This window comes from Lentibacillus halophilus, from assembly GCF_039522485.1.
GTDB classification, from domain to species: Bacteria; Bacillota; Bacilli; order Bacillales; family Amphibacillaceae; genus Lentibacillus; species Lentibacillus halophilus.
Window position 1 is genome coordinate 416,386 of sequence record NZ_BAAADM010000054.1, and the last position, 57,671, is coordinate 474,056.

Sequence of the window (57,671 nt, forward strand, 5' to 3'; positions counted from 1 at the left end):
AAAGCCTTGTACGCCGCCGTGATCTGTAATGGCAGCAGCTTTATGTCCCCAGGAAGCCGCCTGCTTTATCAATGCTGTCGGTGACATGACCGCATCCATTTGACTCATGGTTGTATGTGCATGGAATTCAGTACGCTTCTCGTCTTCCGAAGCGGTGTCCTGGCGTTCTTGTATTTTGACTTCATGAATGTCATTGGCCATCATGGCAAGTTCATTGGTATACATATCTGTCTGAATGCTTCCTCGGGCTTTAATCCACATGCCTTCTGTCAATGATTTAAAAACTTCTGCGTCTTCATCACCTTTGGAAAACATTTTTATTTGTAAAGAATCCGAATAATCCGTTGCTTTGACAATCAGCAAGCTTCTTCCGGAACGCAACTCTCGAATTTCAGCTGAAAAAACATAACCCTGAACCGTAACCCGTCGTTCTTCATCCTGAATGGCTTCCATTTGCATTGGTTCATCTTCAATTTTATAACCGAGCATAAATGGTTTGTTTTCTGTCTCATATTGTTTTTCTTGATCACGTCTTTCCTTCTCCTGTACTGTCTTCATAACCAATTCCTGATCTTCTTGTGCTTTCTGTTCCCTGAATTTGGCTAAATCTTCGGGTGATGTTTCTTTCACTTCAACATCAATGGTAAGAGGCGGTGCTCCAACTTTTTTACAATAATCCTGAAATGGTTTCTCCAACCGTTTTTTAAGTTGCTTTCCTTCCGCCTCGTTTCTTGCGGTCAGCATCATTTTTTGATTGGATACTTGTGGAATCTGGTCAAAAACAAGATCTTTATAAGCTGGTGACAAATCGGGGACGGATTGCAAAAATATTTGCCAGTAACCTAAAATAGTCGCCTCTTCCACATAAGTGTCTTCCGTATATAATGTTATATCAACATACGCTAATGAACTGAATGTTTTCTGCAGATTATTATAAAAGAGTGAATACACATGAGCTGGGAGCAATTGATTCACTTGAATATGAAAATGCCATAGTTTTTTCTCTTTAAGGACTTCCAATTTCAGTAATTGACTCTCGTGGAAATAGGAATGATTCTCAGTTTGGCTCATCCCAATCTGATCGAGAAGCAAGTTCATTTTTTTACTTTTCGAAATACCCATTATGATGTCCCCCTGGTTTCATTCAAAAAAATCAACCATAAAGTTGTGAACCCTTGCCGTGTTTGCCGGACAAGGGTTCACATCGAAAGCTGGTTCCTGTTTTTAGAAAAGTCGCTGAATATCGTTCCATGTGACAACAATCATTAAAAGCATCAGCAGTGCAAGACCGACGAAATGAACAATACCTTCTTTTTGCGGATCGATCGGCTTGCCCCGGACAGCTTCAATGCCGACAAAAAGTAAACGTCCGCCATCGAGAGCCGGGATGGGCACCAAATTAACAATTCCCAGATTAATGCTTAAAATGGACATCCATTGCAAAAATGTCTCAAAGCCTGATTGCACCACTTGGTCTGTTGTGTCGTAAATACCAACAGGGCCTGACAACATCTCGATGGAATACTGTCCGGTTATAAGTTTACCTAAATTGGTCAAAATCAATGTCGTGGTATTATATGTCTGTTCAAACCCGTATTGAATTGTTCCGACAAACGATTTCTCGGAGGCCCGCCGTACACCCAATTGTCCTTGCGTAGCATCTGTCCCCCGGGTTTTGACTTCAGCAGGTGTGACAGATAAAGATTGGGTATTGTCATTACGCTTCACCGTCATATCCAGTTCTTCGCCAGGGCTTTGCCTAACGATTTGCGTGAACTCGTTCCATCCAGAAATGGCGTTGCCTTCAATCCTGACAATTTCATCCCCTTTTTGAAAACCGGCATCAGCAGCAGGAGTATCCGATACCACACTTTCAATTAACGCTTTGTCGGAAGGGACTCCAAAAGCAATACCGACAATGAAGAAAATAACAATCGCTAGGAGAAAATTCATCATCGGTCCGGCAAACAGTTGCATAGCTCTTTTTCCAACACTTTTGGAAGCGAATTGACGATCAAACGGCGCAATCTGTGTTTCTTCTTCATCCATAACCAAAAAAGCTTTGCGGTCAACGGAAAAATGTAATGTCTCACCTTCTTCATCCGGTTCGTAGCCCTCAATCATTAATTGATGATCCAAATCTGCACGTTCCACCTCAATGATTCTTGCATCCGGATGTTTTGATTTATGGTTGACTATGATTTTTTGCACGTTTCCATCTGCATTGAATTCAAGTCCAATATGCTGACCTGGCTTTAATTCGATAATTTCCGGGTCATCACCGGCCACCCGGACATAGCCTCCAATCGGAAGCAGTCGAATGGTATACACCGTTTCATTTTTAGTGAATGAAAACATTTTTGGTCCAAATCCGATAGCAAATTCGCGAGCAAGCATTCCCGCCCGTTTTGCGAAGATAAGATGGCCAAACTCGTGAATGAACACAAGCAGACCGAACATGAATATAAACGCAATGACTGTGGTCAATGAAACCACCTTCCTTTAAGTAATGAGAAGTCCGTATGTGTCATAGGTATGGACGCATCGTTTTCAGATTTCAATCAAAAAATTGAATGAAATGCAGGAACGGTAACACAAAGATTAAACTGTCCAGCCTGTCCAGAATGCCGCCATGCCCGGGCAATACATTTCCGGAATCTTTGACACCGTAAAAGCGTTTGAACGCCGATTCGACTAAATCTCCTATTTGTCCAAAAACCGATGCTGAAATCGTAACAATAACTATAACTATCATATCATATTCAAAAGGATAAACAATATGAAAGAAAATACCAATGACACAGGCCAGCATAATACCGCCAAGCGCACCCTCAACTGTTTTGTTCGGGCTGATTTCTGGCCATAGCTTATGTTTACCGAAAGCGCGTCCGAAAAAATAAGCCCCTGTATCGGTTGCCCAAATGACAAGCAATACATACAACAAATTGGCAAGCCCTTGTATATTACTTCCTGCATCTCGTGTTTCAATCGAATAGAAAAAACCCATTCCAACATAAATTAAACTCAATATAATAAAGCCGGCATCATCAAAAGCAAATTTATTTTTAGCCAGTACCGTATAAGCTAGCAGAAAAAGGACAAATATCATAATCAATTCCATTTTTCCGATGACTGGCCATACAGCTGCGAGATCAGGAATCAGAACAAGCCATAATAAAATAATAGCCAATACAACGGGGGTATAATACGTACCGATTTTGCGCATACGGATCAGCTCAATCAAAGCCGTTGTTGCAAGCACATACACAAGTAATCGAAACAGGGTTCCGCCGACTGCCATGAACGGAACAAAAATAATAAATGCCAGTATGGCTGTCAGAATTCGTTGTCTCATCGATCGTTCAACACCTTATACGCCTCCATAACGTCTTTTTCGACGCTGATAATCAAGGAGCGCTTTTTCAAACATTTCTATCGAGAAATCCGGCCATAATACATCCGTGAACCAGAATTCAGAATAGGCAACCTGCCATAATAGAAAATTGCTCAGCCGTTTCTCACCGCTTGTACGGATGAGTAAATCGGGATCAGACAATCCGTTCGTATAAAGGTATGCTCCAAATGTTTCTTCATTAAGTGAGTTCAGGTTCAGCTTATCATCATCAACGTCTGTGACGATTTGTCTAATAGCTTGCATAATTTCAAATCTACTTCCATAGTTTAAAGCAAAATTTAATAATAATCCATTATTATTTTTGGTTTTTTCTTTAGCATAGTGAACAGCCTTTTTGGTATGATCAGGTAACAACTCGATATCACCGATGGTTTCAATCCGGACATTGTTTTCTATAAGTTCAGGCAAATAAATATGTAGAAATTCTTTCGGTAGCCGCAGCAAATAATCAACTTCCGAATCCGGTCGCCTCCAATTCTCGGTTGAAAAAGCATAAAATGTCAGGATTTCAATACGATTGGATACGGCAGCGTTTACCACTTTTTGCACCACATCCATACCTTCTTTATGGCCGGCAATCCGCGGAAGCCCCCTCTTCTTTGCCCAACGGCCGTTTCCATCCATAATAATAGCAATATGTTTCGGCACCGTATCAAGCCCGAACTGTTCTTTTATGTTTGATTTCTTTTTTTTAAAAAAAGGAAGTCTCATTGATTGGTCCTCCGATATCGTTAATGCTCTTTATAAATAAAGCAGGGTCGGGGAGTATTATGATCAGAAACAGCACAGCCACACATGCCGTATAAATCGTATATGCTGTTCCTTATAAGGATGAATAACCACTGTATGAAAGGAATGAATTGCTGTGTGGTGATGCCGATATGGAAACAAAAGCCCTCTTCAGCAAGAGGGCTGTCGTTGCTCATAAATGGTATACCATTACGTTATATCTCCAATATTTCTTTTTCTTTCTCTTTTACAAGGGCGTCAATTTTGCCAATTTGTTGATCCGTTTCTTTTTGAACATTATCTTGTTCGTTTTTTAGATCGTCTTCGGTCAAATCGCCATTTTTTTCGGCTTTTTTAAGTTGATCATTAGCTTCACGGCGGACGTTGCGAACCTGTACACGTGAGTCTTCAGCATATTTCCCAACAATTTTACCCAGTTCTTTGCGGCGTTCTTCTGTCAATGTTGGAATGTTGATGCGGATAACACTGCCATCACTTGAAGGAGACAATCCAAGGTCAGCTTTTTGAATGGCTTTTTCAATATTAGAAATCGATGACTTGTCAAATGGGGTGATAACCAACAGTCTTGCTTCTGGCGCAGAAATATTGGCCAGCTGGTTAAGTGGCGTCATGGCACCGTAGTAATCAACTTTTACACCGTCCAAAATAGCAGGATTGGCACGTCCGGCTCTGACCGTTGCCAAACTTTTAGAGAAAGATTGTACAGCTTGTTCCATTTTGCTCTTCGCTTCTTTTACTATATCATCAGCCATCATTTATTCCCCCTTATCATTGTACCAATTGGTTCGCCTTGTAGAACACGTTTAATGTTACCTTTTTCCATAATTGAAAAGACAATAAGTTTGATATCATTGTCCATGCACAACGATGATGCTGTCGAATCCATAACCCCGAGTCCTTCGTTAAGCATTTGCATATAAGAAATCTCTGTATACTTTTCAGCGTCCTTGTTCACTTTCGGGTCATCCGAATATACACCATCAACACTGTTTTTGGCCATCAGAATGACTTCAGCTTCAATTTCAGCAGCCCGCAGTGCAGCTGTTGTATCTGTTGAAAAATAAGGATTGCCTGTACCAGCGGCGAAAATGACAACACGTTTCTTTTCAAGATGACGGATTGCTTTTCTCCTTATGTATGGTTCGGCAACTTGCCTCATTTCTATGGATGTTTGCACTCGAGTTGGAATGCCGCCTTTTTCCAAACTGTCCTGAAGCGCCAGTGAATTCATGATGGTAGCAAGCATTCCCATGTAATCAGCAGTAGCACGATCCATCCCCATTTCACTGCCTACCTTGCCGCGCCAAATGTTACCGCCGCCGACAACGACAGCAACTTCTACACCAAGTTCAGCGACTTCCCTCACTTGTGCTGCAATCGACTGAATGACTTGCGGTTCAATTCCATATCCATGGGTGCCACGTAATGCTTCTCCACTTAACTTTAACACAATTCTACGGTAATGAGCTGTTGTCATACGTACCTCCATCAAACGTCATATTATCAGCAAGCATTCATAAGCGTTTGCAAACCGCTTTTAACGACATAGGGAACGCCTATACCGGGTTCCCTGTGTCGTTTAGTCGTTTTAATTTTTCATTTGGTTCTTAACTTCTTCAGCAAAGTTTTCTTGACGTTTTTCCATTCCTTCGCCAACTTCGTACCGGACAAAGGTTTTAAGTGACGCATTTTTACCGTCAATATATTGTTTCACTTTTTGATCCTGATCTTTCACAAAATCCTGTTCAAGCAGGCAGATTTCCTCAAAATATTTGCCGAGACGTCCTTCAACCATTTTATCGACGATATGCTCGGGCTTGCCTTCATTCATCGCTTGTGTCTTCAATACATCTCGTTCTTTATTAACTTCTTCTTCTGGTACATCGTCGCGTGATACGTAGCTCGGGCTGACAGCTGCTGCATGCATAGCAATATCTTTGGCAGTATCTGCATCTGTTGTCCCTTCAAGCAATGTCAAAACGCCGATGCTTCCGTCCATATGAGTGTATGCACCAAACGTATCATTATCCGTTTTATTCAACAATGTAAAACGACGCAGCGAGATTTTTTCACCAATTTTCGCAACGGTAGCGTTAATATATTTCTCGACGGTTTCGCCGTCACCTTGAAGTTCTTGCTGCAGTGCCTCCTCAACGGTTTCGGGTTTTTGTTTGAGAATATGCTTCCCAAGCTCACTGAGCAATGCTTTAAACTGATCGTTTTTAACAACAAAATCCGTTTCGCAATTGACTTCCAAAAGAACAGCCGTATTATTGCTCACTTCAATATGTGCGGCTCCTTCAGCAGCAATGCGATCAGCTTTTTTAGCTGCTTTGGCCATTCCTTTCTCCCGCAAAAACTCCATTGCTTTATCCATATCACCATCTGTTTCTTGAAGTGCTTTCTTGCAGTCCATCATGCCGGCACCTGTTTTTTCACGCAAATCTTTAACAAGTTTTGCTGTTATTGCCATCGTATTTCCTCCTTTTGTATTATAATCATCGTCAATTACTCTTAAAAAAAGGTGATAAAAGGCTCGCATCCCCTTATCACCTATCCTCTCACCTTTTACTCATTATCTGTTTCTGATTCAGCTTCAGTGTCTCCAGCAGGAACGGCTTGGGCTTGTTCCTCTGTTTCCACATCTTCTGTTTCCTCTCCTTGTTTCACTTCAAGGACAGCATCCGCCATTTTGGACGTCATCAGCTTAACAGCACGGATGGCATCGTCATTTGCGGGAATGACATAGTCAATTTCATCCGGATCGCAGTTGGTATCAACCATAGCAATAATCGGGATGTTCAATTTATGCGCCTCCGCAATGGCAATTCGTTCTTTACGCGGATCAATAACAAACATGGCATCCGGAAGTTTGTCCATTTCTTTGATTCCACCCAAGAATTTAACAAGTCGGTCTTCCTCTTTTCTAAGACCCATCACTTCTTTTTTCGGAAGTAACTCAAATGTTCCATCTTCTTCCATACGTTCAATATCCTTCAAACGGTTAATACGCGTGCGTATAGTCTGGAAGTTCGTAAGCGTTCCGCCCAACCAGCGTTGATTCATATAAAACATACCTGAACGCGTTGCTTCATCTCGGACAGAATCCTGTGCTTGTTTTTTCGTTCCGACAAATAAGATGGAGCCACCATTGGCTGCAATATCTCGCACATAATTGTAAGCTTCTTCAACCTTTTTGACCGTTTTTTGCAGGTCAATAATGTAAATGCCGTTACGCTCCGTGAAGATATATTTTTTCATCTTCGGATTCCATCGGCGTGTCTGGTGACCGAAGTGCACACCGGCTTCTAGCAGTTGCTTCATTGAAATGACTGACATAATCCATTCCTCCTAATGGTTTTTCCTCCGCTCAAGATCATCTTTGTATTATGACCATATTGATAAACTGAACATTGCTCTCAACAAATGGCACCAATGATACAAATCACTTGGCGTGTGTATTTGATTTGTGTTTATTCCTGAGTTAAACACAGTCTTACACCAAAAATAAATATATCATAACAAGAATAACCAATCAAGGGTTATGTTAGGCATTGTTTTGAAATTTTATCACCGTTTTATTAACGTGCCATTTTTCGCTGGTGATTATCCCGGAATTGAACATTACCGGATTTCATTTTACATGATAGTTCACCAGATATATAATATTCTCTCAGTTCGTTATTGTTCCGGCATTTTTAGATAATCTTTGACACGTCGGTTCAATGCTTTTGATACAACTGCCACAAAAAACAGCTACCTTTTTGATAGCTGTTTTTGTGTGTCATTGTTGATGTTTACCTTGAACGAAGCTTATCAAGTTCAACCAGAAATTTGTCATTCAATACCTTGATATACGTTCCCTTCATGCCAAGGGACCGTGATTCAATGACGCCAGCACTTTCAAGTTTTCTGAGAGCATTAACAATTACCGATCTCGTGATACCGACCCGGTCTGCTATTTTACTTGCAACAAGGAGTCCTTCCTTACCATTAAGTTCCTCAAAAATATGATCAATGGCTTCCAGCTCACTATACGATAGTGAACTTATGGCCATTTGCACGACAGCTTTGCTTCTGGCTTCCATTTCAATTTCTTCCGTTTTTTCATGCAATATTTCCATTCCAACCACTGTGGCACCATATTCAGCAAGAAGCAGATCATCATTATTAAATTGATCGGTCAGTCTGCTTAATACGAGTGTTCCGAGTCGTTCACCGCCGCCGATGATGGGAACAATAGTGGTTAGTCCGCTTTGAAACAGTTCGCGGTTTTCTTCAGGAAATGCCGTGTACGGACTGTCAATACCAAGATTGGACGTCGTTTCATTAAAATTGAATAAGCCATTTGTATATTCTTCAGGGAATTGCCTTTCTTCAAGCACGGTTTTCATGCGCTCGTTTTCAATCTCTTGGTTAATCGCCACCCCGAGTAGCTTTCCGCGTCGGCTGACAATAAACACATTGCCTATAATCGCATCTCTTAATGTTGCGGACATATCATTAAAATCAACTGATTTTCCTGTCGTTTTCTGCAGCATGGCATTAATTTTTCTTGCACGGTGTAATAGTTCCATAATTTTTCCTCCATTTCGTTGTCATTCCATTTTAGAGAATGAACTGACTCAAATCTTTATCATTTACAATATTTTTTAATTTCTCATCAACGTAGGAATCGGTAATTTCAACAGTTTCCATCGTAATCTCAGGAGCCTCAAATGATAAATCTTCCAACAATTTTTCCATAATCGTGTGAAGCCGTCTTGCACCAATATTATCGGTTTCTTGATTCACTTGAAAAGCAATTTCCGCCAATCTATCCACAGCTTGGTCGGTGAACACAACATTTATACCTTCCGTTTTTAATAATGCTGAATATTGTTTCAACAATGCATTCGATGGCTCTTTCAATATACGCTTAAAATCTTCGACAGCCAGTTTGTCAAGTTCCACACGTATTGGAAATCTTCCCTGCAATTCCGGTATTAAGTCAGATGGCTTTGCTGTATGGAAGGCGCCTGCAGCAATGAAAAGCATATGATCGGTTTTTACCGGACCATGTTTGGTGACAATCGTCGACCCCTCGACAATGGGAAGAATATCACGTTGCACCCCTTCACGGGAAACGTTCCCAGAATTGTCCTCTTTACCGGAAACTTTATCAATTTCATCAATAAAGAGAACGCCTGTCTGTTCGGCACGGTCAATGGCTTCTTCAGCCGCCTCTTCCATATCAATAAGCTTCTGAGCTTCCTGCTGTGTCAAAACGTCTCTGGCTTCTGAGACAGGAAGTGTCCGTTTCTTTTTCTTTTTCGGCATAAATTGACTGAGTGCATCTTGCATATTCATACCCATTTGTTCCATTCCAGAACCCTGTAACATATCAAACATGGAAGGTTGCTGTTCGTCTATTTCAATGGTTACTTGATGATCTTCCAATTCACCCATTGATAACTGATGTTCCACTTGTTTCCGTTTATTTCGAGTGTCTTCATCGTTGTCTGATGACTCATCATCCTGTTGGTCATCATCTTGTGAAGAAAATAACATTTCAAACGGATTCTTCATATTGGATTGCTTCTTTGCCTGTGGAACAAGTAGTTGAACGAGACTTTTGTTCGCTTCTTCACGTGCTTTATCCTTCACGTTTTCCATTTTTTCTTCTTTAACCATGCGAAGAGCCATTTCCACAAGATCACGTACCATGGATTCCACATCACGTCCGACATACCCAACTTCGGTAAATTTTGTCGCTTCGACTTTAACAAAAGGGGCATGAACCATTTTCGCCATACGGCGGGCAATTTCTGTTTTACCGACACCGGTCGGACCAATCATCAAAATGTTTTTAGGAACAATTTCATCTTTTATTTGCTCATCAAGCTTCGTACGCCGGTATCTATTCCTCAAAGCTATGGCTACAGACTTCTTGGCATCCGCCTGGCCGACGATATAGCTATCAAGCTGATCAACGATTTGTTTCGGTGTATAATGAATACCCATAAACAAAAGCCTCCTTACTAATCAAGAACCTCCAGGGTAATCTGATTATTGGTGTATACACAAACCTCACCAGCAATCTCCAAAGCAGCCCGGGCAACCTCCTTGGCTGTCAGATTGCTTGAATACCGAACCAAAGCTCTTCCGGCACTGAGTGCAAAGTTCCCGCCTGAACCGATGGCGAGAATGTCATCATCCGGTTCAATAACTTCTCCAGTCCCGGAAACCAGAAACATCTTATCTTTATTCATGACAATAAGCATGGCCTCCAGTTTTCGGAGGACTTTATCACTGCGCCATTCTTTAGCCAATTCAACAGCTGATTTGGCAAGATTGCCGTCAAATTCCTTCAGTTTTCCTTCAAATTTCTCAAACAATGTAAATGCATCCGCCACTGAACCGGCAAACCCCGCCAGAACCTGATTATTATATAGTGTTCGGACTTTTTGGGCTGTGTGTTTCATGATGGTTGCATCTCCCAAGGTAACTTGCCCATCACCACTCATAGCACATTGTCCATTATGCCTAAGGGCAAATATGGTCGTTGCATGCATCTCAGATGTCACGATCATCACCTCTTTATAATTATTGATCCTTTGCTCGCGGATGACTGTTCATATATACACTGCGCAGTCGATCTTTGGTTACATGTGTATAAATTTGTGTTGAGGCTAGATTCTCATGTCCCAGTAATTCCTGGACCGTTCGGAGATCAGCACCTTCGTTCAGCATATGGGTAGCAAATGTGTGCCGCAGTTTATGCGGATGCACATGAACAGTAAGAGCAGCTTTTTCAACCATTTTGTCCAAAATGACACGGATGCCTCTTGCAGTTAGTGCACCGCCTCTGTTATTTAAAAAAACAGCGTCTCCGGGTGTAGATGCAGAAGCCTTTTTCAGCAGTTGTTTTCGTCCATCATCTATGTATGTTTCAAGTGCTATTTCCGCAAAACGTCCAAATGGAATATACCGTTCTTTGCTTCCTTTTCCCTTGATGAACATAGTCCCGATGGTAAAATCAATATCTGAAAGCCGCATGCGCTGGCATTCACTGACACGAATCCCGGTTGCATAAAGTGTTTCAATAAGAGCTTGATTACGCTGTCCAATTGGATCGCTTAAGTCATTTACTTCAAAAAGTTTCTCGAGTTCCTCCATATACAGAAATCCAGGAATCGCTTTTTCAGCTACGGGGAGGTTGATATGGAGGAAGGGATTGCCATATATATTCTCTTCCCGTTCCAAAAACCTGAAAAAACTCTTCAAACTCGAAATTTTCCTCGAAACAGACCGCCTGCCCAACTTTTGGTTATACAAAGACGTTAAAAAGGTTCGGATAACCCGGTAATCCACATCCTGCAGGTTTGTAATCCCTTCCCGATGTAAAAAAAGATAAAATGTTTCAAGATCATCCGTATAATACGTAATGGTATATGGTGACGCGTTCTTCTCAATTTGTAAATACGCTACAAATGCTTTTGTCAACTCTGAAAATTGTTTCACTATGTCACCCCAAAAAACAACGAATAGAGCATATCATACGTAAGCATGTAAGGCAATAAACTTAACGAAATTGTAACAAAATTCAGAAACATGTGCAAACCCTTTAAAGGGAGGTCTTTGAACCAAACACTATTAAAACGCAACCTGAATAAAACTGTCAAGCAAATCACCTTACCAATGCGCAATTATATCTGTTTCCCATATGATAGTCAATAAAGTGAAACATTAATCAGTGAGGTTACTATCCATTGATAGACAGATGTTTCCTCTTACTTTCACATGTAGCACGTTGAAGGAGAAAGTATAAGAGTTTATGGATGAAAAACAATAAATGTATTTCTAATATGATTGTTCAATGGTTAATCATTCACAATACTTTCTGGCTCGTTTAACTACCACAGTAGAGAACTGACCGCCGTGGGTCCACAGCGGTCAGTTCTCTTCGGTTTCCCTATAATCACAGTTTGTGCATTGCACACGTGTTTCTTTCTTTGTCTTTTTCTCAACCATGAATGAACTGCATTTTGGACATGGTCTGGAGATAGGTTTATCCCATGATATGAATTCACACTCCGGATAACGGTCACATCCAAAAAACTTTCTGTTCTTTTTGGACGTGCGTTCGACAACATCCCCTTGTTGACAGCGCGGACACGTTACACCAATTTTTTTAAGAATCGGTTTCGTGTTACGGCAATCCGGAAAGTTCGAACAGGCCATAAATTTACCATATCGGCCCATTTTATAAACCATTTCATGGCCGCAATGTTCACAATTAACTCCGGCAGGTTCATCACGAATTTCCACTTTTTCCATTTCCTCTTCTGCTTTTTCCAGCCGCTTTCGGAAATCAACATAAAATTCATCCAAAACCTGAACCCATTCAGCTTTTCCTTCTTCAACGGCGTCCAAATCCTCTTCCAGTTTAACAGTGAAATCAAGATCGATAACCTTTGGGAAAAACTCTTTCAATATATCAGTAACAATTTCTCCCAATTCAGTTGGAACAAACCGTTTATTATCCAGTTGCACATAACCTCTGCGCTGAATCGTATCCAGTGTGGGGGCATAGGTTGAAGGTCGTCCGATTCCCTGTTCTTCCATGGTCCGGACAAGCCTTGCCTCTGTATACCTTGGCGGAGGCTGAGTGAAATGTTGATTTGGTGTGATGTTATTTGCCTCAACAGTCATACCTTCAGTCAATTCGGGCAAAAATTTATTTTCGTCTTTTTTCTTATCATCGGTTCCTTCAACGTATACCTTCGTAAAACCTTTAAACTTTATTTTTGAGCCTGTTGCCCGGAATTCAACCCCATTATTGAGCAAATGAACCGTCATGGTATCCATGATAGCTGGTGCCATTTGACTTGCAAGGAATCGTTCCCAGATCAGTTTATAAAGACGGTATTGATCCCTTGATAAAATTGGCTTAAGCGACTGCGGATCACGTCCGACGGAAGTAGGTCTGACTGCTTCATGAGCATCTTGTGCGCCTTGCTGTTGTTTCGACTGCCCGGAAGCGCCGAGAAACTTCTTACCATAATTTTCTTCAATATAAGTTGCGGCTTCCTGTTTGGCTGTATTGGATATGCGCGTTGAATCTGTGCGCATATACGTGACGAGTCCGGTAATTCCACCTGCCTTTTTGCCTAGATCAATCCCTTCGTATAATTGCTGGGAAACCATCATGGTCTTTTTGGCCCGGAAATTCAGTTTTCGAGCCGCTTCCTGTTGCAAGGAAGATGTAGTGAATGGTTTGGCAGGATTACGTCTGCGTTCGCGTCGATTCACTTTATCGACTGAAAATGTCTTTCCGTCCAAACTGTCAGTGATTGTTCGCACATCCGATTCTGATTTCAGTTCTTGTTTCTTGCCTTCCACTCCATAAAAAGATCCTTCAAAATGTTCGGATTCCTTCTGAAAGTCAGCTTCTATGGACCAATATTCTTCCGGCTTAAAATTTTGGATTTCTTTTTCCCGTTCAATAATCATTTTCACAGCGACTGATTGTACCCGCCCGGCACTCAATCCTTTTTTAACTTTTTTCCAAAGTAAGGGGCTGATGTTGTAGCCAACAAGCCTGTCAAGAATCCGTCGAGCCTGTTGAGAATTGACCAGGTCATAGTCAATAGATCGTGGATTTTTAAATGATTCTTTAATCGCATCTTTCGTAATTTCATTAAAAACAACTCGGCATTTCGAGTCTTGGTCAACGTTGAGTGCATATGCCAAATGCCAAGCAATAGCTTCGCCTTCTCGATCGGGGTCTGCTGCTAAAAAAACTTTTTTGGACTTTTTCGCGGCGGATTTTAAATCTTTTAAAACATCCCCTTTTCCGCGGATTGTTATATATTTCGGTTGAAATTGATTATCCGGATCTACAGCCATTCGACTTTTCGGTAAATCCCGAACATGTCCCATGGATGCTTTCACCTTGTATTTTTTTCCCAAATAACGTTCGATCGTTTTCGCCTTTGCCGGCGATTCCACGATCACAAGATAATCTGACATATGTTCTCCTCCCACATCAGGACGCATTTATAGAGGTGTGTATTGCAAATCCTATTCAACATTGGAAATCTTCACTAATAGTAAATAGTCAGTTTTCGTTTGTCAACTATGATATGTCGCTTCGAACGTCTATATGTTCCAGTAAAATTCCATTTGCTTCCAGTCGTCGACAATATCTGATGAATCCAGTACTAATTTTGCACCGTCCTGAATCATTCGATTACAGCCTTTTGCGTGTTCGGCAAGCGGGGAACCGGGGAGTGCATATACATCTCTTCCTTGGTCCAGAGCTTGGTCAACTGTAATCAATGTTCCACTGCGTTCCATTGCTTCAATAACAAACGTACCGAATGACAGTCCACTGATGATTCGATTGCGTTCAGGGAAATGATAGCGTTCAGGTGAAGTGTTCGGAGGGTATTCGGATAAAACCAATCCTTTTGCTGCAATTTGCCTGAACAACTGTATATGCTGCTTTGGGTAGACATAATCGAATCCACTTCCCAGTACGGCAATGGTTTTTCCTTGGTGATTCAAAGCAAGATGATGTGCATAGCTGTCAATGCCCATGGCCATGCCACTGACGATAAGCCATCCTTCCTGAATAAGTGGGACCAAATATCGTTTCATTTTAGGCATTGCTTCTGTTGATGGCTTTCTCGTACCAATCACACTGAGCATGGGCTGGTGGGTTAATAAATTGGTGTCTCCCATAGCGTAAAGCACAAGTGGCGCATCTTTAATAGTTTTTAACACAGATGGATAGATATCGTCAACGATGGTTATTAATTTGCAATAGGTCTGTTCATGTTTTATTTGCGATTTCAGATCGGGATTACGAAGATCGGAATGAAATTTAGCGGCTTTTTTGGATGGCAACGAGAAGAACTGACTGATGTTGGAAGACGAACGTTGATAAAATGTTTTGAGTGTGGGGTCGCAGCGTATAAACGCACGTACAGTCCTGCGGCTGATACCACGGCATCGGGTTATATGAATGAGCCGTTCACGAAATGTTTCCAATGAATCACTACCTTTTTTATATTATTGTATGTGGATAACTAAATAGCATTCAGCATAATATAGGTGGAACCCGGAAAGCAAATATAGCATTCCTGGGTTCCTTCAAAACCACTAATGTGTTTTGCATTTTTCCTGCAAACCATTTTCTTTTAGTACGCCAATCATGGTGTCACCAATGTCAGCCGGTGTGGAAGCGGTCTTAATGCCTGCTTCATTCATCGTACGGATCTTTTCTTCTGCCGTTCCTTTACCGCCCGAAATGATGGCTCCAGCATGACCCATTCGTTTTCCTGGAGGTGCTGTCGCTCCACCAATAAAGCCAACAACGGGTTTATTCATATTTGCCTTTACCCATTCGGCTGCCTCTTCTTCAGCTGTACCGCCAATCTCACCAATCATGACGACTGCTTCTGTTTCTGGATCGTCATTAAAATCCTGCAGAGCATCAATGAAACTGGTGCCGTTTACAGGGTCTCCACCGATACCGACGGCCGTTGTCTGACCATAACCGGCTTCTGATAGCTGGTGTACAGCTTCGTAAGTCAATGTGCCGGAACGCGATATAACGCCGATATGACCTTTCTTATGGATGTATCCCGGCATAATGCCAATTTTGCATTCATCAGCCGTAATAACACCTGGGCAGTTTGGACCGACAAGACGCGTTTTTTTGCCTTTCATAGCCCGTTTTACTTTAACCATGTCCATAACCGGAATATGTTCAGTGATGCATATAACCAAATCCAGTTCGGCATCCACCGCTTCCAAAATAGCATCCGCCGCAGCCGGAGCCGGGACGTAAACGACAGACGCATTAGCACCAGTTGAGTCAACAGCATCCTTCACTGTATTGTATACCGGAACACCTTCTACTTCAGTTCCGCCTTTTTTGGGCGTAACACCGCCGACAACCTTTGTTCCGTATTCGAGCATTTGTTTCGTATGAAATTTAGCCGTGCCGCCAGTGATTCCCTGGACAATAACTTTTGTATCTTCATTTACATATACACTCATCTTCGTCCGTCCTTTCTGATGTAATCAATAAATGATTCACTACTTTCAGTTTTTAACCGCAGAAACAATCTTTTCGGCGCCATCAGCCATGGAACCGGCAGATGTGATGTTCAAGCCTGACTCGTCCAGAATTTGTTTGCCCCATTCGACGTTCGTTCCTTCCAGACGCACCACAAGCGGAATGTCAAGACCTACTTGTTTTGTAGCTTCAACGACACCTTCTGCAATGACATCACATTTCATGATGCCACCGAAAATATTGACAAAAATGCCTTTGACATTGTCATCGGACAAAATAATTTTAAATGCCTCAGTGACTTTTTCAGCTGTTGCACCACCACCAACGTCAAGGAAATTTGCCGGTTCGCCGCCGTAATATTTGATAATATCCATCGTGGACATGGCTAGCCCTGCGCCATTAACCATACAACCAATATTTCCATCCAGTGCTACGTAACTCAAGTCGTATTTGGAAGCTTCGATCTCTTTCTCATCTTCTTCATCCAAGTCACGCAATTCAGCAATATCTTTATGACGGAACAATGCATTGTCATCAAAGTTCAATTTCGCATCCAGTGCCATCACTTCACCGTCACCAGTCGTAACAAGCGGATTGATTTCAGCAATGGAGCAATCTTTTTCAACAAATACGTTGTAAAGACCGATCATAAATTTGGCTGCTTTGCCGATTAGTTCGTCCGGAATGTTAATGTTAAATGCGAGTCTCCGTGCTTGATAACCGGAAAGCCCGACCACTGGATCAATGACTTCTTTAAAGATTTTTTCCGGGGTTTCGGCAGCCACGTCTTCAATCTCCGTGCCGCCTTCCTCTGAAGCCATCATCACTACACGGGAAGTCGCACGATCCAGTACAAGTCCAACGTAATATTCGTTTTGAATATCGCTGCCTTCCTCTATGAGCAAACGCGTCACTTCTTTGCCTTCCGGGCCTGTCTGGTGTGTCACTAACTGTTTGCCTAATATGTCATCGGCATATGTACGCACATCATCCGAATTTTTGGCAATTTTAACACCACCGGCATTCCCGCGTCCGCCGGCATGGATTTGCGCTTTCACAACGGTAATATTGCCCTTTAATTTATTAGATGCTTCTACTGCTTCGTCGACCGTATATGCCACATACCCATTCGGAACACTCACGCCGGATTCGCGTAAGATATCTTTGCCTTGATACTCATGAATGTTCATAAATTCATCCTCCCATCAAATTTCACTACATTGTTATTGTATAAAAAAACTGGTATTTGCACAAGAAATAGCGATTCTCATCAACATATGTCTTAATGCACCTGACAATCAAATGGTTATGTAAACGTCATTGTTATTCTACTGGCTAAGAGCATTCTGTACAGGCGAAAATGATCTGCGATGATACGGTGATATTCCCTGTTCCTTCAGCATGTCAAGATGCTGTTTTGTGCCGTAGCCCATATTGGATGCAAACCCGAATGCCGGATACTGCTCATGTAATTTTTTCATGAAATGATCCCGAGTGACCTTCGCTAAAATACTTGCCCCTGCAATAGATATGCTTTCCTGGTCCCCTTTCGTTATCGCTTCGGACGTGCACGGCAGGTTATCAACAGAAACAGCATCAATCATGACGTGGTCCGGTGAAGGATCAAGCTGCTTGACCACACCATGCATAGCCCTTTTCGTAGCTTGATAGATATTGATGTCATCGATTGTTTGATTATCAATCATTGCAATGCTATAGCTGACAGCATTCTTTTTGATCAAGTGAGCGAATTCGTGGCGCGTTCGTTCATTCAACTGCTTGGAGTCATTCAGTCCGAGCAATTTAAAATCATGCGGCAATATAACTGCCGCAGCGACAACCGGACCTGCTAACGGACCACGCCCGGCTTCATCCACTCCTGCTATATAAGTACAGCCATTGGCATAATGTCTCTTTTCATTCCGAGACATGCGGTTAAAATGTTCTTCAAGTGCCTTTTCCTTCAACTTTTTTCGCTCATACCGTTGAATCAGCTGCTGTACTCCTTTGCGTTCATCTGATTTCAATGCATTTATGTATGCCTGATCCAATTCATCTGCTTCCAATGATTGTTTTAATACACCAATGGATTGCTTTTTCAAACGAATCACCTTCGTCTCTTGTTTGTTTCATTATAGAAAACTGGAATAGCGTTTATCCTATCGAAATGTGTATGTCATGCTACTGATACAAAGGAAATAAAAACACTCCAGCGATAGATTTTTATTCATCTATTGCGGAGGTGTCTCCATTGTTAAATGACCAAGTTTTCCTGCACGCAAATCATTGAGAACCAAACCGGACACTTTTTCAAAATTAACATTCCCGCCGCTTTCCAAGGCACCACGTTGTTTTCCGATCGTTACAAATATGTCCCACATGTCGTGCATGTCACGATCAATTCCGTATCGTTCCAGCAATGGCCCAGGATAATGTTCCTGCATATACTGAATGACAAATGCAACGACATCGTCCAACGGCAACAGCTGATCTTTAATCGTACCAATAGCTGCTAGCCTGTAACCAATGATTTCTTCTTCAAACTTGGGCCATAGAATTCCGGGTGTATCTAATAACTCAAGGTCACCTTTCACCTTAATCCATTGCTGCTTTTTGGTCACACCTGGTTTGTCACCGATTTGGGCAATTTTCTTATGGGCTAGACGATTAATCAACGTCGACTTCCCCACATTCGGTATACCGAGAATCATCGCCCTAGGAGAACGCGGATTCACACCTTTCTTTTTTAGCTTGTTCTGTTTTTCCTGACCAAGTTCCTGACCGGTTTGAACGACCTGCTTCATATCGGCTTGATCATTAACATCAACGGCAATAGCGGACATTCCCTGATCATTAAAATAAGCAATCCACCGATCTGTCATCGAAGCATCTGCGAGGTCTTTTTTCATCATGACGATCATTTTTGGCTTCTGATGTAAAATATCCTGAAGCATTGGATTTTGGGAGGATAAAGGTGCGCGGGCATCGACAAGCTCCATTACAAAATCCACTAGTTGCACGTTCTCCTCTGCTTCACGTTTTGCTTTAGCCATATGACCCGGAAACCATTGTATTGGCAACATCCATCCTCCTAATCATGTATTATTCGCATTCGATCAAGCGGCCAGTAAATGAAACTGGTCTGTCCGACAACCCGATCCATCGAAACAAGCCCCAACATTCGGCTGTCTGTGGAGTTATTGCGATTATCTCCCAATACCAACACATAACCGTCCGGAATGGTTTCGTATCCACCAGGAAGATCTTCAAGCTGAAAATCACCTGTCAATGTCTGATAGGAATGCATATCTTCTTTTCGTTCCTGTAAAAAGGGTTCTTTTCTTTTGTCTCCATCGATATATAAATTATCATCTTTAACGGCAACATGTTCGCCCGGCAAACCAATAACACGTTTAATAAAATCTTTTTTGTCTGATGCATGGAACACAACGATATCAAACCGCTCGGGTTCCTGTATATCATAAATAAATTTATTAACAATCATTTGATCACCATCATGCAATGTCGGCATCATTGAGGGACCATCAACAACAATAGGGGCAAAAAAGAACGTTCGTACTATAAACGCTATACCAAATGCAATCAGCAACGCTTTTACCCAGTCAATCCATTCCCTCTTCCGTTCCGTCATAATCCCACCGCCTGTAACAGTCTATATATAGCTTGTTTATTATTATGTCTGTTATTATAGCATGATGTGTTTTATTTCCACAGGGTAACGTCCTGCGTATTGTGATACGCTTATATTAACCATGCTTAAGAAGCAAAAAGGAGCTTGTGTAAAATAACCAAGCCCCTTTTCATCAGTCATTCTATTGGCGAATCTAGCGGCGTTCCTTAATACGCGCTGCTTTTCCGCGCAAATTACGAAGATAGTAAAGTTTCGCACGACGAACAAGGCCGCGGCGGGAAACGTCGATTTTCGCAACACGAGGTGAATGCAATGGGAATGTACGCTCGACACCAATTCCGTAAGAAATCTTTCTTACAGTGAATGTTTCGCTAATTCCACCGCCTTGACGTTTGATAACGACACCTTGAAACACCTGAATACGCTCACGGCTTCCTTCTACAACTCGAACGTGAACTTTAACCGTGTCACCCGCACGGAACTCAGGATGATCGGTACGAAGCTGATCTTTTGTCACTTCTTCAAGTATGTTTTGCATCCTGTTTCACTCCTTCCAAACCAATGCTCATATCGCACTACGGACAGCGGAACATCGTTTATAAAACTTAAGTATGAACTTAAGCACAATCATCAATATACCATAATAAGCAACCTTATTCAACATTCATTCTGAATTTTTACCCCAAACGTTACGTTCTTCATCTGTCAATTGTTGTTCATTCACCAGTTCGCTTCGCCGCTCTAATGTACGTTTCAACGACTCTTTTCGGCGCCAATCATCAATTTTTGCATGATTGCCGGACAGTAATATATCTGGAACTTTCATGCCCCGGAAATCAGCAGGACGGGTATAGTGCGGATGTTCCAAAAGACCGGTGGAAAAAGAATCCCCCGGTGCGGATTCGTCATTGCCAAGCACATCTGGCAATAATCGCACCACACTGTCGATGACGACCATGGCGCCAAGTTCTCCGCCAGTCAGGACATAATCACCGATGGATATTTCATCGGTGACAAGGTGTTTCCTTATCCGTTCATCATACCCTTCGTAATGGCCACAGATGAAAACCAAGTGATCTTCTTCAGCCAGTTCTTCAGCTTTTTTTTGATTGTATGGCTCTCCCTGTGGACACATTAAAATAATCCGCGAATTCATCGGTTTCCCATTGGTAACAGCATCCACGGCATCAAAAACCGGTTGCGGGGTTAATACCATCCCGGCGCCGCCACCATATGGGTAATCATCTACTTTGCCGTGCTTATTTTCCGAGTAATCACGGAAGTTCACCAGATTATAACTGAATTTCTCATTTTCCCGGGCTTTTTTGAGAATGGAAGCATCAAAGACACCTTCGATCATTTCCGGAAATAATGTCAAAACATCTATATGCATCAGTCAAGCAGTCCTTCCATCGGTTCGATGACCACTTTTTGTGCAGCAACGTCCACTTCTTGAACAATATTTTCAATATAAGGCACAAGCACATCTTTTCCCTGTTCACGTTTCACGACCCAGACATCATTGGCACCTGGAGACAGTATCTCCTTAATGGAACCGAGATAGCTGCCGTCTGTCAAGTAAGCGGAGCAGCCGATAATCTCATGGTAATAGTATTCATTTTCATCAAGTTCGGTCAGCTGGTTTTCACTGATTTGAAGGTGTTTCCCTTTGAACCACTCAACATCATTGATGGTGTCATAGCCTTTAAAATGAATGAGGTCGAACCCTTTATGAATACGGTGTCCATCGATTGTTAACACCAATTCCTGACTGTCTTCATTTACAAGTACCAACTGGTTGCCGATGTCAAATCGATCATCGAAATCCGTGATCCGTTGAACTTTAACCTCGCCTTGTACGCCATGAGTATTAATAATTTTTCCTACATTCAGCATTTGTGTCATGTCATCACCTGCTACTGATCAATTCGAACAACGATGCCATCTTCCACGACGATAGCTGCTTCTCCCATAATTTCATTCCAATGCGACCCTTCTTCAACCTCAACAAGAGCGTCAACTTCTTTTTCTGTTATTTCACTTCCGATTTCCAGTATATCCAGCTGTTCCAATTTAAAGTCAGCCTGTTTCATTTTTTCTTTTCGATTTTTTATTTCCTGCTGAAACCGTTGTGAAACTTCCTGTTTGGACGTTTTTCGTTTATTCTCCAATTTACGCTGTTCAAACCTGAGCTGTTGGCACTCTTGTTCAAGCTGCATTTTGTGATCCTGAAAGCCTTTCCTTAACGTCGCTTTGCTTTTCTCTGTAACAATCTGTTTGATAAGGACCTTTCTGATAATTTGCATACTGATTCCTCGCTCTCTCTCGAATCAATCCTAGCACAGACATGCATTTTCCGTTCATTCATCCTTATCCGGTAATTCAAGCATTATCGGTTCGATTGTCTTTAAATGGTAAAAAGGGAAAGGTGCCCCCCCCTCCCTTTCTACATAATATCTAAATAAATACGCTTGTTTGTAGTCGGCTTTGCAGAATAAACAATCGTACGGATCGACTTGGCGATCCGGCCATTTTTACCAATCACTTTGCCGACATCACTCTGATGAACGGTGAGATGGTATGTCGTTTTGTCATCTTTTTCCGTTTCTGTCACAGTGATGTCTTCAGGGTAATCAACTAATGGCGTTACAATGGTCTCAATCAGGGCCCTCATGATATCACACTACTTTATGGGTTAGTTTTTCTGTTCGTGGAATTTTTTCATGATGCCTTGTTTGGAGAAAAGATTGCGTACGGTGTCACTTGGTTTCGCACCATGTGTCATCCAGTCCAATGCTTTCTCTTCATTTATTTTGACTTCAACCGGTTTGACAACAGGATTGTATGTGCCGATTTGCTCAATAAAACGTCCATCCCTCGGTGAGCGCGAATCTGCCACAACAATACGATAGGATGGATCTCGTTTGGACCCCATTCGTTTCATTCGGATTTTTACAGCCATGTTCACACCTCCAATATCTTATGTTTCACAATTTTAGATTGTAACAGATCGTTTGAGGTCTGTAAAGTGTTTTTCCATTACAGGATGTCTGACATTTACAGGACATCTGTGCACGGAGGTTGGAAAAACGTAGCACATGTGCTTGCGAGTGTGCGTCCGCTTCATTTTTACATAAAAGGTAAGTTCATTCCTTTGCCCTTTTTTCCTTTTTGTCCAGAAGTCATTTGTTTCATCATTTTCTTCATTTCATTAAATTGTTTTAGCAGCCTGTTCACTTGGGATACGGATGTTCCGGAACCTTTGGCAATCCGCTTTTTCCGGCTTGCATTCATGATGGAAGGATCCTGTCGCTCATCCTTGGTCATGGACTGAATAATGGCTTCCACATACACCAGTTGTTTTTCATCAATTTGTGCATTCTTCAGCCCCTTCATTTTGTTGGCACCTGGTATCATTCCCATTAAATCTTCGAGAGGGCCCATGTTTTTTACTTGACCCATCTGTTCAAGGAAATCATCAAATGTAAATGTCGCTGAACGCATTTTTTCCTGTAACTCTTTTGCCTGTTTTTCGCTGACATTGGTTTCCGCTTTTTCAATCAGACTCAGCACATCGCCCATGCCAAGGATACGTGACGCCATTCCTTCGGGGTGAAAGGGTTCCAACTGATCGAGTTTTTCGCCCATACCTGCGAATTTGATCGGCTTGCCGGTGACAGCTCGTATAGAAAGCGCCGCCCCGCCGCGTGTATCGCCATCGAGCTTCGATAGGACAACGCCGGATATTCCCAGCTGGTCATTAAAACTTTCCGCCACGTTGACTGCATCCTGTCCGGTCATGGCATCAACAACGAGAAAGATTTCATCCGGATTAACGGCTGCTTTGACCTGATCGAGTTCATCCATCAAATCCTCATCAACATGCAACCGACCGGCCGTATCAATAATAACGTAATCATGATGTTGTTCTTTCGCCTGTTCCAGCGCCTGTTTGGCAATAGCCACAGGGCTTTCGTCCGTCCCTTTGGAGAAGACAGGTATATCAAGCTGCTGTCCAACTGTTTCCAATTGATCAACGGCAGCCGGCCGGTAAACGTCTGCGGCGACCAAAAGAGGTGACCGATTGTGTTTCTTGCGCAGATGCGTGGCTAGTTTGCCGGTGGTTGTTGTTTTTCCGGCACCCTGCAGTCCGGCCATCATAATAACGGTCGGCGGACGGTCGCTGGCAGCTATCTGGCTCTGTTCCCCTCCCATCAGTTCGGATAACTCTTCTTTTACAACTTTAATAACCTGCTGTCCGGGTGTTAAACTTTCCATCACTTCCTGGCCGACAGCACGCTCTTTAATCCGTTTTATCAGATCTTTGACCACTTTAAAGTTGACATCGGCTTCTAAAAGGGCAAGACGGACTTCTCTTGTCATCTCCTTAACATCCTGTTCGGAAACTTTCCCTTTGCCGGTGATTTTTTTCATGGTGCCTTGCAGCCGGTCGGCCAATCCTTCAAATGCCATGGAAGGAGTCCCCCTACTCTAATTCTTTTAATTGATGAATCAACGCTTGTATGTCACTATTATTAGCCATATGATCCATCCGATCCAAAATGGTCATGCGCTTCCGGAATCTGTCATATAACCCAAGTTTTTCTTCATAATTTTCAAGCATCTGTTCCGTCCGACGGATATTATCATATACAGCCTGTCGGGAAACGTTTAGCAACTCGGAGATTTCACCAAGCGAATAGTCCTCACGGAAATACATATCCATATAACTGCGCTGTTTCGGGGTTAATAATGGTTGGTAAAAATCAAATAAATAATTGACTCGTGTTGTTTTTTCCAGCAACTGAAAACACCCTCTATCAATACGTGAGTCATAAATTGTTAAGTGAAATCCCTTTACAAAAAGTTTACCATCATTTATCGTCATCTTCAAGCAAATCCGCGAACAATCCATAGACGAAGGCATGCGCATCAAAATGTTCAAGATCTTCCACGTTCTCACCAAGACCAACGAATTTAACAGGAATGTCCAGCTCCTTACGAATAGCCAATACAATACCGCCTTTTGCTGTTCCGTCAAGCTTAGTCAATACAATCCCCGACACGTCGGTTGCTTCAGAGAATGTCTTCGCCTGACTCAAAGCATTTTGGCCAGTCGTTGCATCCAGTGTAAGAAGGACTTCATGCGGTGCTCCAGGCACTTCCCGTTCAATCACCCGTTTAACTTTAGCGAGCTCATTCATTAAATTAACCTTGTTCTGTAGTCGGCCTGCTGTATCACAGATAAGCACATCAGCATTACGTGATTTAGCAGATTTAATCCCGTCAAAAATAACCGCAGCAGGATCACTGCCTTCGCTTTGTTTAATGACGTCGACGCCGGCCCGTTCGCCCCATATATCGAGCTGTTCAATAGCTCCGGCGCGGAATGTATCCCCGGCTGCCAACATGACAGTTTTTCCTTGCTGCTGCAATTGATGGGCCAGTTTGCCAATGGACGTTGTTTTGCCGACACCATTAACTCCGACAACGAGAATAACCGATAATCCTTCGTCCTGCAGATGTAGCTTCTCAACGTCTTCGTCATCATTGCCATAATAAATGTCCACTAACTTTTCTGAAATAACGCCTTTTATTTCGGATGAATCTTTTATATTTTGACGCTTCACTTCCATTTTTAACTCTTCAACCAAATCCATAACGGTATTAACCCCGACATCCGCACCGATCAACACTTCTTCCAGTTCTTCAAAGAAGTCTTCATCCACTTTGCGGTAGCGAGCGACTAAATCATTTATTTTTCCGGAAAATGAATGACGCGTTTTTTCCATGCCTTTTTTGTACTTTTTGGTAACGTCTTCTGCATCCTCTTCATTTTGTTTGAATTTACTTTTTAATTTGTTTATGAATCCCATCGAATGGATACCTCCTATGCATTAATCAGCTCATCGGTTTCATCCATGCGGACCGAAACGAGCCGGGACACACCCGACTCCTGCATGGTTACACCGTACAGGACATCGGATTCTTCCATCGTTCCTTTTCGATGCGTAATGACAATGAACTGTGTATTTGCACTGCATGCCTTCAAATAGTCAGCAAAACGGGTAACATTGGCTTCATCCAAAGCTGCTTCCACTTCATCCAGTACACAAAACGGTACCGGGCGGACATGCAAAATAGCGAACAATAACGTTATGGCAGTTAACGCTCGTTCACCACCAGACAGCAGTCCAAGGTGCTGCAGTTTTTTACCGGGGGGTTGAGCAATGATTTCCACACCCGTATCAAGCAAATTTTTGGGATCGGTCAACGTCAGTTCAGCTTTACCACCGCCAAATAACTGTTTGAAAACAGTAGAAAATTCTTCGTTAATTTGTGCAAATGTGTCACTGAAGCGTTTTTCCATTTCATCATCCATTTCGCTGATAACCGTGTGTAACGTCTGTTTTGCTTCTAAAAGATCATTCTGTTGTTGTGATAAAAAGTCATGCCGTTGCCAAACTCGGTCATATTCATCGATGGCACCTAGGTTCACGGTACCCAGTTGCTCGATGGCTTGCTTTATCCGATTGACTGTGTTCTCTGCTTCTTCGGCATTGTCCGTTTTTTCATATGTTTGTTGAGCTTTTTCAAATGTTATCGTATAGTCGTTCTGCAGCTTGTTCAACCGGTTTTCCAACTCAACATCCAAACGATTGACGTTGACTTCTTTTTCTTGAATGTCTTGTTGATAGGCGTTATGGTCCTTGTTTTCTTCTTTCAATTCACGTTCTTGATCCTGTACGTATTGGCTGCGTTCGGAACGATTGGAACGCAAGCTTTGGATTTTTGCTGTGATAGCCTCTTTATCTTCTTTCGCTTTCCGGATATTTGCTTCCACTGTTTCTTCGGTTTCTTCGGCCTCTTGCATTTTCAGCAATTCATTCAGATCATTGGCATACGTTTGATATTGGTCCTGATATTCACGCAACTGTGTGTGGATGTTATCCGTTTTTTCCTTCTGATTTTTCAACCGTTCTTCTTGTTCAGCCAGTGTTACTTGTTCTTTTTGATAGTCTTCTTTCAACTGTTCCTGATTATCCTGAAATGTTTTTTCCTGTTCGGACAGCTTATCAATGTGACGCTGAGCCGTTTCCAAATGCTTGGAAATAGTCTGTAACTCGTTCGTAAGCTGGTCGCGGCGTGAGTGCAGATCATTCAAATCTTTGTCAAATTGTTGCTTGTCCTGTTCATACAACGCAATTGTTTCATTCAATGAGGCTAGTTTCATTTCAGCTTCTTTAAAGGATGTGTTTAGATCCTGACGTTTTTGCCGTTCTTCTGAAATATCGTTCTCTTTAGCAGCGATGTCCTGTTCTATTTTAGTAATCTGTTCTCTCTGTTCGTCCACCTGTTTTTCGATCGCTTTTACATTGTGTTGAAAGTCACCCAGTTGTTCAGTTACTTCTTGCAAATCTTTTTCCCTTGTAAACAACGATTGCTTTGATTTTTTCTGCGCACCACCGGACATGGACCCACCCGGATTGACTACATCGCCCTCAAGTGTAACAACACGGTGCTTGCGTTTAACATCTTGGGCGATGACATTGGCATCTTTTAATGTTTCTGCAATGAGGACATGTCCCATCAGATGACGGACGGCCTTTTGAAAAGGGGAGGTTGCGGACACAAGATCGGCAGCAACCCCGACGAATCCAGAGTGGTGTTTCACTTGTCCCAGCGTATCATTTGGAATAAATCGTTCATGAATGGATTGAAGCGGCAAAAAAGTGGCTCGTCCGTTGTTGGTCGTTTTGAGCCAGTCAATGGCTTGTCGTGCCGTCTGATCATCATCGACTACCACATGCTGGGCTTGGCCGCCCAAGACCGTCTCTATGGCCGTTATATATTGATTTGGAACGTCAACAAGCTCAATGACTGCCCCGTGAATGCCTTTCAGTTTCTTTTCTTCACGTGCTTTAAGAGTGGCTTTTACCCCATGGAAGAATCCTTGAAATGACTCTTTCATATCTTCCAGCATTTCTTTTTTGGATTTCAGTTTTTCTATATATTGATAGCCTTCATTCAGCTTTGATTGTGCTTCTTGAAACGCATCACGTTTCGTTGACACGTCTTCTTTGAGTTGCTCAATAGTCTCGGATTTATGTTTGAGCACGTCTTCCTGTTTGGCATAATCCGATTTTAGTTCCGTTGCTTTTGATCTAAGGTCTTTCTGTTCAGATAATAAATCATCTATTTTTTTGTCTTGTTGTTGCATTTTGTTGGAAATATTATCAATCTGCTTTTGAATAGACTGTTGTTCATTCCGTTTGGCTGCCTGGTCATTCAAATACTCGATATAATCCGATTTCCATTCATCGATTTGTTTGGCAATATCATCTTTGTCCGTTGTTAATTCAGCCTCGAATTGCTGGAGGCGATTTTTTGTTTTATGTCGGGTTTCCTGCAGCGATGTGAGTGTCTCATTTTCTTGATTGAGTTCATGCTTAAGCGTCTCGATGCGTTCGGATGTTTCTTTTTTCTGATTTTCCAGTTTTTCTTTATTTTCATCTATGTGTTTGGTTCGTTCGTGAAATACTTGCTTTTTGCCTTCATCCTGTTCAAGTTGTTCCGTTGTCGACAGAAGGTTTGCCTGCAGTTGCTCAATCTCTTCATCCAACGTCTGAATTGTCTGCCGTTCCTGTTCCAGTTCAGCTTCTTTTGTTTGGATGGCCGTTTTTCGGTTCAGTTCCTCATTTTTCGCTTTATCCAGTTCACCCAGCATTCCCTGCCACTGGTCATAAAGCTGTTCGATTTCCGTAATGAGCAGCGAAATTTCACATTGTTTCAACTGTTCTTTTTTGTCAAGATAGCTTTGCGCGGTTTCTGCTTGGTCTTTCAACGGTCCCATTTGCTGTTCCAATTCATGGATAATATCTTCCACACGGTTCAAGTTTTCTTGTGTTTCTTCCAATTTATACTCAGCTTTTTTCTTACGTTGTTTATACTTCAAAACGCCAGCAGCTTCTTCAAAAATTGTCCGCCGTTCAACCGCTTTGGAGCTTAAAATTTCCTCAACCTTTCCCTGACTGATAATCGAAAAGGCTTCACGACCCAATCCAGAATCCATAAATAAATCAATGATATCTTTCAATCGACAATACTGCTTATTGATATAGAATTCACTGTCACCGGAACGATAAACCCGTCTGGTGACACTTATCTCGTTATAGTCAAGTGGAAGCGCCTGATCACTATTTTCCAATACGAGCGTTACTTCTGCAACATTGAGTGCTCGTCTCGTATCACTGCCTTGAAAAATAACATCTTCCATTTTCGATCCGCGCAGTGATCGAGCTGACTGTTCACCGAGCACCCATTTAATCGCTTCAGTGATATTGCTTTTCCCGCTTCCATTCGGCCCCACTACTGACGTCACGCCAGGAACAAAATCCACATTGATCCGTTCTGCAAAGGATTTAAAGCCAACACTTTCCAATCGTTTCAAATACATTAAACATTCTCCTAAATTTCCGATGCACAGAAGAAGGAATATGTTTTATAGAAAACATATTTTTCTCATTTGGCATTTTAACGTATTTATTTTATCATAAAGGCAAGGAGAAAAGAAGGCTTAATCCGATACATAAGCTTTTTGCAATGATATTTAGTAGAGGGAGTGTTCATGTGAATCTGGAAGAACCAACGCAGGAAAACTTGAAATTTATGCTCGAGGAACTCGCTGAAATGTTAAGTGTTGTTAATCGCGAAATGCTGGAGGCGCAAGATTATGATTTGAACAAATACGAGGATATTAGATTTATGTATGATATGGTCAAGCAGAAAGGTCAGCTCAGTGCATCCGAAAAGCAGGCATTTATTGACGAGCTGCGGTCTGTAAGGAAAGCATAACATACTGATCAAAAAGAAAACCTGGATCCGCTGAAAAGGCGGTCCAGGTTTTTAGATGTCTTTATCAGTCGTTGTACAACAGTCATTACTTGCTGTGTCATGGCCCCCATTCCTGCATGGGAATGGTTTTCTGCGGTGACAAAGACCTCTTTTGTTTCCCACACATTAACCTCGCCGGTAACCCAACGCCGTCTGTATATCCTGAACAACATGTTTAATGGCTACAAGAAGAACACAAAAAGCCCCGATGGGTATAATGGCCTTCAGATGATAGAGTGGTATAGAAATGGCGGTCGGTGTTGTTTCAGCCCTCGCAAACGATGATGACGCCGCCTCTATCCCTTTTGTAATCAATACATACAAATATAGAAAAGCAAAGAAAAATGTAATAATATTACAGACTGCTTTCGCTTTAGGAGACATTTTTTCATAAAACAGATCCAACTTGACAAAGGAGCCTGTGTTCAACGAGAAAGCACCGGACACGCAAGCCAACAGAACCATAGCGTATTGTATGGTTGTGGAAATCCATAACGTAGGTGCATCGAAAAAATATCTCATGATAACGTCATATAACCCGAAAAACAGCGCATAGAGAATAAGAATCCAACCAATTTTGCCCAACCACTCACTTATGACGTCAACGGTTCGCTCAACATTGTTCCAAATGGTCATTTAGTTACGTACCTCCTTTCGCATCAAAATGATTATTGATAACCATCGCATGAATGATGTTGATAGACACGCCACCTCTTCTTTGTAGCCATGTTTCTCTTTATAAAAACTGAAGAGGTGGCTGTCATTATAAAGTCAAACATACCGTTGATATAATTATTCTATTTTACCTTTATCTTTCAGGAATTGTTTCCACAACTCAACACCTTTGGCATTTCGCTCGGATTTTTCAGCAATTTTAGGCCAAACTTTCTCAATGGTTTTATTTCGCATTTCTTGTACTTTTTCTTCGCTCAGTTCGATAACCTCACCACCGCTGTCCTTGAGATCCTGCAACGATTGCTCCACACCTTCTGCATGCATTTCACTGGCTTTGAAATAGTTGGATTTAAATATTCCATTTATTTGCTCCCGTTGCCAATCATTCAAGCTTTGCCATGCATCCTGATTAACATAAATTTCTTGGTGTTGAGCAGGATTCCACCCCGGAAGCATCGCATAATCTATAACTTCCTGGAATTTCATATCATTCATGCCGCCAGTATCCCATAGCGTGCCTTCGATGGTTCCCAGATCAATGGCCGAATAAATTTCATCACTTTCCAAAGATACGGGTGTTCCGCCCATAGCTTCCAAAAATAGGGCTTGGGGACCACCGGCTCTAAGTTTCTTTCCTTCCAAATCTTCCATACCCTTTACTGGAAACTTAGTAAAGACCGAGTTAGGGCCTTGGTTCGCCCAGCCAACCCATTGCAAATTATTCTCATTGGCTGCTTCCTGAACAATTTCACCAATTCGATACTTATCATTTCCCCACATAGCTTCCCATGCTTCTTCGGAGTTTTCAGCCCCCATCGGCATGCCATATGCGAGCATACCCTCGGGCATAATGCCACCGTAAACAGTTGCCCAGCCAGCATAAACATCGATGGTTCCGTTACTAGCAGCACTGAATGCTTCATTTCCGCTGACGATTGAACCAGCTGGGAGAAGCTCAATTTTCACGGTGCCTTCCGTCGCTTCTTCCACAGCTTTAATCCACGGTTTAACGCCATTATCCCAACCGGCATCACCGGAATCAAAAGCAGGCTGAAAGGTCCATTCCGTCACCTCATCTGGAGGGCCATCTTCTCCGCCGGAATCACCTGAATCAGACCCATTTCCACCCCCGTTCGATGTGTCGTCCGCAAGACATCCAGTCATGACAATACCAGCAAAAACGAGCATCAATAATAGCACAATATATTTTTTCATCATGATAACCCCCTATTTGTAATAGACGATGTGTTCTAAACATGTCGTTTAACGTCCTTGAATGATTATGAGGCGAGTTCCGGCAGGTTCAGCACCATGTCATAAACCTATTCACCCCTCCCTTCAAAAGATAAATTGCCGGTTATAGCGCACATAGATATGTACGCAATTAACAGAAGAATCACCCCCTTTAGTCAATAGTATTTCCCATCAAAGCGAGATCCGGTTCATTATTTTATCGCATCGTGCTTGGAAGCCACGTCGCCAATTCAGGAAATAGAATCAGCAAAATAAGCCCTATTAACTGAAGCCCAATAAACGGCAAAACCGAACGGTAAACATCTCCCATCGTGACATCTTCCGGTAAGATACTTTTTATCCAAAACAGAACAAAACCAAAAGGAGGTGTTAAATAGGCAATTTGTATATTAACGATAAACAGAACACCAAACCATAACGTGCTAATATCCAATTCATTTAAAATAGGGACAAATAACGGTGTGACCATCATAATAATGGCCCAATCATCCATCACCATTCCGAGAATCATGATGATAAACATCATCATTAACAGGGCGCCCCACTTACCACCGGGCATACCTAAGACAGCTGACGTAATAACATCCTGACCACCTAAGGCACTAAAGATGTTAACAAAAAAGTTGGCAGCAATCAGAATCCAGAATCCCATACCAACGAGCTTAACAGTGAATATAATTGAATCTTTGACGATTTGCCAAGTTAAACTACGGTATAAAATATTAATCAGAAGAGCACCACCGGCACCGAATGCAGCCGCCTCAGCAGGTGTAGCTACTCCCATCCATATAACGCCTAAAACAATAATAATGAGAACAAGAAACGGCCAAATACCTGCAATAGCACCAATTTTCTCACGTACAGAGTATCTGTTATCTTTTGGGATTGCCGGTCCCATATGCGGCTGCAATTTACACCTGATCCCAATATAAATAACGTATAAAATAGACAATATTAATCCGGGAATAATACCGCCCAAAAACAGGGCACCCACTGATTCATTGGATAATATACCGTAAAAAATAAACGGAACACTTGGAGGAATAAGAGCACCCAACGCTCCACCGGCCCCGATGGAACCAATAGCAATTCCTCTGTGGTATTGATAGTGCATCATGGAAGGGTAAGCAATTTGCCCCATTGTAATGGTGGCTGGCGGCGTGACACCGGTTATAGCAGCAAAAACCGTACACACCTGCACCGTTCCCATAGCCAGACCCCCCGGTAGATGGCCAATTAATTTATATGCAGCATCATAAGCGTCCTGCGCAATACCTGAGTAACGAACAATATTCCCCATAAAAATAAACAGTGGAACAGTTACTAAAATATTTTGCCACGGTGTTGAAAAGAAAGAGCTCGGAGCAGCCATCAATACATCCGGCACGTACAAATAGCCAAACAGGGCAGCTGTACCGCCCAAGCCAAGAGCAACTGGCAATCCTAAAAATAGAACAATAAAAAGACAAGCAAACATGGCTGCTATAATAAGTATGGTGTTCAATTAATCATCTCCTTTCTGCCTCTGAAAAAAGGTATCATCCAAAAAATGGATGTACGGATATTGCTCGTAATGAAATGATTTTTTGACGTGTTAATATATTCATACCGTGATAACAGTGCCCCCTCTAATACAGGCGCTTATTACAAACTTAGAGGGCACTCAATAGAATGGGGAACCATCTCCTTTCCATTAATGAATTCGCTTACAAACCAAAGAATACTAAATGGTATTGTTTCTTATTTACTTATTGAAACATTTATCCATATAGGATTCAATGGATTTTGAATATTTTATATATTATGATTATAAATAATATTTATTAAACAGACAAATAAGTCAATTTCCGTAATGGGGGATCTACATGATACGTGTAAAATATACAGTTAGGGATGGATTCAAATAACCATCCCATGATTTATTCCGTTAATGTAAGTTTTTCGTCTAACGGTTCTGGAGGTGATTCCAAGTCAATGATGTAATCACCAAACCTTTTAATATGCCCCCTTAGATACGGACTCAGATCAGCTAAATCTTCATTTTTGATTTCATATCCTTCCTGTTGAAGTGATCGAAGTACTGTCGTTAAGTCAGCAACATTTTGAAAGATAACAGCATTTGCAACCAAGTCATTATATTTGATGGCTTTCTCCTGCTGTTCAGGATCATTATCTGTAATGATGCCTTCTTCTCCGAAGAAAAGCCATTTCGCGAAACCATTATAAGCTTCGGCAATATTGGTTGTGGCCGTAATGTATCGCCTTAAGTCAATGTTTGTAATATATTCTAAGAGAAAAACCGTACGCACAGCTCTCCCCAATTCCTGAAAAGCCTGATACAATCGATTTTTACGGCTATAAGTTCCTAACCTTCTCAATAACAGTGAGGAGGACACCTTTCCGGCCTTGATGGAAAGAACAACACGCATGAGATCCTTCCAATGCGTTTCAATCAATCCCCAATTAATCGTGTCCGTGAATAGATTGTCCGTATGTTCAAACGTCGTATCTTTCGTCGGCCGAAAAAATTTAAGACTTTTCAAGTTACGAATTCGCGGCATCAATTTAATGCCCAGCAGGTATGACAAGGCAAATACAGGTGTCGATTGTCCTTGAGTATCCGCAAACAGTGTGTCAGGTTGAACGTCGGATTGATTTTTTAAAAGCCCTTCAATAATGTAAACAGCTTCCCATACACCACAAGGAATAAAGTGGCTGAACAAAGCAATGTACTTGTCTGAAACATGATGATAGGCAACGCCTCCGTATCCACCATGCCTAATGTGATACTCAGCTACCAAATTTTCTTGGTAAATATCATAGTTGGTTCCATCAGCTGCTGCCGTCTTGCCACTTCCCCATGATTCCGGGAGTTCAAATTTATCGTACTGATCGATGATATCCTTTGTGGCTTTGTTTAATTTATGAGGTGTTACGTGTCGCTGATTAATAAAGGAAAGCGTCCTTGGTGTGACTGTACCGCGCATATGACGGGCAGCTTGTGATGGTCCCAAGTTACAACCATAAGCAAAGGTATTTAAGACATAACGTTCTTTGGGGCGATCCAATTTAGGATCGGAGCCGGAAAGAGGGCCGAAATGTCGGCTCCAATTGACCCAATATTCAACGTTAGAAAGGACATCAATAATGTTACGCTCCGGCATTCTCTCTTCGATCAAGGTTTCCAAGTGTTTTGAAAAAGAACTGGGTTCTTTTGCGTCCGCCTTCTTTAATATCGGTTCACCTTCTTCCGTAATTTCTACCGAATCTTTGTTAACGGGAAAATTCTTATCAACATCATGCGATTTATGAAGCATCCAATTCTTTAACTGGTTCACGAAATCCGGTCCATTTTCGGGAAAGCCCATTTCATTACAATAATCCTCTAGCATGGGCCGGCATTCTTCCCAACTCAATAACTGTTCCCGGTAATCAGCGTATTCATCGGATTCACTTATACAGATATCGCCGGTTTTTAATTCCTTGGCGAGATAGGAAAACACACAAACTTCTAAATGCCTCCGATGAATTTTCCATCCCGACCCTTCGCGAACTCGAATGGTTCTTCTCCATTGTTCTGAAGCAAAGGATAAATCAACCTCATCGGGTAAATAATTGCTTTTACGATGACGGTTATCCATAACATAGTAAAGCGCTGACATGACCGAGGTATCTTCACTAGTCGAGGAAAGTTGCAGACTTTCAACCATTTGAAACACTTTTGATCGGTATTGACGGAAAAATTTCAGGATAAGAGGCAAATAATTATTGCCATTATAGGAAGCCACGGCCTCACAATCCTCCAGCAATGTCTGAATGTTACCCCTTGTTGCTACGGCTTTTTTAACAAGTTTTCCGGCTTGATCATCTTCTGGTTCATCTTCTAAGGTTTGCAGTATGTCTGTCAGGGTTGCAACCAGGTTTTCCGTTTTCTCTCGATGTTGTTCTTTGACGCGCTCCAGCTCTTCTTTTCCAGAGTTATGTAAGTTGCCCATCCTTTTCATCAGCATCGTACCAAGGTTGTCGCGGGTAGCAACCTGCGTATGATAAATCATTGATAACAATAATGTATAACGTTTGGGAGCAGCATAATCCCTAATACTTTGTGCATCCAGAACCTTCGCTTGTGCAGCAAAGTGTCGAACCTTAATAGGAGGAATGTTTTCAAGGTGGTGGCCTACGTCCCCAAAATTCAAAAGCCAATGGAGTTGATTGATTTGTTCTTGGATCTTTGATAATCGTGGTCTTTTCGGCAATTGTTTCAGACGGTTATAATGGCTAAAAAATTGATCGGCGTCTTTTTGAACCAATACATCAAGTTGTCCGATCTCTTCTTTTGATAAGCGATCCAATACTTGCTGGAAAAAGGATTCGTTGACTAATCTTCGAATACGGCGAGCCAAACGATCCAAGGTGCTAAATGCGGGAAGTTCATAATATTGATTGATGAGTTCGGCAATCGCTACATTAATAAGATCTGCGGGATTATCCATGGTCTTTGCTGCCTCTTGTATGGATTGGATCGCAATTTCCTGTGCTTTCTTACCGTACGAATGAATCCCCAAGTGTTTCCGGATAGCTGTTTGATGGACATACATTGTACGCGGTTTTTCATACCCAACGACTATTAATTCAGGAGGCAGGTTTAAACTCACCCGGATATGATCTACAATACCTTGCGGTATTTCATTCAATTTAGGAAAGTAACCAAGCTTTTGAAAGGATTTAAGCAATAGAGTTGCATTAAAACGGTTGTTTTTGCCACGTGTTATCGAAAGAATAAAGTTAACCTCATCCGTCTGAGGTGTATAGACTTCATCCAACTCTTTTTGTGTCACCATGCGCTTGAAACGCGGGTATGCCGTTCGTTCAATCGACGCCAATGAAATTCCCTCCCGATTATTGCCAAGCTATTTTTTCGACCTCGCCCTGTAGGTCGGATCGAGTCGCTCGAACATAAACCATGGTTGTATTCAAACTGTCATGCCCCATGATTTGTGCCAAACGGTGTAATGGTGTTCGTTCCGACATGACGTAACCGAAACGATGCCGAAGATCATGAGGACTAATATCTTCGATATTGGCTAGTTTCATATATTTCAAAATCAAATGACGTAGAGCACGTTCCCCCATATGTCTTCCGGTTTTGTTTGAAGGAAAAAGGGGGTCATCATCTGATTTGATCGTAGGACGATAGGCTTCCAGCGCCCGTCGGATCGTTGCATTTAATGGAACTTCCCTTTGCTTATTGCGCTTCCCAGAACGAACAAGTAATCGGCCACTTCTTTTTCCGATAGTAATGTCGGATTTGACCAGGCGACAGACCTCCATGGTTCGAAGCCCGGTGTGCAGCATTAAAAGAACAAGATTGTAATCCCGTGTTGTGCCATGATTTTGAACAGCTGTAATCAGCGATGCTTCTTCCTGATCCGTCATGTGACGAGGACTGGTGGTTTCCTCGGGGACAAGTTTCAATGGTTTGGCTACATCAAGAGAAACCATTTGCTTTTGTACAGCCCATTCAAAAAAACGCTTCAGCGTGTTCAATCTCCGATTAATCGTTTTTGGTTTTAACGAACGAACCTTTTGCATGTATTCTCGATAATGGATCAAGGTCGGCGTAGTCATCTCGTTAGGTGCGAAATAAACCTCCTCTGCTTGGTGACGGTGCCAGCTACCTTCATACCAATCTGCCAAATGTCGTAGGTCGCTTGCATACTGCGTTAATGTTTTGGCACTTAAATCCTCGTTGGATTCTATATCATTAATAAATTGCTGGATGTAATGATTCGCCTGAGAAGATACCGTAAAGGATGGCTTCATAAACTGCTCCTTCCAAATAACCTTAGTGGACATGATATTTTGAGGTTATCAAAAACCTTAGCGGACATCAATACGGGGATTTTTGGCTTGTTATGTCCGCTAATGATTATTATTGGATATTATAAAAACGCCGCTTTCGCGACGTTACACTTTTTATTCCGATGCCTAACTGTATATTTCACACGTATCATATAGATCTCCCTTCGTTGGCATGAACATAATAGTTCCTCTCGTCCTTCAGGTCCAGATACGAGACCAATGTACGGGAAACCCCAATTGCTTCGTCGAATTCTCGGAATAAAAAACCACTGTATCGGACGAAAGATCTCCTCCGTTGCCAGTTAATTTGACGCGAGCATTTAAACGAAGTGTCATTTGCGGTAAAGTAGTCATTAGAAGAACCCCTTTCTGTTGGTTTGGTTGGCTACTTTAACTATAACAGAAACTGGGTTCTCTTTTCATTTTTTTGATTCATACTCAACATGGCTGGAAACCTTGGCATTCAAGAGGTTAGCCATTAATCAAGATTTTCTGTGAATAATTCAGATAAAAATATTTATTGACAACTGATTTTTCAGGGAGTAAGATTTGCTTCATCGAAATGACAGCTGTTACTTTCGTGTTTTACACGAGTTCGTGATTTCAGTTTTATGAATTTACCAACTAACCATATCGCTGAATTTTTTAGGGAGCGGGGAATCCAACATTTGCAGTTATTTTGACTGCTAGGGGTGTCTCGATATTTCGAGTAAGGCTACTTCCATGTCCGAAGCCGACAGTTAATCTCGTAAGTGTTTCGAGTGGGGATGACTAGTAATCAAAATTGACCACAAGGTTGTTACTCTAGCGGTTTTGATGTATTTAAAACAGGGTGAATTTTTGAGGTGAGTTGAAAAGGTAATTAAACAATCAAATAATCGCTGAGTCTTCTTTTTGGAAGAACGGAGGAACCGAGTTTTATGCAGTTTGAAGTATTGCTGCTAGGGGTGAATCTTTATGTTTGAAGTTAAAGTAGGGAATCTCTCAGTCCCGAACCCGACAGCTAACTTCGTAAGCGTACTGAGAGGTAACGGAGTCGTGTTGATAACACGTGTTGTTTTTGATGGAAAAAATCCGCAAAAGGTTACCTCTTTTGCGGATTTTTATTTCTTTCTGCGGGTTGTTTTTTCCTTTCATTGAAATGAAAGGAAAAAACAACTTAATATTAATTCAAAGCTTAAGTTAAGGGGGAATTGCTGTGCTGGATATTGCGATGCTTGCATTATTCATCATCTTGCCGATGTTTATGGTTGGTCTGGCCAAATGGACTTCAACTGTTGTTGAAAAAGGACGTGATGAATAATGACGACGTTATTGTTTGTTGTTGGTATTGCTGTCACATGCTATTTACTTTGTGTTCTGTTAAATCCTGAGAAGTTTTAGGAGGAATGAAACAATGATGTTAACAATTCTCTCAATCATAGTGACACTGTTGATTGCAGCAGTGCTTGCAAAATGTATGGGCACCTATATGGCTTATGCCTTCGAACATAATAAAACAAGATTGGATAGTTTTTTTGGACCATTTGAAAATTTGTTGTTTAAGATCGGCGGCGTTAAACAGGAAAATCAGACATGGAAACAGTATGCACTGGCGCTCGTATTAACAAACGGGTTTATGATGTTGCTTATTTATGCTGTATTTCGGCTTCAGGGTGTACTTCCGTTAAATCCTGAAAATGTTTCGGGCATGGATCCGACGCTGGCTTTTAATACGGCTGTAAGTTTTATGACGAACACGAATCTGCAACATTACAGTGGGGAAAGTGGATTATCTTATCTTTCGCAAATGCTTGGAATCTTGTTTATGATGTTTGCCGCACCAGCAACAGCATTAGCTGCCTGTATAACACTTATCAAAGCGTTGGCACGAAAAAGGATTGGTAACTTTTTCGTTGATTTGACACGAGCTATAACAAGGGTTTTACTGCCAATTTCCATTGTTGTAACGATTATTATGGTTGCATTTGGTATGCCACAGACATTTGAGTCTCCGGTAACAGCACAAACCATTGAAGGAGAAGAACAAGAAATTTTCCGAGGACCTGTAGCTTCCTTTTTAACGATAAAAGAACTAGGAAATAATGGAGGGGGGTTTTTTGGTATAAATTCATCACATCCGTTTGAGAATCCGAATCCTATTACGAACCTTCTGCAAATTTTGCTGATGTTGTTATTAACGACATCATTACCATTCACTTACGGAAAGATGGTGGGCAATCCGAAACAAGGGCGAATATTATTTACTTCGATGGCTTCCATCTTTTTGATTCTTCTTTCGGGAGCTTTGTTTTCGGAGTATCAGGGAAATCCAGTCATCAACCAGTTGCCGATGCAAGGGAATCAAGCGAGTATGGAAGGGAAAGAAGTTCGGTTCGGTGTCGGACAGTCGACATTATATGCGATGGTGACAACTGCTTCTGAAACAGGTGCTGTCAACACATTGCATGATAATTTGATGCCATTAACCGGGATGATTGCGCTTGTCAATATGATGCTAAATACTGTATTTGGTGGAGTAGGTGCTGGACTTATGAACGTCTTGATGTATGCAATGATTGCTGTGTTCATTTCCGGTTTAATGGTTGGGCGAACCCCTGAATTTTTAGGCAAGAAAATTGAAGGACGGGAAATGAAATTAATCGCACTGACATTGTTGATCCACCCTTTGTTGATTCTCGGATCGACGGCTTTAGCGTCATTTACACCTTTAGGTAACAGTGCCATATCCAATCCAGGATTCCATGGGTTAAGCCAGATGCTTTATGAGTATACATCGTCAGCAGCGAACAATGGTTCAGGTTTTGAAGGACTTGGGGATGCAACACCATTTTGGAACATTTCGACCGGACTTGTCATGTACGTTGGACGATTTTTCTCGATTGTGACGTTGCTGGCTGTGGCTGGATCGCTTCTAGCAAAACAGTCGGTACCAGAAACCTCTGGGACGTTAAAAACCGATAACAGTTTGTTTGGCGTGATATTCATTGCTACGACAATCATTGTCGGTGCATTAACCTTTTTCCCGGTTCTCGTACTTGGGCCTGTGGCTGAATTTTTAACACTCGGTTAAATATTTGTTAGGAATAGGAGGAAGAGACAATGGCTGAACAAAAATCATTAATAAATAGAACCATTGTTAAACAGGCTGTGAAAGATGCATTTGTTAAGCTTGATCCAAGGGTAATGTTTTATAACCCGGTCATGTTTGTCGTTGAAATTGGGTTGTTTGCAACAGTGTTACTGATGCTTGTTCCAGGTTCACTTGGAGAGATGGTTGATACGTGGTTTAACATCAGTGTTGCGATTATTTTGCTCTTGACGATATTGTTCGCAAATTTTGCAGAAGCAGTCGCGGAAGGACGAGGTAAAGCACAATCTGATGCTTTAAAACAAACAAAACAAGATATTATGGCCAATAGAATAAAAGAGAATGGTGATATTGAACAAGTTTCTTCAACAAGCCTTCAAAAAGGTAATATTGTCATTGTTTCTCAAGGTGAAATGATTCCCGGAGACGGTGAAGTGATTGAAGGGTTAGCTTCTGTCGACGAATCAGCAATCACAGGCGAATCGGCACCGGTGATTAAGGAGTCAGGCGGTGATTTCAGTTCTGTTACAGGGGGCACTCGAGTTGTCAGTGATAAAATCAAACTAACAATCACAAGCAATCCTGGACAGTCGTTTCTGGACCAGATGATTTCACTTGTTGAAGGTGCGCAGCGTCAAAAAACGCCAAATGAAATTGCATTAACCACTGTTTTGACGAGTTTAACGTTAATTTTTTTAATTGTCATTATGACGTTACCAATGTTCACCAGTTTATTTGATTTTGCGATTGGCATTCCCATTTTGATTGCGTTACTTGTGTGTCTCATTCCGACAACAATAGGCGGACTTCTTTCAGCTATTGGCATTGCCGGTATGGACAGAGTAACCCGATTTAACGTTCTTGCCATGTCCGGGAAAGCGGTTGAGGCAGCAGGCGATATTAACACGATGGCTCTCGATAAAACCGGAACGATCACATATGGGAACCGTTTGGCTGCAGAATTCGTTCCTGCAGGTGGGGCAGATCAAAAGGAATTAACTGAAATAGCCATTGTGACGTCTCTTTATGACGAAACACCTGAAGGACGGTCCGTACTTGATCTTGCCAAAGAGCAAGGTTATACCTGGGAAGGATCCCAATATGAGGGAGCGGACATCATTTCTTTTTCAGCAGAAGAACGGATGAGCGGGGTCGATCACAGCGGTTTTCGTTATCGCAAAGGATCTGTGGACGCCATCAGTGCATACGTTGAAAAATGTGACGGAGTGGTACCTAATGATTTAAAGGAGAAAAATGAAAATATTGCGCGAGAAGGTGGCACACCGCTCGCGGTTTCAATAGACAACAAGATTTTGGGAATCATTCATTTGAAAGATACGGTAAAACCGGGTATGAAAGAACGATTTGACGAAATGCGGAAAATGGGAATCAAAACGATTATGTGTACAGGAGATAACCCGTTAACTGCGGACTCGATTGCAAAAGAAGCGGGCGTAGATGATTATATTGCTGAAGCCAAGCCAGAGGATAAAATCAACGAAGCAAAAAAAGAACAGGAACAAGGAAAACTTGTTGCAATGACCGGAGACGGTACAAATGATGCTCCGGCATTGGCACAGGCGGATGTAGGGCTGGCAATGAACAGTGGTACGATTGCAGCGAAAGAAGCAGGTAACATGGTAGATTTGGATTCCAACCCGACGAAGCTCATTGAGGTCATTTCAATCGGCAAGCAACTGTTGATTACGCGCGGGGCTTTGACAACATTCAGTATTGCCAATGATGTTGCAAAGTATTTCGCGATTATTCCAGCTATGTTTATGGTTGCAATTCCAGAGATGGATGCACTCAATATCATGAGACTTGATTCACCGGTTTCAGCGATATTGTCTGCGCTAATTTATAATGCGATTGTTATTCCGTTGCTCATCCCCATCGCGATGAAAGGTGTAAAATACAAACCGTTCAGTGCAAATACGTTATTACGAAAAAATCTTTTTGTGTATGGAATGGGCGGCTTGATCACGCCGTTTATTGGAATTAAGGTGATAGATTTGATCTTACAGTTGTTCATATAAGTGAGAAAGGAAGTGAACACGATGAAACAAGAATCTCATGAGAATGGTTTGGGAACAATCATTAGAATTAGTCTGTTGATCATGCTGCTTTGCGGATTGGTCTATCCAGCTATTATGACGGGTATTGCTCAGGCCACCATGCCAAACAAAGCAGACGGCAGTCTCATTTATAATGAGAAAGAGGAAATAATCGGTTCTGAACTAATTGGGCAGCACTTTACAGAGCCGCAATATTTTCATGGCCGGGTATCAAGTATTAAATATGATGCTTCAGGTTCCAACTCACCTAATTATGCACCGTCCAATCCGAAATTACTTAAGCGAGTGAAGGCATCCATGGAACAGTGGAAGCAAAATAATCCGAAGTCTTATGTGACGGCAGATTTAATGACCAATTCCGGTTCAGGGCTTGATCCGCATATCAGCCCTGAATCGGCTCAAATACAAATTCCGCGTGTTAGTGAAGAAACTGGAATTTCCGAAGACAAATTGAAACAATTAGTGCAAGAGCATATAGATGGACCTGACCTGGGTATATTCGGTGAATCACGAGTAAATGTATTAAATCTGAATCTTGATTTACAGGAAATGTTATAGAGTTATAGTTTGTCAGGTGCCTCGATAGTATATTATCGGGGCATCTATATAAACATAAAATGATAGAAGGTCATGTTGAATGTTGTTTTTATCACTCATAAAGAGAAGCAACTTTTGCTGCATGCAAAGAACTTCAATCAGCCTTCTGAGCAAAACTTTCAGCCGGTTGTTGAGAATTAAGGGAGGGAGAATGGTCAGTAGTTATTAGAAGAAAAAATATATTTTGTATTGTTCCAAATTGTTATTGAGAGCTATGTTTAAATATTACTAACACATGTGGAGAGTGAGTCTATTGAATGCATTCACCGATGATTACAGAAAAAAAACACCTGAAGAGATTTTGGAAGAGGTTCAGAAATTACAGCAAGGTAACTTGAAACTGTTTATAGGTTTTGCTGCTGGAGTGGGTAAGACTTTCAAAATGCTTTTGGAAGCACACGATTTAAAGAAAGAAGGAATTGATGTGGTTGTAGGTCTTATCGAGACGCATAACCGAAAAGAAACAGCTGATCTTATCGGAAGCCTTGAAATTCTTCCAAAACAGAAGGTAGATTACAAAGGATACGTGTTAGAAGAACTAGACGTTGATGCTATTATAGAGCGAGCACCAGATGTCGTTCTTATTGATGAACTGGCTCATCATAATATAGCAAATTTAAAGAATGAAAAACGTTATATGGATGTTGAAAAAATATTAGACTACGGAATTAATGTTTTATCGACTTTTAATATTCAACATTTAGAAAGCCTTCATGATATTGTTGAAAAGATTACAGGAGTCAGTGTAAGAGAGCGTATTCCAGATCAAATACTTCATACAGCACATGAAAATATTTTAGTTGATATAACACCAGAAACACTTAGAAAACGATTGAGGGAAGGGAAAATTTATACGAATGAAAAAATTGAACAAGCTTTAAATAACTTTTTTAAGGAAGCCAATTTGTCGTCACTTAGAGAGCTATCATTGCGGGAAGTGGCTGATGATACAGACGAACGGATGGAAAAAGCGAGATTGAAAAACGATCAGAAGGAGCCGACAGGGGTTAATGAAAAGATTCTCGTTTGTATTCAGTATAATAAAAGTGCGGAAAAATTAATCCGACGTGGATGGCGAATTGCGAGCCGATTGAAAGTTGAGTTACATGTACTTCATGTTATAAATAAAGCAACACCAGATTCATCGCAATTAAAAAAAATTGAAGCTTGGAAACAACTCACTTCTCAATTTAATGCGACGTTTCATCTACAACAAAATACCTCAGGAAAAATCACCTCTCATCTTATCGAAGTCTCAAAAAAATGGGGTATTACTCAAATTATATTGGGGCAGTCTGCCCGAACAAGGTGGAAAGAAATACAAAAAGGATCAATTGTTAATGATATTATGCGCAAAACAAACGGAATCGATATTTATATTGTTTCAGACAAAAGCGATTTAAAGTAATTCGTGAAATGATTATTATTGGACATTATAAAAACGCCGCTTTTGCGACGTTACACTTTTTATTCCGATGCCTAACTGTATATTTTACACGTATCTTGTAGATCCCCCCGTAATATCATAAATATAGCCTGATTTAACATTAAAAAATCTCCTTGTTGTCAGGATAGAACTGCATTCCTGTCACAAGGAGACACATGACCTATATGTTTCATCCATCATAACGGATCATAATAAAAATCCGCCGTACAATAATGCTCCCGCAATAACAAAAGCTGGATGAATGTTTATCCGTTCCATGAGTAAATAACTGACACCAATCAACAAAGCAGTTTGCAGCCAGCCAATCCCTTGATACGACTCTACAAAAAATTGCAAAGCCATTACACCAAGTAATACAGCAATAACTGGTCGAACATAGAGAGTCATTCGTTTAATTTTTGGCGACTCTTTATACTTAAAAAGAATGCCTACCAAAACAATCATTAAAATGAGTGATGGTGCCACTGTTGCAAATACACCGGTAACTGCACCGGGGATACCTGCTGTTTCATAACCGATATAGCCGGCCATTTTTGTTGCAATGGGTCCAGGTAACGAATTACTAAGTGCTAACACTTCACTGAATTCCTGAACAGACATCCATCCATACCGCTGAACCACTTCATTTTCTACTAAAGGGATGGATGCCGGACCACCTCCATATCCCAGGATACCGGGTATAAAAAAGGCTAGAAAAATTTTCCAAAAAATCATGATGACGAAACACCTTCTTTTTGCCTTTGACGCTCATCATCCGGATCGGTATCTTTTTGAACTAATGCCAATATCAATAATGCGGCAATGACAATGCCTGGATGAACACCGATCCATTCGAGCAAGATGACGACTGCAGCGGACATAAGCACTGTTTTTAACCATCCCATTCCTTTGCCAGCTTTTTCGATGAATTGCCAAGTCAGGACGGCCAGCATCACGCCGACAACAGGAATGACCGCTGCCGTCATGCCTTGTACCCAATCAAATTCTTTAATGGAAGATAACGACGCAAGCAATACAATCATTAATAGAATGGTTGGCAGTATAGAGGCCATAACAGCATTCACCATTCCCCATATCCCTTTAACGCGATAACCGATGTAGCCTGCAAGTTTTGTAGCAATCGGTCCTGGCAGTGTGTTTCCCAGTGCTAGAATATCGCCAAATTCATCAGCAGTCATCCATTCATATTTATCAACCACTTCTTTGTGTATTAAAGGAATGGATCCCGGCCCGCCGCCATATCCAAGCATTCCGACACGAAAAAATGCTATAAAAAGATTCCAATGTTTCCGCATAATGAAGACTCCCAGACGTTATATTTTTACCAACAAGCAATTGTCCCATCCGTTCTGGACTCGGTTCCACCAACATATACACCTGTTTCAGGATTGCGCCAAATAATTTGACCACGCCCAAAACTATTCGGCTCCAATTGAATGGTAATCTCATGTCCCTTATCCGCGAGCTCTTGAGCAAGATGATGCGGGAATCGATTTTCAACTTCGACTTTTTTATCTTTAAACCATTGCCATCTCGGTGCGTCCAACGCAGCTTGTGGATTCATACCAAAATCAATCGTGTTCATGATTACTTGCACATGGCCCTGCGGCTGCATGAAACCACCCATGACACCAAAAGGGCCAATGGGTTGATTATTTCTTGTTAAAAAGCCGGGTATAATCGTGTGATATGTTCGCTTTCCACCTGCCAGTGCATTAACGTGATTCCGATCCATGGAAAAATTGTGACCCCGATTTTGCAATGCAATGCCGGTTCCGGGAACGACCAGACCTGATCCAAATCCCATGTAATTGCTTTGGATAAATGAAACCATATTGCCTTCATTATCAGCCGCAGCCAGATAAACCGTACCACTCATAGCGGGTTCGCCCGCTTCAGGCTGCAAGGCATGTTCCCCTATTTGACACCGTCGCTTCTCACTATATTCATCACACAATATATCATCTGTTGAACGATACATATGTTTTTCTTCCGTCACATGTCGTTCCCCGTCGGCAAATGCCAGTTTCATTGCTTCGATTTGTTTATGATAGACGGATGCTGATTCCTTTTCATTAAACGTAAAGCCTTTTAATATATTCAATGCCTGCTGCGCAACAATTCCTTGCCCATTAGGCGGTATCTCCCACACATCATAACCACGATAATTCACCTTAATAGGGTCCACCCAATCAGGCTCAAAAGTGGCCAGATCTTCCTTCGTCAGAAAACCATCATGCTCGTGTGAAAATTGACTTATTCTTTCCGCTAATTCTCCACGATAAAACGATTCAGCATATGTCTGTGCAATAGATTGCAATGTTTTGGCATGATCAATCGACGACCAAATTTCTCCAGCATGTGGTGCGCGATCTTTTGGAGCAAATGTGTTAAACCATTCCTCAAAAACAGGATCGGACAGCTCTTCTTTAAAATGAGCATAGGCATCTTTCCAATACTTGCTTACAGTGGACGAAACCGGAAACCCTTCTTCAGCATAACGGATGGCCGGCTGCAATACCTCGGATAAGGTTAATTTGCCGAATCGTCTAGATAAAGCAGCCCAAGCGGCAGGTGCACCTGGTACCGTAACTGGAGTCCAGCCATACTTCGGTATCTGTTCATACCCCGCGTCTCTAACTGCATCAATCGATACATTTCGCGGCGAATAACCACTGGCATTTAAACCGTGCAATTCACCTTTCATCCATACCAATGCAAATGCATCTCCGCCAATCCCGTTTGAAACAGGTTCAACCACGGTAAGACAAGCGGCTGTTGCAATTGCCGCATCAACGGCATTACCACCCTTTTTTAATATTTCCAATCCAGCCTGCGCAGCTTGGGGTTGAGATGTTGCTACCATGCCATTCCGGGCATAAGTTGCATTGCGTGCAACACGGTAAGGGGACGATTGATTATGAAATGAATCCATTAAACCACTCCTCCGTTTTCAGGAATATTTAGATTATTTTCTTATAACCATAATATGCAAATATAAATTTAATGTCAATATAAACATATCATTAATAATGTTATATATAATTAATACTTTCATTTATAAATATAAACATGTGTCGGATCTTCTATTTTTTTAGCTATTTTGATACTCAGTATGAGGTCGTGCATAAGGATTTACCAATTATAAATGAAACTCATCCGATAAGTTTCACTACACCTAATGTAAGAAACACCACAATAACAAACACTAATAAACCGTTATGATAAAATTTATTTCTAAATTCAGAACCCACTTGTTTGGAATTAAGAAGAATCAATAAGGTTAAAGCTAAAAAAGGTAAGAACAATGAACCTAATGCTGCATAAAACAAAATTAAGCCAACTGGTTTGTTAACCAACAATAAAAGCATTGATGGGAAGGTCAGCCAAGCTAAATACACTCGATAAGCAGGATTCTTTTCCGTAATGGGCTGTGTGTTTTCAGAACCTGTTTTATAATCTTTTTTCATAACCCTGACAAAATCTGCAAACAGATACGGTATGCCATTCCAAGATCCTAACAATGAGCTAACGGTTGCACTCCAAAATCCTATTGTTAGAATAATTTGAGGAGCAGTTCCAAAGCTATCGCCGTATAATTGAAGAAAATCCCTTATACCATTAGCACCTTCAAAACTTACATTCGATCCATATAGAAAAACTGTACTGATAACCATTAGTGATATTGAAAATAATCCGGTAACAGAATAAGCTACCGTTGCATCCATTCGCATAAATGGAATATAGGATTTATCATTCCAACCCTTTGCTTGAATCCAGTATCCATATGCTGCAAGAGCCATTGTACCTCCTATACCCCCCACTATACTCAGTACCCGATATACGGAGTCACTTGATATGGCTGGAATAAGCGCTTCAGCGGGAAGATCAGCAAGGTTGGGAATCAACATAATTGCAGAGCCTACGATCGTAACAGACATAATACCAATCAAAACAGTAATAACCCGTTCAAATATTTTATATCGACCAAACCAAATAAGGGTGAAACCTGCTACTGAATGAATAATTGCCCATGCCCACCAGGGAATAATCGGAAGAATTGCATACATCATAATTCCACTGGCAGAAGCTATTGAAGCCCCGTAAATTAAACCAAACAATGTAACGTATATAATAAAATAGCCCATTGTCCATTTTCCAAGAGAACGCCATCCTTCTAAAATGGTTTGACCCGTAGCTAGTGTGAACCTTCCAACGCTTTCAGTCAGCAGCAATTTTAAAGAAACACCTATAATTACTGCCCAAGCGAGCATAATACCAAACTCTGAACCAACTGTTGTGTTTGTGATAAGATCGCCTGATCCGATTCCAGTTGCAGCAAGAACTATGCCAGGACCAATTATAGATGTTTTTTTATTCTTTTTTTGTTTTTCTTTCTTTGTATTTTCAAGATTTTTCTTTTCCAATTCCATAGTATTACCTCCAATAAAATTTAAGGACAAACACAGAATACACACTCAAAATGTCAACGCTTTCATTTATTCTAAACCATTTTAAAACCCCCCTATTTTACTTGAATTTAAATAAATAAAAGTAGGTATCTTTCAAATCGAAAGATATTTATTATTTATACTGTATTAATGTATTATTTTCATCTTAGACACTATCATGAATTCGTATTAGGGTCAACAATGTTTTTAAATTTTCTAAACTTTAATGGATCGGTTCCTTCCTCTAATAAAACTTCACGAACTTGTATTGCACAGGTCACTACTTTTGCTCCCCTTGTCATTTTGCTATAATAAACGATATACATGGCCTTATTTTATGAATAAAGGAGCTGGAATTATGAAAAATGATCAATTTGATGAAGTCGACAGAATCATTATTAATGAGCTGGTGGATGATGGACGGATGTCTTACGTGGAATTGGCGGAAAAAGTTGGATTGTCACGTGTTGCTGTCAAAGACCGTATCAATAACCTGCAAAATCAGGGGGTCATTGAAAAATTTACTGTTGTGGTCAATTCTGAAAAATTCGGGAAGAAAGTATCAGCCTTTTTTGAGGTTGATGTTGAACCGATGCAGCTTCAGAAGGTTGCTCAAAATCTCGCGGAAAACCCTGCTGTGGCGAGCATTTATCAAATGACAGGTCCCAGCACATTACATATGCATGTTTTGGTGGAAGATTTTCAAATGCTTGAAACATTTATTAATAATGAACTTTATTCTGTGGAAGGAATTACACGGGTGGAGAGTTCTGTTATTTTGAAACGTTTTAAAAGCAGAAATGGGTTTAAGCTGTAGTTATTTAACGGTCAATCTTTCTCAAGGAACTAAAAAATACAGCGAACCTCTTTGGGATCCGCTGTTTTTCAATTCTAACCTCTCACTTCGTTTTTAATTTTGTCCGTCTTTGCTCTGATACAACGTCTCATTCAAGATCATACGCATCCAACGCATTTTTGGCAGCGCGTTGTTCTGCTTCTTTTTTTGTATGGCCCTTGCCTTCACCGGAAGAATAGCCGTTTATGATAACTTGAGCAACAAATTCCTTATCATGGGATGGACCATTTTCATCCGCAATCACATAATCCACACTATGGTTTCGTTGTTTTTGAACATATTCCTGCAGTTGGCTTTTATAGTCCATCGCATGTGAAAAAGCACCAGTGGTTATTTTCGGATACACATATTTTTGAAGGAATTGAATCACAACATCAAAGCCCTGGTCAAGATAAAGTGCTCCCAAAAACGCTTCAAAGACATCAGCAAGCAGTGCGGGACGATTCCTGCCGCCTGTCTGTTCTTCGCCCCGGCCAAGCAGTAGATACTCACCAAAATTTAATTCTCTGGCAAATTCCTCCAACGATGCTTCACAGACAATTGATGCGCGCAATTTGGTTAAATCCCCTTCAGCTAGCCGCTCTTTTTGTCGGTATAAATACTGAGACACACCCAATTCAAGAACAGCATCTCCTAAAAATTCCAACCGTTCATTATCTGATGAAGATTTCTGTCGATGCTCATTCACATAAGATGAATGCGTAAAAGCCTGCCTGAGCAGTTCATGGTCGTTAAATGTTATGTTCAACTGATTTTCCAATTCGGAAATAGTCATATCTGTTGTCACCACTCAAAATCAAAATTAAATTTGTGTACCATAAAGTCAAGCGGAATGTTGATATACATAAAGTGAACATCAATCACTTTTCATTAATGATTAGTTGAACAAATCAGAAATTGACGGGCTGTTGTCAATCCGCCATCGTCACGTATGTCATGACCCACATCGTGAAGTGGAGATAGAACAGCCCGTTAATGCATGGGAAAGCCCCCGCACTAAGCGAAACTTTCCAACAGTTATAGAGAGATCAGGATTGATTGCTGTTTATGTAATTAACAGCATCACCGACCGTATTGATTTTTTCAGCTTCTTCATCAGCAATTTCCATGTCAAATTCATCTTCAAGTTCCATAACAAGCTCAACCACATCTAGTGAGTCTGCTTCGAGATCATCTTTAAATGATGCCTCCATGGTAACTTGCGCTTCTTCAACTTCAAGTTTATCAACAATAATGTCTTTTACTTTATCAAAAACCTCATTCATTTCCGTCACCCCCTTTCAATAAAAAATGAAACCGATGGATTTTTGTTTCAGCTTCAACAGTGTTCTACATCACCATGCCACCATCAATATGAATGGTCTGTCCTGTGATATAGTTGGCATCATCAGACGCTAAAAAGCGAACGACACGTGCAACGTCTTCAGGCTGTCCCAATTTTTCCAGCGGTATCATTGAAAGTATGTCGTTCTTTTGCTCTTCGGTCAGTGAATCCGTCATATCGCTGGAAATAAACCCAGGGGCTACGGCATTCACTAAAATATCACGCGAAGCAAACTCTTTCGCTACTGATTTCGTCAGTCCGATCACACCGGCTTTGGCGGCTGTGTAGTTCGCTTGTCCGGCATTACCACTCACTCCGACAACCGATGAAACATTAATGATCCGACCGCCTTTTTGCTTAATCATTTGTCTGGAAACCGCTTTGATGCATTGGTAAACACCTTTTAAATTGGTATCAATCACTTGGTCAAACTCATCTTCTTTCATCCGCATAAGTAAATTATCCCGATTGATGCCTGCATTATTGACCAAAATATCAAGGCTGCCAAATTCATTGACAACATCTTTAACCATTGCTTTTGTATCTGTTTCATCGGCAACATCAGCCTGGATCTTTATTGATTGTACACCGTATTGTTTCACATCTTCAACAACCGATTCAGCTTTGTCTTCACTCCCTGAAAAATTCACGGCGACATTAGCTCCCTGTTTGGCCAATTCCAGTGCAATGGCGCGCCCTATGCCTCGTGAAGCGCCTGTTACCAATGCATTCTTATTATTGAGCATTAGGAATCCTCCCTATACCATGTTAAAAACGCGTTCAGTGAATCAGGATCCTGCACAGCAAACGTTTTGGCTTTCCGATTTATTTTTCGTACCAATCCACTTAATACCTTTCCATTCCCAACTTCTACAAACGCATCGATATTTTCATCCATCATTAGACGAATGGATTCATCAAAGCGGACCGGGGAATACATCTGTCTGAGCAACAAATCTTTAATACGATTTTTGTCGGTTTCCGGAGATGCGGTCACATTGGCATAAACTGGTATATTGGCATCTTGAAAATGAATGGCTTCCAATTCTTTTGCAAATTGTTCGTTAGCTGTTGTCATCAATCTGGAATGGAATGGTCCGCTCACATTCAAAGGCAGCACACGTTTAGCGCCATTTTCCTTCAGCAAATCAACGGCTGTATCCACCCCTTCTTGAGAGCCGGAAATAACAATTTGTCCGGGGCAATTCAAATTGGCTATATCCACCACGTGGTCATTATTTATTTGCTCCAGTGTTTGTTCAATCGCTTCCTGTGACATACCAAGCACTGCCGCCATCGTTCCCTTCCCTTTTGGAAAAGCTTCTTCCATCAGCCTTCCGCGGGTTGCAACGAGAGGCAACGCTTCATCAAAAGACATCGCACCTGCAGCTACCAATGCACTGTATTCACCAAGACTGTGCCCAGCAGCCATCACCGGCTGAACGCCTTCACCGCTGAGAAGCTTTTGCACAGCAATGCCTGATAGCAATAGTGCCGGCTGTGCATTTTCCGTTTCAGTCAGTTGTTCCTCAGGGCCTTCAAACATCAGTTCAGACAGCTGCTTTCCCAATAGGCTGTCCGCTTGTTGATAAAGTTCTTGCACCTCAGGAAATGCATCATTCAATGCTTTTCCCATGCCCGGAGTTTGGGAACCCTGCCCCGGAAAAAGAAGAGCTACTCGTTTCATTCGTCCTCCCCCTTCTTGTCATTCATTGCTTGGACCGTTGTTTGAATGGTTCCGGTCACATCGTTTTCAATCATATGCACCGCTTGTTGAATGGCATTGGAAACTGCTCGGCTGTTCGATGATCCATGGGCTTTTATCACCGGCGATGCCAAACCGAACAGACCAGCTCCACCATACTCGGAATAATCCATTTTGTTTTGGAGGCCCTTTAAATCACCTTTTACCATGCCGGCGGCCATTTTTGTTTTCAATGATGATTTAAACGTCTGCTTTAACATGGAAAACATCGTCATCGCGGTTCCTTCAATCGTTTTTAATGCAATATTGCCACTGAATCCATCGGTGACAACCACATCAGCTGATCCCAATAGAATGTCCCGGGCTTCCACATTGCCAACAAAATTAACCTGCGCTTCTTTTAAATAGCTGTATGCTTTTCTGGACAACTCATTGCCTTTCCCTTCTTCTGTTCCGATGTTCAATAAACCGACAGCGGGATTTGGTATTTTTCGTACATTCTCCATATAAATAGACCCCATCATCGCATATTGAACCAAATTATGTGCTTTGGCATCCACATTGGCACCGACATCCAAAAGCAAAAAGCCGGTTCCATCGGTTGTAGGCAGTGTCGGGCTGAGGGCAGGACGATCAATACCTGGGATTCTGCCAACAACAAACAATCCGGCACTCATAAGGGCGCCGGTATTGCCTGCTGATATGCACGCATCCGCACGATTTTCTTTTACTTCATTTGCCATCAGAACGAGTGATGAATTCTTTTTCCGACGTACTGCCCGGACCGGCTCATCGTCTGCGGTAATCGTCTCGTCCGTTTGAATAATATCAATCCGCTCATGATCAGCCATATATTGTCTAATTTGTTTTTCATCCCCGACAAGAGTTATATGGACATGTTCCATTTGCGAGACTGCTTCCACAGCGCCTTGAACAATCGCTTCAGGTGCATGGTCGCCTCCCATGGCATCAATTGCTATTTTCATAGTACTAATCCCCTTTTGATCCGTTTGAACGATACATATGAAAGACACCAGTGAACACTTTTTCATGGTCAACATAACTGTCTGCACGGACAATTGTCATGCCTTTATCGTCAACATCTTCAACGAAGACTTTGGCAATGACACGCTCACCTTGTTTAACTTGTCGAGTGAACTTAATGTCCGATTTGGCTGTCAGGGCAAGTTCATCATTGATAACAGCTACTGCAAGAGAATTTGCCTGCGCAAACAAATGATGACCTCTGGCTATTTTATTACGGGAAAATACGTGATTCTCTTGGATCGCCAAAATGGAAATCGCACGGTTGTCAAGTTCCAGGTCGACGACTTCCCCAACCACTTCATCCAATGGAAGTGCTTTGACCGTTTCGTTCCACTGATCGGAAGCTACCGATTTAATCCGCTCACGCAGTTCTGGAATAGCGAGTTCCATACGGTCAAGCCGGATCGTTTGTATACTGACGCTAAACTTGTTTGCTAACTTACGGTCCGTAATAAAAGGTGTCGTTTCAATCGTTTCTTTCAACAATCGTTGACGCTGAGATTTGTTGATTTTCATAATGCTGCACCGTCCAATAAGGTGAACGTGGCAATCTAAAAAATGATGATAGCCAAGTTTCCCCGATTTCACCAGTACATCTTAGGATTTAATCCTATGACTTGGTACTAATAGTAATATATAATACGGAGGCACCGTATTGCAAGTCATCTTTAATCCAGTTTTTCATAAAAAATATCTTTGCTTTCCAAATAATGATTTAACGTTTGATAAGAAGGATCCTGATGCAATAAATCCTGTTCGATTATGCTCGCGGCATCATGTCTTGCTGTTTCGAGTGCTCGGTAATCATGAATCATATCAGCTACTTTGAATTCCGGCAAACCGCTTTGTTTTTTGCCAAAGAAATCCCCTGGTCCACGCAACTTCAAATCCTGCTCGGATAACTCGAAACCATTATTTGTTTCTGTCATAATGCGCATACGCTCTTTCCCTGTTTCACTTTTCGGATCAGCAATCAGGATGCAATAGCCCGGCCGCTCTCCACGACCAACCCGACCCCTGAGCTGATGCAGTTGGGAAAGGCCGAAACGCTCCGCATCGTAAATCACCATAATCGTCGCATTGGGAACATCCACACCAACTTCCACCACTGTCGTCGAAACAAGAACATGGATATCGCCATCAACAAATTGTTTCATAACATGTTCTTTTTCTTCTGGCGAAAGGCGTCCGTGCATAAGACCGACAGTCAATCTATTCTGATAAAATGCCTCCAAATGATCGTATAAGTCGACAGCATTCTGGATGTCCAGTTTATCTGATTCTTCAATAAGCGGACAGACGACATAAGTCTGTTCACCGTGCTGCACACGTTTGCCGATAAATCGCAATAGACGGTCCAATGTGTTTTCTTTTACCCAGTACGTTTCAATCGGTTTTCGGCCTGAGGGCATTTCATTAATGACTGAAACATCCATATCCCCAAACGCTGTGATGGCCAGTGTTCGTGGAATCGGTGTGGCCGTCATAAACAAGACATCCGGATTCATGCCTTTTTCACGTAATACACGGCGTTGTTCGACACCAAAACGGTGCTGCTCATCAACAATCGCGAAACCGAGATCATGAAAATGAACATCGTCCTGAATAAGCGCATGGGTTCCGACGACAATATCAATGTCTCCATCCGTCACTTTGTCAAGCAACACCTTTCTTTTTTTACCTTTGACTGATCCGGTTAATAAAACGATGGAGGCTTTGTTACCAAAGGTTTTTTGAAGGGATTGAACATGCTGCTCGGCCAATATCTCTGTGGGCACCATTAAAGCACCTTGTTTACCGGCTGTGATGGAAGCGTAAAGACAGGCGGATGCCACTGCTGTTTTACCGGAGCCGACATCTCCTTGCAGAAGTCTGTTCATGCGATAAGACGACCTCATATCCCTCAAAATCTGATCCATTGCCTGGTTCTGCGCATCCGTCAGTTGAAACGGAAACTGTTCAATGAATTTGTGGACACGTTCCGTATCATACAGCTGTTCATTTCCAACCGTTGATTCTCTCACCGATTTCCGCAGGAGCTGCATCTTCAGCTGAAATAACAAAAATTCTTCATAAATAAAACGCCGTCTCGCGTGTTTTAATTGGACCCGATTTTGAGGAAAATGCATGATTTCCGTCGCTTGTGCCCTTGTGGGAAGTTTATAGGACCTGAGATATGTATCAGGCAATATTTCAATAATGTCATCTTTATATGTCTGCAAAGCGTTACGGACTGTTTTTTTTATGGTATGACTGGTCACGTTGCCTTTAATGGAATAGATGGGTTGAATTGATGTCTGCTGATCGGCCGGACCTTTCTTATACTGATTGACGGTTATTTGAAGACGGTGTGCATCCCACTTGCCTGTCAATGTAACCATATCGCCGGCATTCAGCTGTTTTTTGGCAAATCCACGATTGAACATAACGGCTTTTACCGCTACGTCCTCCACATCAACGGGAAATGAAAGGCGTGATTTATTTTTTCCATAAAAAGTAAGGGAAGGGTCGTGAATGATCCTCCCCTCTATCGTTACTTTATCGTCATGGATGAGCTCATCCAATGGTTTGATTTCAAAAACGTCATACCGATAAGGAAAATAAAACAAAACATCGTCCACTGTATGTATAGCCATGGACGCCAAGTCTGCTGCCAGTTTTTCTCCAATCCCTTTCAAGGTTGTCACGGGTTGGTTCAGCATGTTGTCTCACACTTTCTAAACCAATGGTCGATTATCACTTAGCTACTCTACCGAAAATATAAACGAATAAATGGGTTGGTTGCCTTGATATACGTCTATTTCGATATGGCTATAAGTATCTTCTATAAATGTCTTGATGGATTCCACCTCTTCATCACTGGTATCTTCACCTTGTAAAATGGTCAGAATGTCATCGTCTTCTGTCACCATGTTACTCAGCAATGACTGAGCTGTTTCCAGTTTGTCCGCGAAAGATGCTTGAATCGTTCCATCAGCTATACCCATGAAGTGATCTTTCTCAATCGTCATACCGTCAATCTGTGTATCACGTACAGCATATGTAACTTGTCCAGTTTTCACATCTTTGCTTGCTGATTGCATGTTTGAACGGTTATCATCCATCGCAGCTTCCGGATGAAAGGCGAGCAGTGCACTGATGCCTTGTGGAATGCTTGTTGTTGGAACAACTGTCGCATGGTCATCTGCCAGTTCAGCAGCCTGTTCAGCAGCCATAATAATATTTTTATTGTTCGGTAAAATAAGCACGTTGTTTGCATGCGCTTGCTGTATGGCTTCCGTTATATCCTGTGTGCTCGGATTCATCGTTTGACCGCCTTCAATAACAACCGTTGCACCAAGGCTTTCGAACAGTTGTTTAATACCTGTCCCCATAGCAACAGTTACAATGCCATTGGGCGATTTGTCCTGCTGCACTGTTTGGTTTTCAGTTTCGTTGACAATAGCTGTATGTTGATCGCGCATGTTGTCGATTTTTATATTCATCAAACTGCCAAACCGTTG

The 57,671-nt window shown here is 41.7% G+C and carries 54 protein-coding genes and 2 riboswitches (2 of these 56 only partly in view); of the genes, 8 read left to right on the forward strand and 46 right to left on the reverse strand.

Annotated features, from left to right (window positions below; translation table 11 throughout):
• The 29 genes from ABDZ72_RS11880 to smc form a co-directional block, all read right to left on the reverse strand.
• Positions 1-1,122 carry the 5' end (the start) of a PolC-type DNA polymerase III gene (locus ABDZ72_RS11880; protein ID WP_343753347.1) on the reverse strand. Its footprint begins 3,174 nt before the window's first position, so the window shows 1,122 of its 4,296 coding nt (coding positions 1-1,122); the start codon lies at positions 1,120-1,122; the stop codon falls past the left edge of the window.
• A 102-nt stretch (positions 1,123-1,224) separates the two neighbouring features.
• Positions 1,225-2,487: an RIP metalloprotease RseP gene (rseP, locus tag ABDZ72_RS11885; RefSeq protein WP_343753349.1), complete on the reverse strand. Its 1,263-nt coding sequence runs from the start codon at positions 2,485-2,487 to the stop codon at positions 1,225-1,227.
• Positions 2,488-2,557: 70 nt separating this feature from the next.
• Complete coding sequence (locus ABDZ72_RS11890; RefSeq protein ID WP_343753351.1) at positions 2,558-3,355, reverse strand: phosphatidate cytidylyltransferase; 798 nt, start codon at positions 3,353-3,355, stop codon at positions 2,558-2,560.
• A 15-nt stretch (positions 3,356-3,370) separates the two neighbouring features.
• Entirely contained in the window at positions 3,371-4,126 is a 756-nt protein-coding gene (gene uppS / locus ABDZ72_RS11895) for an undecaprenyl pyrophosphate synthase (RefSeq protein WP_343753353.1), read from the reverse strand.
• Positions 4,127-4,359: 233 nt separating this feature from the next.
• On the reverse strand, positions 4,360-4,917 hold the full coding sequence (frr, locus tag ABDZ72_RS11900) for a ribosome recycling factor (RefSeq protein WP_343753355.1): 558 nt from the start codon (positions 4,915-4,917) through the stop codon (positions 4,360-4,362).
• Positions 4,917-5,642 (reverse strand): UMP kinase, encoded by a 726-nt coding sequence (gene pyrH, locus ABDZ72_RS11905; protein WP_343753357.1) that lies wholly within the window; start codon positions 5,640-5,642, stop codon positions 4,917-4,919. The genes frr and pyrH overlap by 1 nt, the downstream gene beginning before the upstream one ends.
• A gap of 111 nt (positions 5,643-5,753) precedes the next feature.
• Positions 5,754-6,638, reverse strand: a complete 885-nt coding sequence (gene tsf, locus ABDZ72_RS11910) for a translation elongation factor Ts (protein ID WP_343753359.1) — start codon at positions 6,636-6,638, stop codon at positions 5,754-5,756.
• A 95-nt stretch (positions 6,639-6,733) separates the two neighbouring features.
• Positions 6,734-7,504 (reverse strand): 30S ribosomal protein S2, encoded by a 771-nt coding sequence (gene rpsB / locus ABDZ72_RS11915; RefSeq protein WP_343753361.1) that lies wholly within the window; start codon positions 7,502-7,504, stop codon positions 6,734-6,736.
• Positions 7,505-7,962: 458 nt separating this feature from the next.
• Positions 7,963-8,742 (reverse strand): GTP-sensing pleiotropic transcriptional regulator CodY, encoded by a 780-nt coding sequence (gene codY / locus ABDZ72_RS11920; RefSeq protein ID WP_343753363.1) that lies wholly within the window; start codon positions 8,740-8,742, stop codon positions 7,963-7,965.
• A gap of 31 nt (positions 8,743-8,773) precedes the next feature.
• Positions 8,774-10,168, reverse strand: a complete 1,395-nt coding sequence (gene hslU, locus ABDZ72_RS11925) for an ATP-dependent protease ATPase subunit HslU (RefSeq protein WP_343753365.1) — start codon at positions 10,166-10,168, stop codon at positions 8,774-8,776.
• A gap of 17 nt (positions 10,169-10,185) precedes the next feature.
• Complete coding sequence (gene hslV, locus ABDZ72_RS11930) at positions 10,186-10,731, reverse strand: ATP-dependent protease subunit HslV (RefSeq protein ID WP_343753367.1); 546 nt, start codon at positions 10,729-10,731, stop codon at positions 10,186-10,188.
• Between the two features lie 19 nt (positions 10,732-10,750).
• Positions 10,751-11,668, reverse strand: coding sequence for a tyrosine recombinase XerC (xerC, locus tag ABDZ72_RS11935; protein WP_343753369.1), 918 nt, complete (start codon positions 11,666-11,668; stop codon positions 10,751-10,753).
• Positions 11,669-12,100: 432 nt separating this feature from the next.
• On the reverse strand, positions 12,101-14,179 hold the full coding sequence (topA, locus tag ABDZ72_RS11940; protein WP_343753371.1) for a type I DNA topoisomerase: 2,079 nt from the start codon (positions 14,177-14,179) through the stop codon (positions 12,101-12,103).
• Positions 14,180-14,308: 129 nt separating this feature from the next.
• Entirely contained in the window at positions 14,309-15,202 is an 894-nt protein-coding gene (gene dprA, locus ABDZ72_RS11945) for a DNA-processing protein DprA (RefSeq protein WP_343753373.1), read from the reverse strand.
• 111 nt (positions 15,203-15,313) lie between these two features.
• On the reverse strand, positions 15,314-16,216 hold the full coding sequence (gene sucD, locus ABDZ72_RS11950; RefSeq protein WP_343753375.1) for a succinate--CoA ligase subunit alpha: 903 nt from the start codon (positions 16,214-16,216) through the stop codon (positions 15,314-15,316).
• A gap of 45 nt (positions 16,217-16,261) precedes the next feature.
• Positions 16,262-17,425, reverse strand: a complete 1,164-nt coding sequence (gene sucC / locus ABDZ72_RS11955) for an ADP-forming succinate--CoA ligase subunit beta (protein ID WP_343753377.1) — start codon at positions 17,423-17,425, stop codon at positions 16,262-16,264.
• A gap of 138 nt (positions 17,426-17,563) precedes the next feature.
• Positions 17,564-18,337, reverse strand: coding sequence for a ribonuclease HII (locus ABDZ72_RS11960; protein WP_425542378.1), 774 nt, complete (start codon positions 18,335-18,337; stop codon positions 17,564-17,566).
• Between the two features lie 129 nt (positions 18,338-18,466).
• Positions 18,467-19,315, reverse strand: a complete 849-nt coding sequence (gene ylqF, locus ABDZ72_RS11965) for a ribosome biogenesis GTPase YlqF (protein WP_343753381.1) — start codon at positions 19,313-19,315, stop codon at positions 18,467-18,469.
• 11 nt (positions 19,316-19,326) lie between these two features.
• Positions 19,327-19,887 carry a signal peptidase I gene (gene lepB, locus ABDZ72_RS11970; RefSeq protein WP_343753383.1) on the reverse strand — a complete coding sequence of 187 codons (561 nt, stop codon included), beginning with the start codon at positions 19,885-19,887 and terminating at the stop codon, positions 19,327-19,329.
• 193 nt (positions 19,888-20,080) lie between these two features.
• The gene (gene rplS, locus ABDZ72_RS11975) at positions 20,081-20,425 is read right to left on the reverse strand and encodes a 50S ribosomal protein L19 (protein ID WP_343753385.1); all 345 of its coding nucleotides are present in this window, start codon (positions 20,423-20,425) and stop codon (positions 20,081-20,083) included.
• Positions 20,426-20,551: 126 nt separating this feature from the next.
• On the reverse strand, positions 20,552-21,280 hold the full coding sequence (gene trmD / locus ABDZ72_RS11980; protein ID WP_343753387.1) for a tRNA (guanosine(37)-N1)-methyltransferase TrmD: 729 nt from the start codon (positions 21,278-21,280) through the stop codon (positions 20,552-20,554).
• Positions 21,280-21,792, reverse strand: coding sequence for a ribosome maturation factor RimM (gene rimM, locus ABDZ72_RS11985; RefSeq protein ID WP_343753389.1), 513 nt, complete (start codon positions 21,790-21,792; stop codon positions 21,280-21,282). Before rimM ends, trmD begins: the two co-directional genes overlap by 1 nt.
• A gap of 11 nt (positions 21,793-21,803) precedes the next feature.
• Positions 21,804-22,193: a YlqD family protein gene (locus ABDZ72_RS11990; RefSeq protein ID WP_343753391.1), complete on the reverse strand. Its 390-nt coding sequence runs from the start codon at positions 22,191-22,193 to the stop codon at positions 21,804-21,806.
• Between the two features lie 140 nt (positions 22,194-22,333).
• Positions 22,334-22,561 carry a KH domain-containing protein gene (locus tag ABDZ72_RS11995; protein ID WP_343753393.1) on the reverse strand — a complete coding sequence of 76 codons (228 nt, stop codon included), beginning with the start codon at positions 22,559-22,561 and terminating at the stop codon, positions 22,334-22,336.
• Between the two features lie 21 nt (positions 22,562-22,582).
• Complete coding sequence (gene rpsP, locus ABDZ72_RS12000; protein WP_343753395.1) at positions 22,583-22,849, reverse strand: 30S ribosomal protein S16; 267 nt, start codon at positions 22,847-22,849, stop codon at positions 22,583-22,585.
• A 167-nt stretch (positions 22,850-23,016) separates the two neighbouring features.
• Positions 23,017-24,360: a signal recognition particle protein gene (gene ffh / locus ABDZ72_RS12005; protein WP_343753397.1), complete on the reverse strand. Its 1,344-nt coding sequence runs from the start codon at positions 24,358-24,360 to the stop codon at positions 23,017-23,019.
• A gap of 13 nt (positions 24,361-24,373) precedes the next feature.
• Positions 24,374-24,691: a putative DNA-binding protein gene (locus ABDZ72_RS12010; protein ID WP_343753399.1), complete on the reverse strand. Its 318-nt coding sequence runs from the start codon at positions 24,689-24,691 to the stop codon at positions 24,374-24,376.
• 70 nt (positions 24,692-24,761) lie between these two features.
• The gene (gene ftsY / locus ABDZ72_RS12015; protein ID WP_343753401.1) at positions 24,762-25,763 is read right to left on the reverse strand and encodes a signal recognition particle-docking protein FtsY; all 1,002 of its coding nucleotides are present in this window, start codon (positions 25,761-25,763) and stop codon (positions 24,762-24,764) included.
• A gap of 14 nt (positions 25,764-25,777) precedes the next feature.
• Positions 25,778-29,344 (reverse strand): chromosome segregation protein SMC, encoded by a 3,567-nt coding sequence (smc, locus tag ABDZ72_RS12020; protein WP_343753403.1) that lies wholly within the window; start codon positions 29,342-29,344, stop codon positions 25,778-25,780.
• Between the two features lie 173 nt (positions 29,345-29,517).
• On the opposite strand from smc, the gene ABDZ72_RS12025 reads away from it, so the two are divergent.
• A complete protein-coding gene (locus tag ABDZ72_RS12025; RefSeq protein ID WP_343753404.1) occupies positions 29,518-29,742 on the forward strand; it encodes a DUF1128 domain-containing protein in 225 nt (74 codons plus the stop codon).
• 165 nt (positions 29,743-29,907) lie between these two features.
• Here the strand turns inward: ABDZ72_RS12025 and ABDZ72_RS12030 are convergent, their stop codons facing one another.
• The 5 genes from ABDZ72_RS12030 to ABDZ72_RS12050 all read right to left on the reverse strand — a co-directional run bounded on the left by ABDZ72_RS12030 (position 29,908) and on the right by ABDZ72_RS12050 (position 37,533).
• Positions 29,908-30,417, reverse strand: coding sequence for a TRAP transporter small permease subunit (locus ABDZ72_RS12030; RefSeq protein WP_343753406.1), 510 nt, complete (start codon positions 30,415-30,417; stop codon positions 29,908-29,910).
• A gap of 156 nt (positions 30,418-30,573) precedes the next feature.
• The gene (locus tag ABDZ72_RS12035) at positions 30,574-31,671 is read right to left on the reverse strand and encodes a TRAP transporter substrate-binding protein (protein ID WP_343753408.1); all 1,098 of its coding nucleotides are present in this window, start codon (positions 31,669-31,671) and stop codon (positions 30,574-30,576) included.
• 235 nt (positions 31,672-31,906) lie between these two features.
• On the reverse strand, positions 31,907-33,214 hold the full coding sequence (locus ABDZ72_RS12040) for a TRAP transporter large permease (protein ID WP_343753410.1): 1,308 nt from the start codon (positions 33,212-33,214) through the stop codon (positions 31,907-31,909).
• Positions 33,215-33,629: 415 nt separating this feature from the next.
• Positions 33,630-36,593: a Tn3 family transposase gene (locus ABDZ72_RS12045; protein ID WP_343753412.1), complete on the reverse strand. Its 2,964-nt coding sequence runs from the start codon at positions 36,591-36,593 to the stop codon at positions 33,630-33,632.
• Between the two features lie 16 nt (positions 36,594-36,609).
• The gene (locus ABDZ72_RS12050) at positions 36,610-37,533 is read right to left on the reverse strand and encodes a tyrosine-type recombinase/integrase (protein WP_343753414.1); all 924 of its coding nucleotides are present in this window, start codon (positions 37,531-37,533) and stop codon (positions 36,610-36,612) included.
• Between the two features lie 663 nt (positions 37,534-38,196).
• Positions 38,197-38,343, forward strand: a riboswitch (cyclic di-AMP (ydaO/yuaA leader).
• A gap of 98 nt (positions 38,344-38,441) precedes the next feature.
• Positions 38,442-38,604: riboswitch (cyclic di-AMP (ydaO/yuaA leader) on the forward strand.
• Positions 38,605-38,770: 166 nt separating this feature from the next.
• On the opposite strand from ABDZ72_RS12050, the gene ABDZ72_RS12060 reads away from it, so the two are divergent.
• From ABDZ72_RS12060 to kdpDN, 6 genes are all read left to right on the forward strand, one after another.
• The gene (locus ABDZ72_RS12060) at positions 38,771-38,875 is read left to right on the forward strand and encodes a signal peptide protein (protein ID WP_343753416.1); all 105 of its coding nucleotides are present in this window, start codon (positions 38,771-38,773) and stop codon (positions 38,873-38,875) included.
• Positions 38,875-38,955, forward strand: coding sequence for a potassium-transporting ATPase subunit F (locus tag ABDZ72_RS14450; protein WP_425542385.1), 81 nt, complete (start codon positions 38,875-38,877; stop codon positions 38,953-38,955). The genes ABDZ72_RS12060 and ABDZ72_RS14450 overlap by 1 nt, the downstream gene beginning before the upstream one ends.
• 13 nt (positions 38,956-38,968) lie before the next feature.
• Positions 38,969-40,645: a potassium-transporting ATPase subunit KdpA gene (gene kdpA / locus ABDZ72_RS12065; protein ID WP_343753418.1), complete on the forward strand. Its 1,677-nt coding sequence runs from the start codon at positions 38,969-38,971 to the stop codon at positions 40,643-40,645.
• A gap of 29 nt (positions 40,646-40,674) precedes the next feature.
• Positions 40,675-42,702: a potassium-transporting ATPase subunit KdpB gene (kdpB, locus tag ABDZ72_RS12070; RefSeq protein ID WP_343753420.1), complete on the forward strand. Its 2,028-nt coding sequence runs from the start codon at positions 40,675-40,677 to the stop codon at positions 42,700-42,702.
• 21 nt (positions 42,703-42,723) lie between these two features.
• The gene (gene kdpC, locus ABDZ72_RS12075; RefSeq protein ID WP_343753422.1) at positions 42,724-43,299 is read left to right on the forward strand and encodes a potassium-transporting ATPase subunit KdpC; all 576 of its coding nucleotides are present in this window, start codon (positions 42,724-42,726) and stop codon (positions 43,297-43,299) included.
• A gap of 292 nt (positions 43,300-43,591) precedes the next feature.
• Complete coding sequence (gene kdpDN / locus ABDZ72_RS12080) at positions 43,592-44,746, forward strand: KdpD-like non-kinase potassium sensor (protein WP_425542379.1); 1,155 nt, start codon at positions 43,592-43,594, stop codon at positions 44,744-44,746.
• Between the two features lie 225 nt (positions 44,747-44,971).
• Here the strand turns inward: kdpDN and ABDZ72_RS12085 are convergent, their stop codons facing one another.
• The 4 genes from ABDZ72_RS12085 to ABDZ72_RS12100 form a co-directional block, all read right to left on the reverse strand.
• Positions 44,972-45,499 carry a chromate transporter gene (locus ABDZ72_RS12085; RefSeq protein WP_343753426.1) on the reverse strand — a complete coding sequence of 176 codons (528 nt, stop codon included), beginning with the start codon at positions 45,497-45,499 and terminating at the stop codon, positions 44,972-44,974.
• On the reverse strand, positions 45,496-46,080 hold the full coding sequence (locus ABDZ72_RS12090; protein WP_343753428.1) for a chromate transporter: 585 nt from the start codon (positions 46,078-46,080) through the stop codon (positions 45,496-45,498). Before ABDZ72_RS12090 ends, ABDZ72_RS12085 begins: the two co-directional genes overlap by 4 nt.
• 26 nt (positions 46,081-46,106) lie before the next feature.
• Entirely contained in the window at positions 46,107-47,720 is a 1,614-nt protein-coding gene (locus tag ABDZ72_RS12095) for a gamma-glutamyltransferase family protein (RefSeq protein ID WP_343753430.1), read from the reverse strand.
• Positions 47,721-47,940: 220 nt separating this feature from the next.
• Positions 47,941-49,218 (reverse strand): Nramp family divalent metal transporter, encoded by a 1,278-nt coding sequence (locus tag ABDZ72_RS12100; RefSeq protein WP_343753432.1) that lies wholly within the window; start codon positions 49,216-49,218, stop codon positions 47,941-47,943.
• Positions 49,219-49,594: 376 nt separating this feature from the next.
• Between ABDZ72_RS12100 and ABDZ72_RS12105 the strand changes: the two genes are divergently transcribed.
• Complete coding sequence (locus ABDZ72_RS12105; protein WP_343753434.1) at positions 49,595-50,053, forward strand: Lrp/AsnC family transcriptional regulator; 459 nt, start codon at positions 49,595-49,597, stop codon at positions 50,051-50,053.
• Between the two features lie 127 nt (positions 50,054-50,180).
• Here ABDZ72_RS12105 and rnc read toward each other — a convergent pair whose 3' ends face one another.
• The 8 genes from rnc to ABDZ72_RS12145 form a co-directional block, all read right to left on the reverse strand.
• Positions 50,181-50,867, reverse strand: a complete 687-nt coding sequence (gene rnc, locus ABDZ72_RS12110) for a ribonuclease III (RefSeq protein WP_343753436.1) — start codon at positions 50,865-50,867, stop codon at positions 50,181-50,183.
• 253 nt (positions 50,868-51,120) lie between these two features.
• Positions 51,121-51,357 (reverse strand): acyl carrier protein, encoded by a 237-nt coding sequence (acpP, locus tag ABDZ72_RS12115; protein WP_343753438.1) that lies wholly within the window; start codon positions 51,355-51,357, stop codon positions 51,121-51,123.
• A 64-nt stretch (positions 51,358-51,421) separates the two neighbouring features.
• A complete protein-coding gene (fabG, locus tag ABDZ72_RS12120; protein ID WP_343753440.1) occupies positions 51,422-52,162 on the reverse strand; it encodes a 3-oxoacyl-[acyl-carrier-protein] reductase in 741 nt (246 codons plus the stop codon).
• A complete protein-coding gene (gene fabD, locus ABDZ72_RS12125; protein WP_343753442.1) occupies positions 52,162-53,103 on the reverse strand; it encodes an ACP S-malonyltransferase in 942 nt (313 codons plus the stop codon). The genes fabG and fabD overlap by 1 nt, the downstream gene beginning before the upstream one ends.
• Complete coding sequence (gene plsX, locus ABDZ72_RS12130) at positions 53,100-54,107, reverse strand: phosphate acyltransferase PlsX (protein WP_343753445.1); 1,008 nt, start codon at positions 54,105-54,107, stop codon at positions 53,100-53,102. Before plsX ends, fabD begins: the two co-directional genes overlap by 4 nt.
• A 4-nt stretch (positions 54,108-54,111) precedes the next feature.
• Positions 54,112-54,684, reverse strand: coding sequence for a transcription factor FapR (fapR, locus tag ABDZ72_RS12135; protein WP_343753447.1), 573 nt, complete (start codon positions 54,682-54,684; stop codon positions 54,112-54,114).
• Positions 54,685-54,836: 152 nt separating this feature from the next.
• On the reverse strand, positions 54,837-56,870 hold the full coding sequence (gene recG, locus ABDZ72_RS12140) for an ATP-dependent DNA helicase RecG (RefSeq protein ID WP_343753449.1): 2,034 nt from the start codon (positions 56,868-56,870) through the stop codon (positions 54,837-54,839).
• A gap of 42 nt (positions 56,871-56,912) precedes the next feature.
• Positions 56,913-57,671, reverse strand: the end of a protein-coding gene (locus ABDZ72_RS12145) for a DAK2 domain-containing protein (protein WP_343753451.1). It continues 906 nt past the right edge of the window; the window shows 759 of its 1,665 coding nt (coding positions 907-1,665); the start codon falls outside the window, past its right edge; its stop codon occupies positions 56,913-56,915.

Coding starts and splice junctions, on each gene's coding strand:
- rplS (WP_343753385.1), bottom strand. CDS start 20,425: ATGCAAAACATACTTGAAGAAGTGACAAAAGATCAGCTTCGTACCGAT.
- codY (WP_343753363.1), bottom strand. CDS start 8,742: ATGGAACTATTACACCGTGCAAGAAAAATTAATGCCATGCTGCAGAAA.
- rnc (WP_343753436.1), bottom strand. CDS start 50,867: ATGACTATTTCCGAATTGGAAAATCAGTTGAACATAACATTTAACGAC.
- ABDZ72_RS12050 (WP_343753414.1), bottom strand. CDS start 37,533: ATGAAGCCATCCTTTACGGTATCTTCTCAGGCGAATCATTACATCCAG.
- ABDZ72_RS12095 (WP_343753430.1), bottom strand. CDS start 47,720: ATGGATTCATTTCATAATCAATCGTCCCCTTACCGTGTTGCACGCAAT.
- pyrH (WP_343753357.1), bottom strand. CDS start 5,642: ATGACAACAGCTCATTACCGTAGAATTGTGTTAAAGTTAAGTGGAGAA.
- ABDZ72_RS11890 (WP_343753351.1), bottom strand. CDS start 3,355: ATGAGACAACGAATTCTGACAGCCATACTGGCATTTATTATTTTTGTT.
- ABDZ72_RS11990 (WP_343753391.1), bottom strand. CDS start 22,193: ATGCAAATTATCAGAAAGGTCCTTATCAAACAGATTGTTACAGAGAAA.
- acpP (WP_343753438.1), bottom strand. CDS start 51,357: ATGAATGAGGTTTTTGATAAAGTAAAAGACATTATTGTTGATAAACTT.
- sucD (WP_343753375.1), bottom strand. CDS start 16,216: ATGAGTGTATATGTAAATGAAGATACAAAAGTTATTGTCCAGGGAATC.
- trmD (WP_343753387.1), bottom strand. CDS start 21,280: ATGCATATAGATGTTTTGACATTATTTCCGGAAATGATCGAAGGTGTC.
- smc (WP_343753403.1), bottom strand. CDS start 29,344: ATGTATTTGAAACGATTGGAAAGTGTTGGCTTTAAATCCTTTGCAGAA.
- ABDZ72_RS12105 (WP_343753434.1), top strand. CDS start 49,595: ATGAAAAATGATCAATTTGATGAAGTCGACAGAATCATTATTAATGAG.
- lepB (WP_343753383.1), bottom strand. CDS start 19,887: ATGACGGAACGGAAGAGGGAATGGATTGACTGGGTAAAAGCGTTGCTG.
- rpsP (WP_343753395.1), bottom strand. CDS start 22,849: ATGGCTGTAAAAATCCGAATGAAACGAATGGGGTCCAAACGAGATCCA.
- sucC (WP_343753377.1), bottom strand. CDS start 17,425: ATGAACATTCATGAGTATCAAGGCAAAGATATCTTACGCGAATCCGGC.
- recG (WP_343753449.1), bottom strand. CDS start 56,870: ATGCTGAACCAACCCGTGACAACCTTGAAAGGGATTGGAGAAAAACTG.
- fabG (WP_343753440.1), bottom strand. CDS start 52,162: ATGCTCAATAATAAGAATGCATTGGTAACAGGCGCTTCACGAGGCATA.
- frr (WP_343753355.1), bottom strand. CDS start 4,917: ATGGCTGATGATATAGTAAAAGAAGCGAAGAGCAAAATGGAACAAGCT.
- hslU (WP_343753365.1), bottom strand. CDS start 10,168: ATGGGTATTCATTATACACCGAAACAAATCGTTGATCAGCTTGATAGC.
- kdpB (WP_343753420.1), top strand. CDS start 40,675: ATGGCTGAACAAAAATCATTAATAAATAGAACCATTGTTAAACAGGCT.
- topA (WP_343753371.1), bottom strand. CDS start 14,179: ATGTCAGATTATCTTGTGATCGTGGAATCGCCGGCAAAGGCGAAAACG.
- ffh (WP_343753397.1), bottom strand. CDS start 24,360: ATGGCATTTGAAGGATTGGCCGACCGGCTGCAAGGCACCATGAAAAAA.
- ftsY (WP_343753401.1), bottom strand. CDS start 25,763: ATGGGATTCATAAACAAATTAAAAAGTAAATTCAAACAAAATGAAGAG.
- rpsB (WP_343753361.1), bottom strand. CDS start 7,504: ATGTCAGTCATTTCAATGAAGCAACTGCTAGAAGCCGGTGTGCACTTC.
- uppS (WP_343753353.1), bottom strand. CDS start 4,126: ATGAGACTTCCTTTTTTTAAAAAAAAGAAATCAAACATAAAAGAACAG.
- ABDZ72_RS12035 (WP_343753408.1), bottom strand. CDS start 31,671: ATGAAAAAATATATTGTGCTATTATTGATGCTCGTTTTTGCTGGTATT.
- ABDZ72_RS12090 (WP_343753428.1), bottom strand. CDS start 46,080: ATGCGGAAACATTGGAATCTTTTTATAGCATTTTTTCGTGTCGGAATG.
- ABDZ72_RS12030 (WP_343753406.1), bottom strand. CDS start 30,417: ATGACCATTTGGAACAATGTTGAGCGAACCGTTGACGTCATAAGTGAG.
- plsX (WP_343753445.1), bottom strand. CDS start 54,107: ATGAAAATAGCAATTGATGCCATGGGAGGCGACCATGCACCTGAAGCG.
- ABDZ72_RS12100 (WP_343753432.1), bottom strand. CDS start 49,218: ATGGAATTGGAAAAGAAAAATCTTGAAAATACAAAGAAAGAAAAACAA.
- kdpA (WP_343753418.1), top strand. CDS start 38,969: ATGATGTTAACAATTCTCTCAATCATAGTGACACTGTTGATTGCAGCA.
- ABDZ72_RS12085 (WP_343753426.1), bottom strand. CDS start 45,499: ATGATTTTTTGGAAAATTTTTCTAGCCTTTTTTATACCCGGTATCCTG.
- fabD (WP_343753442.1), bottom strand. CDS start 53,103: ATGAAACGAGTAGCTCTTCTTTTTCCGGGGCAGGGTTCCCAAACTCCG.
- ABDZ72_RS14450 (WP_425542385.1), top strand. CDS start 38,875: ATGACGACGTTATTGTTTGTTGTTGGTATTGCTGTCACATGCTATTTA.
- kdpC (WP_343753422.1), top strand. CDS start 42,724: ATGAAACAAGAATCTCATGAGAATGGTTTGGGAACAATCATTAGAATT.
- ABDZ72_RS11995 (WP_343753393.1), bottom strand. CDS start 22,561: ATGAGGGCCCTGATTGAGACCATTGTAACGCCATTAGTTGATTACCCT.
- tsf (WP_343753359.1), bottom strand. CDS start 6,638: ATGGCAATAACAGCAAAACTTGTTAAAGATTTGCGTGAAAAAACAGGT.
- rimM (WP_343753389.1), bottom strand. CDS start 21,792: ATGACACAAATGCTGAATGTAGGAAAAATTATTAATACTCATGGCGTA.
- fapR (WP_343753447.1), bottom strand. CDS start 54,684: ATGAAAATCAACAAATCTCAGCGTCAACGATTGTTGAAAGAAACGATT.